Source organism: Helicobacter sp. T3_23-1056 (assembly GCF_053654535.1).
The window spans coordinates 57,672-115,342 of the sequence record NZ_JBSIUU010000006.1 but is presented as its reverse complement, the minus strand read 5'-3'; the positions used below and the strand labels follow the sequence as shown (position 1 = coordinate 115,342).

General features: G+C 40.4%; 56 protein-coding genes and 2 pseudogenes (1 of these 58 only partly in view). 44 read left to right on the top strand and 14 right to left on the bottom strand.

The window, feature by feature from the left end:
* The 3 genes and pseudogenes from ACWIUO_RS04685 to ACWIUO_RS04675 all read left to right on the top strand — a co-directional run.
* Positions 1 to 1,259, top strand: the 3' portion of a protein-coding gene (locus tag ACWIUO_RS04685; protein WP_454176762.1) for an RNA degradosome polyphosphate kinase. Its footprint begins 832 nt before the window's first position; the window shows 1,259 of its 2,091 coding nt (coding positions 833-2,091); its start codon lies beyond the left edge, outside the window; its stop codon occupies positions 1,257 to 1,259.
* A gap of 285 nt (positions 1,260 to 1,544) precedes the next feature.
* Positions 1,545 to 2,597 (top strand): annotated as a pseudogene (gene pyrD, locus ACWIUO_RS04680) (dihydroorotate dehydrogenase (quinone)); the annotation flags it as partial.
* Between the two features lie 673 nt (positions 2,598 to 3,270).
* Complete coding sequence (locus ACWIUO_RS04675) at positions 3,271 to 4,620, top strand: M16 family metallopeptidase (RefSeq protein ID WP_454176775.1); 1,350 nt, start codon at positions 3,271 to 3,273, stop codon at positions 4,618 to 4,620.
* Here ACWIUO_RS04675 and ACWIUO_RS04670 read toward each other — a convergent pair.
* Positions 4,603 to 4,833 carry a hypothetical protein gene (locus tag ACWIUO_RS04670; RefSeq protein WP_454176761.1) on the bottom strand — a complete coding sequence of 77 codons (231 nt, stop codon included), beginning with the start codon at positions 4,831 to 4,833 and terminating at the stop codon, positions 4,603 to 4,605. The two genes, ACWIUO_RS04675 and ACWIUO_RS04670, sit on opposite strands and share 18 nt — an antisense overlap.
* 117 nt (positions 4,834 to 4,950) lie before the next feature.
* A complete protein-coding gene (locus ACWIUO_RS04665; protein WP_454176760.1) occupies positions 4,951 to 5,220 on the bottom strand; it encodes a hypothetical protein in 270 nt (89 codons plus the stop codon).
* A gap of 130 nt (positions 5,221 to 5,350) precedes the next feature.
* Here ACWIUO_RS04665 and ACWIUO_RS04660 point away from each other — a divergent pair, with 130 nt between their 5' ends.
* The 14 genes and pseudogenes from ACWIUO_RS04660 (at position 5,351) to hypD (ending at position 17,445) form a co-directional block, all read left to right on the top strand.
* Positions 5,351 to 6,196, top strand: coding sequence for a hypothetical protein (locus tag ACWIUO_RS04660; protein WP_454176759.1), 846 nt, complete (start codon positions 5,351 to 5,353; stop codon positions 6,194 to 6,196).
* A gap of 189 nt (positions 6,197 to 6,385) precedes the next feature.
* Complete coding sequence (gene argC / locus ACWIUO_RS04655; protein ID WP_454176758.1) at positions 6,386 to 7,606, top strand: N-acetyl-gamma-glutamyl-phosphate reductase; 1,221 nt, start codon at positions 6,386 to 6,388, stop codon at positions 7,604 to 7,606.
* 63 nt (positions 7,607 to 7,669) lie between these two features.
* Positions 7,670 to 7,831: pseudogene (locus tag ACWIUO_RS04650) on the top strand (GNAT family N-acetyltransferase); the annotation flags it as partial.
* A complete protein-coding gene (locus ACWIUO_RS04645) occupies positions 7,811 to 8,320 on the top strand; it encodes a GNAT family N-acetyltransferase (RefSeq protein WP_454176774.1) in 510 nt (169 codons plus the stop codon). The pseudogene ACWIUO_RS04650 and the gene ACWIUO_RS04645, both read left to right, overlap by 21 nt.
* Positions 8,321 to 8,434: 114 nt before the next feature.
* Entirely contained in the window at positions 8,435 to 9,946 is a 1,512-nt protein-coding gene (gene argJ, locus ACWIUO_RS04640) for a bifunctional glutamate N-acetyltransferase/amino-acid acetyltransferase ArgJ (protein WP_454176757.1), read from the top strand.
* A 75-nt stretch (positions 9,947 to 10,021) separates the two neighbouring features.
* The gene (locus ACWIUO_RS04635) at positions 10,022 to 10,816 is read left to right on the top strand and encodes an inositol monophosphatase family protein (protein WP_454176756.1); all 795 of its coding nucleotides are present in this window, start codon (positions 10,022 to 10,024) and stop codon (positions 10,814 to 10,816) included.
* A 132-nt stretch (positions 10,817 to 10,948) separates the two neighbouring features.
* Positions 10,949 to 11,824, top strand: coding sequence for an acetyl-CoA carboxylase, carboxyltransferase subunit beta (gene accD / locus ACWIUO_RS04630; protein ID WP_454176755.1), 876 nt, complete (start codon positions 10,949 to 10,951; stop codon positions 11,822 to 11,824).
* Positions 11,796 to 12,344, top strand: a complete 549-nt coding sequence (locus ACWIUO_RS04625; protein ID WP_454176754.1) for a 23S rRNA (pseudouridine(1915)-N(3))-methyltransferase RlmH — start codon at positions 11,796 to 11,798, stop codon at positions 12,342 to 12,344. Before accD ends, ACWIUO_RS04625 begins: the two co-directional genes overlap by 29 nt.
* Before the next feature lie 9 nt (positions 12,345 to 12,353).
* Positions 12,354 to 12,746, top strand: coding sequence for an RNA polymerase-binding protein DksA (gene dksA, locus ACWIUO_RS04620; RefSeq protein ID WP_454176753.1), 393 nt, complete (start codon positions 12,354 to 12,356; stop codon positions 12,744 to 12,746).
* A gap of 139 nt (positions 12,747 to 12,885) precedes the next feature.
* Entirely contained in the window at positions 12,886 to 14,163 is a 1,278-nt protein-coding gene (locus ACWIUO_RS04615; protein WP_454176752.1) for a hypothetical protein, read from the top strand.
* Between the two features lie 212 nt (positions 14,164 to 14,375).
* Positions 14,376 to 15,128 carry a hydrogenase nickel incorporation protein HypB gene (gene hypB / locus ACWIUO_RS04610; protein WP_454176751.1) on the top strand — a complete coding sequence of 251 codons (753 nt, stop codon included), beginning with the start codon at positions 14,376 to 14,378 and terminating at the stop codon, positions 15,126 to 15,128.
* 170 nt (positions 15,129 to 15,298) lie between these two features.
* Positions 15,299 to 15,601: a HypC/HybG/HupF family hydrogenase formation chaperone gene (locus ACWIUO_RS04605; protein ID WP_454176750.1), complete on the top strand. Its 303-nt coding sequence runs from the start codon at positions 15,299 to 15,301 to the stop codon at positions 15,599 to 15,601.
* On the top strand, positions 15,598 to 16,239 hold the full coding sequence (locus ACWIUO_RS04600) for a DUF2147 domain-containing protein (protein ID WP_454176749.1): 642 nt from the start codon (positions 15,598 to 15,600) through the stop codon (positions 16,237 to 16,239). The genes ACWIUO_RS04605 and ACWIUO_RS04600 overlap by 4 nt, the downstream gene beginning before the upstream one ends.
* Positions 16,240 to 16,269: 30 nt before the next feature.
* Positions 16,270 to 17,445 carry a hydrogenase formation protein HypD gene (gene hypD / locus ACWIUO_RS04595; protein WP_454176748.1) on the top strand — a complete coding sequence of 392 codons (1,176 nt, stop codon included), beginning with the start codon at positions 16,270 to 16,272 and terminating at the stop codon, positions 17,443 to 17,445.
* Between the two features lie 87 nt (positions 17,446 to 17,532).
* Here the strand turns inward: hypD and ACWIUO_RS04590 are convergent, their stop codons facing one another.
* The gene (locus tag ACWIUO_RS04590) at positions 17,533 to 18,180 is read right to left on the bottom strand and encodes an outer membrane beta-barrel protein (RefSeq protein ID WP_454176747.1); all 648 of its coding nucleotides are present in this window, start codon (positions 18,178 to 18,180) and stop codon (positions 17,533 to 17,535) included.
* 288 nt (positions 18,181 to 18,468) lie between these two features.
* Here ACWIUO_RS04590 and ileS point away from each other — a divergent pair, with 288 nt between their 5' ends.
* The 6 genes from ileS (at position 18,469) to ACWIUO_RS04560 (ending at position 25,484) form a co-directional block, all read left to right on the top strand.
* Positions 18,469 to 21,303 carry an isoleucine--tRNA ligase gene (ileS, locus tag ACWIUO_RS04585; RefSeq protein WP_454176746.1) on the top strand — a complete coding sequence of 945 codons (2,835 nt, stop codon included), beginning with the start codon at positions 18,469 to 18,471 and terminating at the stop codon, positions 21,301 to 21,303.
* A 63-nt stretch (positions 21,304 to 21,366) separates the two neighbouring features.
* A complete protein-coding gene (hisH, locus tag ACWIUO_RS04580) occupies positions 21,367 to 22,152 on the top strand; it encodes an imidazole glycerol phosphate synthase subunit HisH (protein WP_454176745.1) in 786 nt (261 codons plus the stop codon).
* Between the two features lie 122 nt (positions 22,153 to 22,274).
* A complete protein-coding gene (locus tag ACWIUO_RS04575) occupies positions 22,275 to 23,918 on the top strand; it encodes a saccharopine dehydrogenase family protein (protein ID WP_454176744.1) in 1,644 nt (547 codons plus the stop codon).
* A gap of 9 nt (positions 23,919 to 23,927) precedes the next feature.
* Positions 23,928 to 24,353, top strand: coding sequence for a restriction endonuclease (locus ACWIUO_RS04570; protein ID WP_454176743.1), 426 nt, complete (start codon positions 23,928 to 23,930; stop codon positions 24,351 to 24,353).
* Positions 24,354 to 24,576: 223 nt separating this feature from the next.
* Positions 24,577 to 24,936 carry a hypothetical protein gene (locus ACWIUO_RS04565; RefSeq protein ID WP_454176742.1) on the top strand — a complete coding sequence of 120 codons (360 nt, stop codon included), beginning with the start codon at positions 24,577 to 24,579 and terminating at the stop codon, positions 24,934 to 24,936.
* Complete coding sequence (locus ACWIUO_RS04560) at positions 24,933 to 25,484, top strand: ImmA/IrrE family metallo-endopeptidase (protein WP_454176741.1); 552 nt, start codon at positions 24,933 to 24,935, stop codon at positions 25,482 to 25,484. The genes ACWIUO_RS04565 and ACWIUO_RS04560 overlap by 4 nt, the downstream gene beginning before the upstream one ends.
* Positions 25,485 to 25,486: 2 nt before the next feature.
* On the opposite strand, the gene ACWIUO_RS04555 is transcribed toward ACWIUO_RS04560, so the two are convergent.
* Together ACWIUO_RS04555 and ACWIUO_RS04550 are read right to left on the bottom strand one after the other, a co-directional pair.
* Positions 25,487 to 26,227 carry a hypothetical protein gene (locus ACWIUO_RS04555; protein WP_454176740.1) on the bottom strand — a complete coding sequence of 247 codons (741 nt, stop codon included), beginning with the start codon at positions 26,225 to 26,227 and terminating at the stop codon, positions 25,487 to 25,489.
* Positions 26,214 to 28,130 carry an N-6 DNA methylase gene (locus ACWIUO_RS04550; RefSeq protein ID WP_454176739.1) on the bottom strand — a complete coding sequence of 639 codons (1,917 nt, stop codon included), beginning with the start codon at positions 28,128 to 28,130 and terminating at the stop codon, positions 26,214 to 26,216. Before ACWIUO_RS04550 ends, ACWIUO_RS04555 begins: the two co-directional genes overlap by 14 nt.
* A 98-nt stretch (positions 28,131 to 28,228) precedes the next feature.
* On the opposite strand from ACWIUO_RS04550, the gene ACWIUO_RS04545 reads away from it, so the two are divergent.
* The 3 genes from ACWIUO_RS04545 to ACWIUO_RS04535 all read left to right on the top strand — a co-directional run bounded on the left by ACWIUO_RS04545 (position 28,229) and on the right by ACWIUO_RS04535 (position 30,483).
* Positions 28,229 to 29,539, top strand: a complete 1,311-nt coding sequence (locus tag ACWIUO_RS04545; protein WP_454176738.1) for a hypothetical protein — start codon at positions 28,229 to 28,231, stop codon at positions 29,537 to 29,539.
* A gap of 95 nt (positions 29,540 to 29,634) precedes the next feature.
* Positions 29,635 to 30,237, top strand: a complete 603-nt coding sequence (locus ACWIUO_RS04540; RefSeq protein ID WP_454176737.1) for an HAD family hydrolase — start codon at positions 29,635 to 29,637, stop codon at positions 30,235 to 30,237.
* 84 nt (positions 30,238 to 30,321) lie between these two features.
* Positions 30,322 to 30,483 (top strand): hypothetical protein, encoded by a 162-nt coding sequence (locus ACWIUO_RS04535; protein WP_454176736.1) that lies wholly within the window; start codon positions 30,322 to 30,324, stop codon positions 30,481 to 30,483.
* A gap of 22 nt (positions 30,484 to 30,505) precedes the next feature.
* Here the strand turns inward: ACWIUO_RS04535 and ACWIUO_RS04530 are convergent, their stop codons facing one another.
* Positions 30,506 to 31,147: a hypothetical protein gene (locus tag ACWIUO_RS04530; RefSeq protein ID WP_454176735.1), complete on the bottom strand. Its 642-nt coding sequence runs from the start codon at positions 31,145 to 31,147 to the stop codon at positions 30,506 to 30,508.
* Positions 31,122 to 32,387: a hypothetical protein gene (locus ACWIUO_RS04525; RefSeq protein ID WP_454176734.1), complete on the bottom strand. Its 1,266-nt coding sequence runs from the start codon at positions 32,385 to 32,387 to the stop codon at positions 31,122 to 31,124. The genes ACWIUO_RS04530 and ACWIUO_RS04525 overlap by 26 nt, the downstream gene beginning before the upstream one ends.
* Before the next feature lie 64 nt (positions 32,388 to 32,451).
* Between ACWIUO_RS04525 and ACWIUO_RS04520 the strand changes: the two genes are divergently transcribed.
* The 9 genes from ACWIUO_RS04520 to ACWIUO_RS04480 all read left to right on the top strand — a co-directional run bounded on the left by ACWIUO_RS04520 (position 32,452) and on the right by ACWIUO_RS04480 (position 42,678).
* Complete coding sequence (locus tag ACWIUO_RS04520; RefSeq protein WP_454176733.1) at positions 32,452 to 33,387, top strand: SAM-dependent methyltransferase; 936 nt, start codon at positions 32,452 to 32,454, stop codon at positions 33,385 to 33,387.
* The gene (locus ACWIUO_RS04515; RefSeq protein ID WP_454176732.1) at positions 33,384 to 33,941 is read left to right on the top strand and encodes a restriction endonuclease; all 558 of its coding nucleotides are present in this window, start codon (positions 33,384 to 33,386) and stop codon (positions 33,939 to 33,941) included. The genes ACWIUO_RS04520 and ACWIUO_RS04515 overlap by 4 nt, the downstream gene beginning before the upstream one ends.
* Positions 33,934 to 34,143: a hypothetical protein gene (locus ACWIUO_RS04510; protein ID WP_454176731.1), complete on the top strand. Its 210-nt coding sequence runs from the start codon at positions 33,934 to 33,936 to the stop codon at positions 34,141 to 34,143. Before ACWIUO_RS04515 ends, ACWIUO_RS04510 begins: the two co-directional genes overlap by 8 nt.
* A gap of 31 nt (positions 34,144 to 34,174) precedes the next feature.
* Complete coding sequence (locus tag ACWIUO_RS04505; protein WP_454176730.1) at positions 34,175 to 35,107, top strand: ABC transporter permease subunit; 933 nt, start codon at positions 34,175 to 34,177, stop codon at positions 35,105 to 35,107.
* Between the two features lie 110 nt (positions 35,108 to 35,217).
* Positions 35,218 to 36,426 carry a DNA methyltransferase gene (locus tag ACWIUO_RS04500; RefSeq protein ID WP_454176729.1) on the top strand — a complete coding sequence of 403 codons (1,209 nt, stop codon included), beginning with the start codon at positions 35,218 to 35,220 and terminating at the stop codon, positions 36,424 to 36,426.
* A gap of 2 nt (positions 36,427 to 36,428) precedes the next feature.
* A complete protein-coding gene (locus tag ACWIUO_RS04495) occupies positions 36,429 to 38,309 on the top strand; it encodes an ATP-binding protein (protein WP_454176728.1) in 1,881 nt (626 codons plus the stop codon).
* 9 nt (positions 38,310 to 38,318) lie between these two features.
* Positions 38,319 to 39,719: a DNA double-strand break repair nuclease NurA gene (locus ACWIUO_RS04490; RefSeq protein WP_454176727.1), complete on the top strand. Its 1,401-nt coding sequence runs from the start codon at positions 38,319 to 38,321 to the stop codon at positions 39,717 to 39,719.
* Positions 39,716 to 40,564 (top strand): nickel ABC transporter permease subunit NikC, encoded by an 849-nt coding sequence (gene nikC / locus ACWIUO_RS04485; protein WP_454176726.1) that lies wholly within the window; start codon positions 39,716 to 39,718, stop codon positions 40,562 to 40,564. Before ACWIUO_RS04490 ends, nikC begins: the two co-directional genes overlap by 4 nt.
* Before the next feature lie 113 nt (positions 40,565 to 40,677).
* Positions 40,678 to 42,678: an ABC transporter ATP-binding protein gene (locus tag ACWIUO_RS04480; protein WP_454176725.1), complete on the top strand. Its 2,001-nt coding sequence runs from the start codon at positions 40,678 to 40,680 to the stop codon at positions 42,676 to 42,678.
* Between the two features lie 137 nt (positions 42,679 to 42,815).
* Here ACWIUO_RS04480 and ACWIUO_RS04475 read toward each other — a convergent pair whose 3' ends face one another.
* A complete protein-coding gene (locus ACWIUO_RS04475) occupies positions 42,816 to 42,938 on the bottom strand; it encodes a hypothetical protein (protein WP_454176724.1) in 123 nt (40 codons plus the stop codon).
* The gene (locus tag ACWIUO_RS04470; protein ID WP_454176723.1) at positions 42,939 to 43,271 is read right to left on the bottom strand and encodes a hypothetical protein; all 333 of its coding nucleotides are present in this window, start codon (positions 43,269 to 43,271) and stop codon (positions 42,939 to 42,941) included. It abuts the gene before it with no gap.
* 29 nt (positions 43,272 to 43,300) lie between these two features.
* On the opposite strand from ACWIUO_RS04470, the gene ACWIUO_RS04465 reads away from it, so the two are divergent.
* Together ACWIUO_RS04465 and ACWIUO_RS04460 are read left to right on the top strand one after the other, a co-directional pair.
* Positions 43,301 to 45,016 carry a DUF262 domain-containing protein gene (locus ACWIUO_RS04465; protein WP_454176722.1) on the top strand — a complete coding sequence of 572 codons (1,716 nt, stop codon included), beginning with the start codon at positions 43,301 to 43,303 and terminating at the stop codon, positions 45,014 to 45,016.
* 207 nt (positions 45,017 to 45,223) lie between these two features.
* A complete protein-coding gene (locus ACWIUO_RS04460) occupies positions 45,224 to 46,732 on the top strand; it encodes a DUF2779 domain-containing protein (RefSeq protein ID WP_454176721.1) in 1,509 nt (502 codons plus the stop codon).
* Between the two features lie 269 nt (positions 46,733 to 47,001).
* Here ACWIUO_RS04460 and ACWIUO_RS04455 read toward each other — a convergent pair whose 3' ends face one another.
* Positions 47,002 to 47,802: a hypothetical protein gene (locus ACWIUO_RS04455; protein WP_454176720.1), complete on the bottom strand. Its 801-nt coding sequence runs from the start codon at positions 47,800 to 47,802 to the stop codon at positions 47,002 to 47,004.
* Between the two features lie 260 nt (positions 47,803 to 48,062).
* Here ACWIUO_RS04455 and ACWIUO_RS04450 point away from each other — a divergent pair, with 260 nt between their 5' ends.
* Positions 48,063 to 48,272, top strand: a complete 210-nt coding sequence (locus ACWIUO_RS04450) for a hypothetical protein (protein ID WP_454176719.1) — start codon at positions 48,063 to 48,065, stop codon at positions 48,270 to 48,272.
* Positions 48,260 to 48,496, top strand: coding sequence for a hypothetical protein (locus tag ACWIUO_RS04445; RefSeq protein WP_454176718.1), 237 nt, complete (start codon positions 48,260 to 48,262; stop codon positions 48,494 to 48,496). The genes ACWIUO_RS04450 and ACWIUO_RS04445 overlap by 13 nt, the downstream gene beginning before the upstream one ends.
* Before the next feature lie 26 nt (positions 48,497 to 48,522).
* Here ACWIUO_RS04445 and ACWIUO_RS04440 read toward each other — a convergent pair whose 3' ends face one another.
* Positions 48,523 to 49,629 (bottom strand): hypothetical protein, encoded by a 1,107-nt coding sequence (locus tag ACWIUO_RS04440; RefSeq protein WP_454176717.1) that lies wholly within the window; start codon positions 49,627 to 49,629, stop codon positions 48,523 to 48,525.
* Between the two features lie 204 nt (positions 49,630 to 49,833).
* On the opposite strand from ACWIUO_RS04440, the gene ACWIUO_RS04435 reads away from it, so the two are divergent.
* Genes ACWIUO_RS04435 through ACWIUO_RS04425 form a run of 3 tightly spaced genes read left to right on the top strand, consistent with a single transcriptional unit; the run spans position 49,834 to position 52,557 of the window.
* Positions 49,834 to 50,433 (top strand): DinB family protein, encoded by a 600-nt coding sequence (locus ACWIUO_RS04435; RefSeq protein ID WP_454176716.1) that lies wholly within the window; start codon positions 49,834 to 49,836, stop codon positions 50,431 to 50,433.
* A gap of 30 nt (positions 50,434 to 50,463) precedes the next feature.
* Positions 50,464 to 51,246, top strand: coding sequence for a thiamine phosphate synthase (locus ACWIUO_RS04430; protein ID WP_454176715.1), 783 nt, complete (start codon positions 50,464 to 50,466; stop codon positions 51,244 to 51,246).
* Positions 51,247 to 51,294: 48 nt separating this feature from the next.
* A complete protein-coding gene (locus ACWIUO_RS04425; RefSeq protein ID WP_454176714.1) occupies positions 51,295 to 52,557 on the top strand; it encodes an AI-2E family transporter in 1,263 nt (420 codons plus the stop codon).
* 62 nt (positions 52,558 to 52,619) lie between these two features.
* On the opposite strand, the gene ACWIUO_RS04420 is transcribed toward ACWIUO_RS04425, so the two are convergent.
* Positions 52,620 to 52,850: a hypothetical protein gene (locus ACWIUO_RS04420; RefSeq protein ID WP_454176713.1), complete on the bottom strand. Its 231-nt coding sequence runs from the start codon at positions 52,848 to 52,850 to the stop codon at positions 52,620 to 52,622.
* A 177-nt stretch (positions 52,851 to 53,027) separates the two neighbouring features.
* Between ACWIUO_RS04420 and ACWIUO_RS04415 the strand changes: the two genes are divergently transcribed.
* Entirely contained in the window at positions 53,028 to 53,273 is a 246-nt protein-coding gene (locus tag ACWIUO_RS04415; protein ID WP_454176712.1) for a hypothetical protein, read from the top strand.
* A gap of 96 nt (positions 53,274 to 53,369) precedes the next feature.
* Here ACWIUO_RS04415 and ACWIUO_RS04410 read toward each other — a convergent pair whose 3' ends face one another.
* Together ACWIUO_RS04410 and ACWIUO_RS04405 are read right to left on the bottom strand one after the other, a co-directional pair.
* Positions 53,370 to 54,944 carry a glycosyltransferase gene (locus tag ACWIUO_RS04410; RefSeq protein WP_454176711.1) on the bottom strand — a complete coding sequence of 525 codons (1,575 nt, stop codon included), beginning with the start codon at positions 54,942 to 54,944 and terminating at the stop codon, positions 53,370 to 53,372.
* A 16-nt stretch (positions 54,945 to 54,960) separates the two neighbouring features.
* On the bottom strand, positions 54,961 to 56,541 hold the full coding sequence (locus ACWIUO_RS04405; protein ID WP_454176710.1) for a glycosyltransferase family 2 protein: 1,581 nt from the start codon (positions 56,539 to 56,541) through the stop codon (positions 54,961 to 54,963).
* 303 nt (positions 56,542 to 56,844) lie between these two features.
* On the opposite strand from ACWIUO_RS04405, the gene flgH reads away from it, so the two are divergent.
* Positions 56,845 to 57,645, top strand: coding sequence for a flagellar basal body L-ring protein FlgH (flgH, locus tag ACWIUO_RS04400; RefSeq protein WP_454176709.1), 801 nt, complete (start codon positions 56,845 to 56,847; stop codon positions 57,643 to 57,645).
* Positions 57,646 to 57,671: the final 26 nt, after the last annotated feature.

Here is a 57,671-nt window from a genome sequence, read left to right as displayed (position 1 = left end):
AAGATATTTATTCGTATAATATTTTGCTAAATCTAGGCACGCTTTGGGAGCTAGTGGGGGCAAAAGATTTTGCTCATCTTGGCTCTGCGCCTTTTGTGCCAAAATCTTTGCCACCTATCGATAGCGAGTCAAATATCCTAGATACGATAGAATCTCAAGATATTGTGATGTTTCACCCCTATGAGAGTTTTGACCCTGTGGTGGATTTTATCAAAACCGCTGCAAAAGACCCAAATGTGCTATCTATTCGTATGACGCTTTATCGCGTGGGCAAAAACTCTCCCATAGTCAAAGCATTGATTCAAGCAGCAGAGGATAAGCAAGTAACGGTGCTTGTCGAGCTAAAAGCTAGATTTGATGAGGAAAATAACTTGCATTGGGCGCGTGCGCTAGAATCTGCTGGAGCGCATGTCATCTATGGAGTGCCCGGGCTAAAAGTGCACGCCAAAATCGCCCTTGTCATCAAAAAAGTAGGCGATAAGCTAACCGAATATGTCCATCTAAGCACGGGGAATTACAATACCGCTTCGGCAAAAATCTACACGGATATTAGCCTGCTAACCATAAACAAAGACATTGGAAATGATGCGATTAAGTTTTTTCATTCGCTATCCACAGGTAGTTCTTACAAAAGCAAACTTCAAACGCTATTTACCGCGCCCACGCAGATAAAGCCAAAGATTTTGGAGCTTATCAAAGCAGAATCTAGTTTTGGCAAAGAAGGACGGATAATCCTAAAAGCAAACGCGCTAGTGGATACAGATGTCATAGACGCGCTATATGTCGCCTCAAAAGCGGGCGTGCAGATAGATTTAATCATTCGCGGGGTATGCTGTCTGCGACCAAATGTAAAGGGACTAAGCGAAAATATCCGTGTGTTTTCTATCATTGGCAAATATTTAGAGCACGCTAGAATCTACTATTTTGCGCATTCAAAAGAAAAAGTATTTTTTGCAAGCGCGGATTTGATGCCTAGAAATTTGGAGCGCAGAGTCGAGCTACTAACCCCTGCGACAAACAAAACTATCGCTGATAAGCTAATAGAAATCGTAAATATTCAGCTAAGCGATAATGTCCAAATCCACCAGCTACAAAGCGATGGCGAGTATAAAAAAATCCCAACTCCAAAAGAAAATCCTATCTCTTCGCAAGTGGTGTATGAAAGGTTTGTCAATGAAGCGAGCAAATCTGTCAAAAAAGAATCTGCCCAAAATACCAAAGCAAAAAAATTATTGCAACGAATGGTGGGAGAATCTTAAAATTTTTATTAGACTTTGAAGCGATTTTGTAGATTTTGCATAAAGATTTTGCTAAGATTTTGGGCTAAAAAATGACAAAAATGCAAAATCGATTCTGTAAATTTAGGCATTGTGCAAATAAGGATTTTGTTGTAAGTAAAAGATTTTTGTGTAAATAAAGATTTTGGCGCAAGTAAAGATTTTGCTTAAAATCGTTGCAACAACGCGTTTTTGCAATGCCTTATCGTAGGACTTAGATTAGTTTATACGCCTTAGATTTTCAAATCCCAAACATAAGGAAACAAAATGAGCCTATACCAAAAAATCCGTCCCGTGCTTTTTAAGCTAGACCCAGAGAGAGCGCATAGCCTAGTCAAAGCAGTGCTTCACAAACTGCCTGATATTCCCTTTGCTGATGATTTGTTGCTAAAAATAAGCGGTGGATACAAATCCCAAATGCTAAAAACCAAAGTTTGCGGAATGGATTTTTATAATCCTGTGGGGCTTGCTGCGGGGTTTGACAAAGATGGCGAGATGGTGAAAGCACTTGGTGCGCTAGGGTTTGGATTTTTAGAGCTTGGCACGATTACCAAAATCCCTCAAGCAGGCAACCCAAAGCCTAGACTTTTTCGCCATATTGATGAGGAAAGCCTCCAAAATGAAATGGGGTTTAACAACTGCGGTAGCCAAGAATTTGCCAAAAATATACAAAAATACCACCCATTTAGCATACCTATCGGCGTAAATATAGGCAAAAACAAAGATGTCGAAATCAAAGATTCTCTCTATAACTATCAAGACGCCCTAAAAGATGTGCTAAAAGTGGGGGATTATTATGTTTTCAATCTTTCTTCGCCAAATACCCCTAAACTGCGTGATTTGCAAAATGAAAAATTTGTCAAAGAACTATTTGCGATGGCACAAACGCACACCAAAAAACCTGTGTTTTTAAAAATTTCCCCAGATTTAGACATAGACAAAATGCTAAAAGTCTGTGATAGCGCGCTAGCAAGCGGTGCTAGCGGAATCATATCGACAAACACCACGACAGATTCTACCCTGCTAGCTAGCCCAAAAAATGGTGGCATAAGTGGCAAGGTGCTAAAAGAAAAAAGTTTGGAAGTGTTGCGTGAGCTTGCAAATGCGTTTTTTGGCAGGGGGGTGATAATGTCGGTAGGTGGCATATCAAGTGCTAGAGATGTATATGAGCGAATGCGCTTAGGAGCTAGTCTTGTGCAGGTTTATACGGCGTTTATTTATGAGGGTCCTACGCTTTGTAGCACTATCAACAAAGAGCTAGAGATATTTTTGAAAGCCGATGGATTTAGCAACATAGGCGAGGCGATAGGCGCAGAGCTAGGCAAAAAGGGCAAAAAACGACTACAAAAACAAAGCCACGATGAAGTCAAGCACAAAAAAGACAAAAAAGCAAGCAAAGATGATAAAGGGGACAAAAAAGCCCACAAACATAAAATCGACATAGATTCTCTTTTTGCCGATGAGACAAACGACAAAAAGAGTGCGAAAAAAAGCCCTGCCACTGCGGAAAAATCTAGGGCAAAATCTACCACAAAGCACACGACTTCTACTACCAAAAAAAGCACCACCACGCGCACAAGACGCCCTAGCACAAAATCATAAAATGCGTAAATTTAGGCGGGCAAAGGTATTTTGATTGTTGCTTTTGCCCGCTTTTATTGCATTAGATTTTAGACATTGTGATTTATGGCTATGTGCTAAGTTTATGCGCGATTTTTGTAAAATGTTTATAAATGTTTATAAGAGTTAGTCTATGTTTTTGATTCAAAATCTAAATGTTACAAAATCTTGTCAAAATCTTGCATTCATCAAAATCATCAATTTTATGCACGATATTTTCCAAACTTATCATATTAAGATTCTAGTGTGTTTTCTCATTTTGGTTAGAATGGCGATTTTATTTATAATCTTAAGGCAAATATCTTAAGGAAAATCAAGGAGAATCCTAGTGAATAAATGCGTAAAAAAAATAATGCTGATGATAGGAGTATGTATGAGTATCGCAGGTGCAAATCCACAAAATAGCGTAGCAAAAGCAAAAAGCGCGTTGCCCCAATTTAAGCAAATAAGACTTGAAAACGGGCTAGAAGTAGTCGTAATCCCGCTTGATAACAAAAGCGGTGTGATACAGACAAATGTATTTTATAAAGTCGGCTCTAGAGATGAGGTGATGGGCAAAAGCGGCATAGCCCATATGCTAGAGCATTTGAGCTTCAAATCTACTAAGAATCTAAAAGCTGGGCAATTTGATGAAATAGTAAAAGGTTTTGGTGGCACAAATAATGCGGCTACGAGCTTTGACTACACGCAATACTACATCAAATCAAGTGCGGCAAATGTGGATAAATCTTTGGAGCTTTTTTCAGAGCTTATGGAAAATCTAAGCCTAAATGATAAGGAATTTCAGCCCGAGCGACAAGTGGTGGCTGAAGAGCGTAGGTGGAGGACGGATAATTCGCCTGTGGGGTATCTGTATTTTCGGTTTTTTAATACCGCGTTTTTGCACCATTCATACCATTGGACGCCCATCGGATTTATGGGGGATATTTTGGGCTGGGATATAGGCGATATAAGGGAGTTTTATCAGCAGTATTATCAGCCAAATAACGCCATAGTCGTAGTCGCAGGCGATATAGAGCCAAAAATCGTATTTGAGAGTGCAAAAAAGCATTTTAATAAAATCAAAAATGCCCCAAAAAATAGCCAAAAAGAACATAGCCAAAATCTAACACAAAACGCCCAAAATCAAGTCCCCCGCCCCGCAATCATAGAGCCTGCCCAAGATGGCTACCGCGAAGTCATCGTAAAAAAAGAGAGTGAGATAGAATGGCTACTTATGGGGTATAAAATCCCAAATTTTGAGGACAAAGACCAAGTGGCATTATCCGCGCTAGCTGAAATCCTAAGCGGTGGCAAATCAGCCCTCTTAGATGCCGAGCTAGTGGATAAAAAAAATATCGCTAGTGAAGTCTCTGCTTCGGCTATGGCGTTAAAAGATAGTGGGATTTTTATGCTTATGGCGGCGGGTAATGCAGGCGTGGAGGCAAAGAAACTACAAAAAGAGATTTTAGCGATTTTGGAGCGGGTAAAAAAGGGCAAAATCACGCAAAAAGAGCTAGACAAAGTCAAAGTCAATATGCGTGCAAATTTTGTATTTGGGCTAAACAAAGCTAGCTCGGTAGCAGGAATCTTTGGGCGGTATTTGGTGATGGGCAATCTTACGCCATTGCTTGAGTATGAGGAGAGGTTTGCAAATCTTACTTTGGAGGATATACAGGCGGTGGCAAATAAATATTTCATAGAAGATGGGCTAACTGTGGCGATACTAAAAAACCGCATTTAGTTTGTTTTGGCGTGTTTTGATGCGCAAAATCTGTGGGGGATATTTTGGATTTTGGGATAGTTGAGATAGAGGGGATTTATTAGATTTTGTGATTTTGATTTTATAGATTGCCACGCAAATGCTAGCGCATTTGCTCGCAATGACGATGGGAGAGTGGATTGCCACGATTTTGCAACTTCTTACAAAGTCGCAAAATCTCGCAATGACTAGCAAACATTGTCATACGAAGGCTTTGCAAAAAAACGAAGTATCTCTATCTTTGTCATATTGAGTTTTCGTAGAAAGCGAAGTATCTCTGTTTTTTTTATATTTTGAGATACTTCGCTTCGCTTAAGTATGACAAATGCTTGCGTTATTGAGAGAATTTTCAATGCCGTCATTGCGAGCATTGCAACGCAATGCGTGGCAATCCACAATTAAAAAAATGCCAAATAACGCTTTTTTGTAATTTTTGGTTATAGATTGCCACGCAAGTCTTGTGTTTTGCTCGCAATGACGATCGGAGGGTGGATTGCCACGCGGATTTACACAAAATCCGCCTGCAAAATGAGCGTGGCAATGACAGAATTTTTCAGCTTTTTTAATGACAAATAATGACAAAGCATTGAGATAAATAAAATCATTTTAAGACTGTTTATAAGTGCATTTTTTAGGCATTTGCTAAAAAGTAAATAAGGCTACAATATGGCATATATAAAAACTGCACCAAAAAAATCAAAGGAATCCACAAATGAGAATCCATAGGTTTTATAAGATTTTGGGCTACTTAGTTTTGTCGCATTTTTGCTTTGGCACTTTGGCGATAAGCTATTCTTGCAATGACTTATGGTGCAATGACTACAAAGTGGGCATAGGTGGCTATGTAGCCCATCATAGCACAGCGCAATCAAATCCAAACATAACGCAGGGTGGGGCATATTTGGCGGTGCGTTTTCGCAGGTGGAAAGAGTGGTTTAGCTTTGGGGTGGATATGGATTTTGGTTTGGGTGGAGCGGGCATAAAATCTAATCTTGCACAAAGCGTGATGCCAAACCTTGCCAACAATTCTGCAAATGTTAATATTAGTGCTACGGTGCACACAGGCATAAACGCATATCAGCTAGAGAAGCCCATTTTTATAGATATTTTTACTTCATTTCGTGCAAATCTTTACGAAGTAGAATCTAATCTCCCATACACGACCTTGCTCTCACTTGGCACAAGCCTACTAAGTATGCGACATTTAAATGACATTATCGGGCTAGAGTATGGCATCTCGTATGGCTATATTGTTTATGGTTCTCATATTTTTAGAGAATTTAGCTCTAATCGCCCAAATCCACATTTCCCCACAAGAGTGCATAAAACAAATGACACTACCTCGCGCATAAATCAAAACAGCCACGAAGCAAAGGCATTTATCGGACTTTTTGGAAATAATCTAAATATAAAAAAACAATCTTGGTATGGCAGGCTAAGTGTGATTTATCATTATGTAGATTCTTCGCGCAAAGTCGCTTTTGGCGGTGCTAGCGATGTGTATTATCCCCGCACGCAAAATATCAGCACAATGCTAGAAATCGGGCTTGGGTTTTAAAAATTTTTGATTTAGAAAATATGTTTTTTTGTAATGTAGATTTTTGCGTGATGCGCTATGATTTAGCCCATATTGTAGGCATTGTTTAATACTTCGCACGAAAAAACCCAAAAAGCATATTTTTGATATATAATTTTGATTTACAAATCTAAGTGGCACAGCCTAGATAATCGCACAGCAAGGCACAATATGGCACATACACAAAATACACATTCATCAAAAAAAGCAAAAACACCAACAAACAAAATCAAAACGAACAAAATCCCAAAAAACAAAATCCAAAAAAATAAAATTAAAATAGGGATTTTAGGCGCAAGTGGCTATGCGGCAAATGAGCTAGTGCGCTTGCTTGTCTCTCACCCAAATGCAAGCATTATGTGGCTTGGCTCGCAAAGTTTTGATGGGCAGTCTTATTTCAAAGCGTATCAAAACTTTTTTGAGATTTTGCCTATCAAATGCGTAAATGGCGAAAATCTAGCTAGCTTAGCAAAGCAAATAGATGTGCTTTTTTGTGCGACGCCGCATAATTTTTGCGCAAAGATTTTAGATGAGGGGATTTTAGATTCTACAAAGGTGATTGATTTGAGTGCGGATTTTCGACTAAAAAATCCACGCGTTTTTGAGCAATGGTATCACTCCGCACATAGCAATCAAAAACTGCTAAAAGAAGCTGTTTATGGGCTTTGTGAGCTAAATAGAGATAGTATAAAATCTGCTAGGCTTATCGCAAATCCGGGGTGTTATCCTACTTGCTCTATTTTAGCCCTTGCGCCATTACTAAGCGAAAAAAAGTTAAGCGAGAAAAAAAGCCCAAAATCTAGCCCAAAAATAGACATTTCTAGCATAATCATTGACGCAAAATCTGGCGTCTCTGGTGCGGGTAGAAGTGCAAAAATGGACAATCTTTTTTGCGAAGTGGCGGAAAATTTTAAAGCTTATGGCATCACTTCTCATCGCCACACGCCCGAGATAGAGCAAGCCATCTCAACCCTAGCAGGGCAAAATATCACCCTTAGCTTTACCCCTCATCTTGTGCCGATGAATCGAGGGATATTTGCAAGTATTTATGCTACTCCAAGTGCGGATTTTGCGCGTGAATTGCAACAAGCAGAATCTAGCAAAAAAGATTCTGCTAAAAACTTGCTAACACAAGTTTATAAGGATTTTTATGCGGGGGAAAAATTTGTGCGGATTTTGGAGGAAAGTATGACCGCACAAACGCGCTGGGTAGAGGGGAGTAATTTTGTGGATATTGCGCCATTTTTTGACTTGCGCACCAATCGCATAATCATAACCACCGCCCTAGATAACCTAATCAAAGGTGCAGCTGGGCAGGCGGTGCAAAATATGAATATAGCCTTTGGTATCGATGAGGCAAGCGGACTAGAATCTGCGCCGATGTTTCCATAGCTTTTATCAAAAGAATCTAAAATGCCAATTTCACAAACCCCCACAAACGCACATATCCCAAACATACAGATTCGCCCGATGAGAATCGATGACTATGAGAGTGTGGCGCATTTGTGGGAGCATATCGAGGGGTTTTATATCCGCAGTGTAGATGATTCTTATGAGGGGGTGGAGCGATTTTTGCAAAGAAATCCAAATCTAAGTGTGGTAGCTGAAGTGAGCGAATCTAGCGCAAAATCTAGTGGCGAAAATTTTGGTGCAAATGTAGATTTTGTCGCGCAATGTGAGGATTTTAGCGATTTTAAAAAGCAAAGATTAGATTTGCATAAAAAAGATGAGCTAGGGCAGATACATTCTAAAATCGTGCATTCTAAAAACGCACATACAAAGAATGCAAATAAAAAAATCGAGCATAGAAAAATCGCGCATAAAAGAATTGTGGGTAGCATTTTATGCGGGCACGATGGACGCTATGGTAGCATTTACCACGCCTGCGTGCATAAAGACTACCGACTGCGTGGCATAGGCAAAGCGATGGTGGCGTATGCGCTAGAGGGATTTAGAAGGGAAAAGATTAGCTCCATAGCCCTAATCGCTTTTAGTGAAAATCTAGTCGGCAATGCGTTTTGGAAAACGCAGGGCTGGGATTTGCGCTCAAATGCAAATCGCTATGAGCTAAGCCTAAATACGCAAAACACGCTAAAAAAAATCTAGGCAAAATCTAAAAATTGCCAAATTAAACATTATGTTGTAAAATCCCAAAAGTTTTTTAAAGACTTTTTATGTAGCGATTTTTTAACATTTTGAAAAATTTTTTAAGGATATGCGATGAATAGCACTTCAAAGCCAAACAACAAAAAATCCATACCGCTAACCCCAAGCCAAATAATCCAAAATCTACGCACAAAAAAGACTACAAACCCCCCAAAAACCCCCAATACAAAACCAAAAACCTCTGCAAAATTTCATCTAAAACCAATCAATAAAAACGCAAAAACTTCTGCCATAAAAACCCCCTCAAATAAATCCCACGATGTGCAAAGCAACCCACAAAATAAAAGCACTTCGCAAAACAAAAACACTCCGCAAAATCGTTTTAAAATCCTAAAAAATGGGCTTGAAGCCCTAAGTGGCTTTGAATACGCTGGAATCAAAGCTGGGATAAAATACAAAGATAGACTTGATATGGCGTTGATTTATAGCGGGCTTCCTTGCGTAGCAGCGGGCGTTTTTACGCGCAACAAAGTCCGCGCAGCGTGCGTAGAGCACAATATCGCTAGGCTAAAAGATACGCCATACTTTCACTCCATCATCATAAACGCGGGCAATGCAAATGCCTGCACAGGCGAGAGGGGCAAAAAAGACTGCCTAGAATCCGCCCTAAGCGCGTCTATTGCGCTAGATATAGATTTTCACGCTACGCTTTTGGCTTCCACAGGCGTGATAGGCGTGCCTTTGCCTATGCCAAAGATAAAAAAAGGAATCCTAAATCTAGCCAAAGCAAAATCTAGCTCCAAAATAAACGCCCAAAACACCGCAAAAGCGATAATGACAACCGACACACGCCAAAAGCAAAGCGCATTAGAATTTAGAAGCAAAAATGGCGCAAAAATCCGCATAGCAGGCATAGCCAAAGGTAGCGGAATGATTCACCCAAATATGGCGACATTGCTTGGATTTATCATCACAGATATAAATATTTCCCAAAAGCTACTCCAACAGGCACTAAAAAAAGTAACCAAAAATACCTTCAATATGATAAGTGTGGATAGGGACACTTCTACCAATGATATGGTGCTAGCCCTAAGCAACAAAAGCGCGAAAAACGAACTCATCGTAGATGAAAGAAGTGTGGATTATAAAGCATTCTTAAAAGGGCTAGAAATGGTGTGCGATGATTTGGCACGACAAATCGCAAAAGATGGCGAAGGGGCTAGCAAGCTAATCACTGCTATCGTGCAAAATGCCCAAAGCAAACGCGTAGCTAGAAAGCTAGCAAAATCTATCATTAGCTCAAACCTTGTGAAATGCGCAATGTATGGCAATGATGCAAATTGGGGTAGAATCCTTTGTGCTATGGGCTATGCGGGGGTGGATTTTGCAAAAGATAGGCTAGATTTGTCCATATCTAGCAAGGCTGGCAATATCGCTATAATGCAAAATGGCGAGGCTTTAAGCATTGATGAAAAAAGGGCAAAAAGGATTCTAAAAAATAGCGAAATTACGATAGTTGCTGATTTGAAAAGCAGGGGGGCTAGCAAAAAGGCAAAATCTGCTAAGGCTTATGGCTGTGATTTGACACCTAGCTATGTGAATATAAATGCGGATTATCGCTCATAGTGTGATATTTTGGTGCTAAGTGCTTGGCTAATCGTGCTTTTTAAGGGTTTTGTCAAGGGTTTATAAGGAAGTAAAATGACATATTCTAGCTTGCTAGCACAAAGTGAATTTTTGCGTGGTTGTGTCAATGCGGGTGTGCGACTCGCCCCAATCCTTGCAAAAAGAGGGCAAGAAATGTTTGTGCGACATAGTAGAGGGGCTGGAGGGGATATAAGCATTGGTGCGGATTTGCTATGTGAGGGGGAGTTTGGCAAAGAGTTGCTAGCGATTGGGAGTATAGATTCTGAAGAGAGTGGGTTTATCAAATGCGCTGGGAAATCTAGCGATATTATCGTGCTAGACCCGCTTGATGGCAGTGATAACTACAAATCAAATATCCCATATTATGGTGCTAGTTTGGCATTGTGCGATGAAAATGGCGCGGTAAAAGAAGCGTGTATTATCAATTTTTGCAGTGGCGATGTGTTTTATGATAGTTTGAAGCGTGGGAAATCTGCTAGCCCAAAAAAAATAAATTTTTTTAGAGATGAGATTTTGTGCCAAAATCTAGCAAGTGAGGATTTTAGCCAACCTCCAAAATGTGGAATCTTTGAGCGGGCTTATTGCAATCCTAGTATCGTAGCAAGACTACATACGCACCATATCAAATTTCGCTCTTTGGGTGCTGGTGCGCTATCGTGGGTGTATGCTTTAGAGGCTAGATTTTTGTTGCTAGGGGGGAAAAGCAGGCGATATGATGCTATGGCTGGGCAGTTTTTGGCTCGGGATTTGCATACAAAAGAGATAGTGGATAAAAACGGCTCATTCTTTTTGCTCGTTAGCAAGTATAAAGAAGTTTTTGATATAGTTTCAAATGCGATTTTGGAATAGGCGTTTGTGATTTGCCAAAATTTTGTGATGAAGATTTTGACACAGGATTTTGGGGTAGGATTTTGACTAGATTTAAGATTTTGCAAAAAATAAATAACAACCATAAAAACGCAAGAATTTAAGGAGATAGCAATGGGTTTTGTAGATTTTCTAAAAAACCTCAAACGCGATGAAGAGCGAAGTAGCAAAGACACTTCAAGCCATTGGGTGAAGTGCGATAAATGTGGCTCGCTAATGTATTATAAAGAAGTCTATGAGCACGGGCAAGTCTGCCCCAAATGCAATCATCATTTTAGAATCTCTGCAAATGAGAGAATCGCCCTGCTTTGTGATAGCGATAGTTTTATCGAATATGATAAGGGGCTAGCTCCCATTGACCCGCTTAATTTTGTGGATAAAGAGAGCTATAAAGCGCGGGTAAAAAAATACACCCAAAAAACAGGGCGTCCTAGCTCTGTCATCGCAGGAGAGGGGCTTATAGAAAAAGTGCCTTTTCAAATCGTGGTATTTGATTTTGCGTTTATGGGGGGCTCTCTAGGCTCGGTAGAGGGGGAAAAAATCGTCCGCGCTATCAATAGGGCGTGTGAGAAAAAGCATTCTTTGCTTATCGTTTCTACAAGCGGTGGGGCAAGAATGCAAGAATCCACTTATTCGCTTATGCAAATGGCAAAAACCTCTGCCGCGCTAAATCGCTTAAATGAGCATTCATTGCCGTTTTTTTCCGTGCTTACAGACCCGACATTTGGCGGGGTTAGTGCTAGTTTTGCGTTTTTGGGGGATATTATCATAGCAGAGCCCGGGGCTATGATAGGATTTGCAGGGGCTAGGGTTATAAAGCAAACGATTGGTGCGGATTTGCCAGAGGGATTTCAAACGGCGGAATTTTTGCTAGAGCACGGGCTTATCGATATGGTGGTGGCAAGGGGTGAGCTAAAAAAAACCCTCAAAGATTTAAGTCTCTATCTAAATCCTTATGGCTATGAAAATATCGCTTTACACCATATCTAAGTCTATGCCTATGACTCCGCTAGAGTGGCATTACCAAAAACTATGCAAGAGTTTTAATGCTGATATATGCGTAGAATCTATCTTTAATACCGACATAGACAATGCCCAAAAAAACGCCTACAAACACAACAAAAAATCGTGGGATAACAAACAGCTACAAAAAGCCCAAAATCTACATAGCAATAAAAGTTTTTCACAAGTCAAATCCGCCTACACAAAAGCCCTAGCCCCGCTTGTGGATACCAAGCTAAATTCTATCGCGCTTCACCCGCTAGGCATAAAGCTAGATAGTATCAAGTTTGCTAAACTTATCGAGCAGGGCACACAAAATCAAACCCAAAAAGGAGGTTTAAGTTTTTTTATCGCAGGGGCTTATGGATTTGATGATGAGTTTCTCTCAAAGACTACGGCTATAAGCCTAAGTGATTTGACTTTCTCGCACAAAATCGTCCGACTTGTCTTGCTAGAGCAGATTTACCGCGCTCTTAGCATTATCCACCACCACCCATACCACAAATAAGGAGCAACAATGCCAGCACCTAAGGACATTAGGGAATTTAGAGAAGTATTGCAAAGTAGGCATAAAAGTTTGTTAGAGATTTTGCATTCTCGCAATGGAAATATCAAAGATTTGCATTCAAGCGCGCTAAAAGATAGTAGCGATTTGGCAGTGGCGCATATTCAAGGACAGCTTGATTGTTTAATCATTGAAAAATATGCTTTAGAATTGCAAGAGGTTGAAAATTCGTTGCAAAAGATTGTGGATGGGACTTATGGGATTTGTGAAATGTGTGATGATGAGATAGGCACAGATAGGCTTAGGGCAAAGCCACACGCGCGGTATTGTATCGATTGTCGTGAGGTGTATGAAAAATCCCAAAAAGCAAGCGAGCTAAAATCTAGCGAACAAACAAGCGAGTAGGGAGTGAATAGGGCAGGATAAAATCTATCGTGCAAATGAGCGACAAAAAATGGCGACAAAAATGAATGCCAAAAGTCAAAAAACTTAAAAAGTCAAAATTTGTAAGCCTAAAAGATAAAGTCAAAATCAAGGAGTGAAGTTGAAATATAAATACTACGCGTTGTTTTCGTTGTTTTTTATCATAGCGGTGTATATCACGGCATATATGAGTATGGGTGGGGAGGAGCATAGCGCATTTGGGATTAGCCTGCCTTTTGCTATGTGGATAGTGCTGATTTTGGCTGTGTTTTTTGTTTGTAGTTCGCTATTTTTTGCGTATAGCTGGGTGCGCTCACTTATCATTCGTAGAAATAACTATGAGGATTTGGATTCTCTCATTTCCCAAGTTTTATACCAAGCTACGCAAAATGAGCCAAAAACGCTATCTTTGCAAGATTTGCAAGAGGTAGTTTTGGCAAATGATACAACGGCTACGCAAAACGAACGCATTTCTAGCACGCATAGCACAAATGCCAAAAACCAAAATCTAAAAACGACATTACCAAAGCTAAGCCAAAATCCTCATCAAAATAAGCTACAAAATCAACTGCTAGATACTGCCTCTTTGGTGGCAAATGCGATAAATGTTACCCCAAATTTTGTTTCTAAGTTTATCGATAGATTTTCTAGCAAATACGCTAAGCCATCGCCAAATACGATAAAAAACCCTCATCTTCGCACGCTCTCACTCATTATTTCGCGCTTTGATTTAGTGCCAAATTTGGATTCTAGTGAATGTGGCAACTCACGCATAGATAAGCTTTTTGCGCGATTTATTAGCATAAAAAATGGCAAGTATGAGGAAATACACAAATATCGTTTGTCGGTGGATTCTCCATTTGTGATTAAAAATTGGCAAAACTACGCGCTAAAATCCGCCAAAAACGCGCTTGAAGTCATAAAAGACCCGCATAAACCCACGCTAGCTAGGCGATTTGCGCTCAAAGTCATCTGCGAGGGTGGCGTGCCAAAAGAGATAAAAAAAGCCCTTGAAGTGCAAGATTATTTAGACAAACCATCTCTTCACAATGCCTTGCAAACTTGCTTAATGCTAGAATCTTGCCCGCTAGATTCTAGCCAAATCATCGCGCTAGGCGATGGGGTGGGGTTTGATAGCGATGATTATTTGGAGCTAGCAAAAGCCACGCATAGCGGGCTAAGCCCTGATAAATGGCTACGGGTTTTTAGCGATTTGAGCGATAAGAGTGAGCGGCTACATAAGGCGTTTGTGTTTGTCCTGCTAGAGCTAGAAATGATAGATAGGGCTACGCGTGAGATACAATCTAGCCGAAATAGCGAGGATATGAGAGGGGTGGTGGCGTATATGGAGCTAAAAAAGGCAAGCAAAGAAAACTATCCTCTAAAGATGTTTTTGTAGCAAAATCTATTTTTTTTTGGCATTTTTTGGCATTGTATGAAATGCAGGTGTCGCATAGATTTTGCCTTTTTTGCAGTCGCGCTAAAAATCGTTTAATTTCGCTACAAAAAGGCTAAGATTTGCAAAAAAAAGCAATGTTTTAAAAAATGCCATAGATTTTATTTTTGGCATTCTAACCGCCCAAGACACTATTTAAAAAAGGAAAATCCACAATGAGATTCACACAAAATCCAAATCTAACCCCCAAGTCCGTAGAGATAGTCAAAAAAGTGCTAAGCAACAATGACAAAAAAGCCCTCCAAATGAAAGAGCGATACGCACAAGATGGGCTATATGTGATAAACCTTATGAGTTCGGCAGGCAGTGGCAAGACGACATTGTTAGAATCCCTTGCAGATTTAGACAACAATGCAGACAATGTAAAATCTAGCTTTGATTTTGAGCAAGATTTTCGCTTCGCCGTCATAGAGGGGGATTTGCAGACAAATCGCGATGCCAAAAGGCTTCAAGCCAAAGGCGTGCAAGCCTATCAAATCCTAACAGGAGAGGCGTGCCACCTAGATGCCACTATGATAGAGGGCGCGTATAATAGCCTAAAATCTAGCAATGCCTTAGAAAATATCGAATATCTTTTTATCGAAAATGTGGGGAATCTTGTCTGCCCAGCTAGCTATAATCTAGGAGCGGATATAAATATCGTGCTTTTATCCACGCCAGAGGGCGATGACAAGGTGCTAAAATACCCCACGATGTTTTTATGTGCAGATGCGATTATCATCTCTAAAATCGATTTATTGGAGCATTTTAGCTTTGATTTGGAGCGGGTGCGGAGCGATTTATCACGGCTAAAAAAAGGCGTGCCGATATTTCTTGTAAGCAAGCGCAATGCAGAATCTATCCAAAAAGTGCGCGAATTTATTGTTGATTGTAAAATGAGAGGGTATCATTCTAAACATAGATTTTAGAGAATTTGGATTTTTAGGGATTTTCGATTTTTTGATATTTTTTGATTTTGTAGAATCCTAATTGGAATCCTAAAATAAAGCCTAAAATCAAAGCACAACACTAAGCCAACATTAACCAACACCAAAACCACACTAAGCCCAAAATCAAAGCCCAATCAAAAGGAGTGCAAATGTGCCTAGCTATCCCCTCAAAAGTCATCGCCATAGACAAAGCTAGCAATACCGCCACGATAGAAACGCTAGGCGTTAGCAGAGAGGCAAGCCTAGATTTGATGCAAGAGGAAGTCAAAATCGGCGAATATGTGTTGCTACATATCGGCTATGTGATGAGCAAAATCGATACGGATTCTGCCCTAGAATCTATAAAGCTATACGAACAAATCATAGAAAATATGGACGATGAGGAAGAGTATATAGATGAAGCATACAACACAGCGCAAAGCACAAGCCACACACTAAAGGAGCGCAAATGAAACAAATCCAAAATCATACACAAAATCATACGAGCAAAAAAAATGCAGAAACAAAAATGATAGGCAAAAAAATGGGCAAAAATGCGTTATGGATTTTATCTAGCGTGTTTTTGTGTGCGTATTTGCCTAGCATAGCCCTAGCAAAAGAATGCTCACTAGGGGTAAAATCTAAGCATTACAAAACCCACATAGGCAAAAGCGGGCGACAAAGTATCGTGGAGTTTTTTACCAAAGGTAGCCAAGCCAAAACCAAAATCTATGCCTATGGCTATGCAAATGTCGATGGTAGCGGACCCAAAAAAGACATAAAAAACCCAAATCCTAAACTAAGAGAGCGCGTGGATAAAGGAGCGGTATTTGTCTATGGGCTTTCAAAGGTGGATAATGACAAATGCGTCTATGAGGGTGGCGAAGTGTATAACTATGATGATGGCAAGACTTACCACCTAAAAATCACCATAGAATCTAGCGGAAATCTAACCCTCCGCGCTAGCCTAGATAAAAATGGTTGGCTAGGTGAGACGCTTGTTTGGACGCCATTAGGTGAAAGCGATATTGCAAAATATGAGGGCGAAAAGCCTGATTTTAGTGTGGTTGAGACTTCGTATAACGCATTGCCTGCAAACTTTAAGCCATAATGCCACTACAATTTATAAAAGCAAATACAAATGCCACACAACGATTCTAGCCCCATAGCAAACAAAAAAGCTAACAAAGACTTAAGCACCGCGCTTTTGCTAGATGGATTTCGCCAAAGAGAGACAATCCTAGCTCTAGCTAAGCAAATCTGCGAAAAGGCAAAAGAGCTAAAAACACCGCTAAAAATGATGGAAGTGTGCGGGGGGCATACTCACACGCTTATGCGATATGGGCTAAAGGGGCTTTTGCCTAAAAATATCGAGTGCATACACGGACCGGGCTGTCCTGTGTGCGTGATGCCAAAATCCCGCATAAACCAAGCCTACACCATCGCTATGCAGCCAAATGTGATTTTGCTAACCTTAGGCGATATGCTAAAAGTCCCGGGGAGCAATGGCTCACTCCAAGACGCACGCGCAAAAGGGGCTGATGTGCGCTTCCTCTACTCCCCAGCCCAAGCCCTCCAAATCGCGCTAGAAAATCCAAGCAAAAAAGTCGTATTTTTTGCCATAGGGTTTGAGACGACTACGCCTATGAGCGCGGCATTATTAGCACGCACCATAGAGGCAAAATGCCAAAATCTATTTTTTCATATCAACCATATTTTAGTCCCACCACCGCTAGAGGCGATATTAGATTCCAAAGATTGCGCGATAAACGCGCTTATCGCGCCCTCCCATGTGAGCGTCATCACGGGGGCGAAAATCTATGCGCCATTGCTAGAAAAATATCAAATCCCAATCGTTGTGAGTGGGTTTGAGCCTGTGGATATGATGCAAAGTATCGCTATGCTAGCCACCCAAGCCATAGAGTTGCAAAAAGGTGGCAAAGCAAGACTAGAAGTCCAATACACTCGCGCAGTCAATATGCAGGGCAATCTAAAAGCCCAAGAATTAGTAGAAACATATTTTGAAATCGCCCCTAGCTTTGAATGGCGTGGGCTAGGGGAAGTGGCACATTCTAGCTTAAAATTGCGTGATAAATATAGCGCGTATGACGCATTAAGGGAGTTTGAAAGCGTGCTAGATTTTACCCCCATAGCGGATAATAAAGCCTGTCGCTGTGGGGATATATTGCGCGGAGTGGCAAAACCGCTAGATTGCAAAGTGTTTGGCAAATCTTGCGTGCCAAGCCACCCGCTAGGTAGCTGTATGGTAAGCTCTGAAGGGGCTTGCGCAGCGTATTATAAATACGGCGCGTGCTAAGCGATTAACAATGATAGAATCTATCAAAAGACTTGAAAAGACTTCAAAAACTTCAAACAAATTTCAAAAGTTTCAAACAAAAAAACTCTAAAAACTCATCGTGTAGCGGATAGCTGTGGTATATGGATAATAAATACTAGCACTTCCATTGCTAGGTTTTAGCGTTGTGCCAAAAAGTGTAGTTGATTCTAGTCGCAGAGTCTCTACAATCTCTATGGTATGGATTGTGGCAAAATTTACACGCAAACCAATATTTAACGCCACATTAAATGAAGTAGCTTCTGTGAAATGCACATTGATTGTGTCTGTGCCGATAGTGATAGGTTTGCTACTGTAGCTAATCCCTCCAATCCCAACTCCCACAAATCCACCAAAATCTACATTTTCCTTAGCGATAAAATTCCCAAGAAAATCGATATTTGCATTGTAGATAAATGGCTCTACCCACGATTGTTTATCATCGCTAAGGCTAAAATATGCACTGCCCAATCTAGCATAATATCGCAATCCAACATAGTCATTGAAAAACTGCTTATATCCAAAGACAACCCCCCAATCATACCCAACGCTAACTCTGCTTTCCTCTTTAGGCTTTGATTGCAAATCTTTTGTTTTTAGGGTTGCTACGCCTATATTAGCCAGCTCTATGCCTACAAATCCGCCACTTTTTTCTGCAAACGCGCTCGCGCTAAAACATAACCCAATGCCTAATGCTACTAAATGTTTGTTTGCCATTTTGTATCCTTTTTTGTGAAATTAGAGGCATTATTTTACCCCCCCCCTTTTTAAAATTTGCTTAACTTTAAAGCAATTTTTAAATTTTTTAAAAAAATCTTACAAAGCATATAGATTGATTATGCTGGCAAAAATGGAGCAAAATACGATTTGCTATTTTTGATTTTGCTATTTTTATGCGGGCTAAAAAAGGCATTTTTTGGCTACAATATCGTTTTGATTTTCGCAACGCAAGTAGGGGTTTTAACAAAAACGACTTTACGCAAAAAGCGCGCAAAAAGGACAAAAATGGATTATAAAGACACTTTATTGCTTCCAAAGAGTGATTTTCCTATGCGGGGAAATCTCCCACAAAATGAGCCAAAAATCTATGAAAAATGGCAAAAAAACTCCACCGCTTACAAAAAAATGTCTCACAATGCAAATCCTGCCCAAAAGCCCTTTACTCTGCACGATGGACCACCTTATGCAAATGGCAATCTCCACATAGGACACGCCCTAAATAAAATCTTAAAAGACATTGTCATAAAGACGCATTTTTTTGATGGGCAAAGTGTGCGCTACACGCCGGGCTGGGACTGCCACGGACTGCCTATCGAGCAGCAAGTAGAAAAATCGCTAGGCAAAGATGAGCAAGGAAGGGCAAAAAAAGATAACTTGCCAAAATCCAAAATCCGCGAACTCTGTCGCGCCCACGCCGCTAAATACTTAGCGATTCAATCAAGTGAATTTCAGCAAATGGGCGTTATCGGGGATTTTGAAAATCCATATAAGACGATGGATTTTGCATTTGAGGCAAATATCTATCGCACGCTTTGTGAGGTGGCAAAAAAGGGGCTACTCTCCACCCGCTCTAAGCCGATATTTTGGAGCTGGGCTGCTAGAAGCGCGCTAGCAGAAGCGGAGGTGGAGTATAAGGATAAAGAGGATTTTAGCATTTTTGTAGGATTTGCCCTCACGCAAGAGTCTAAACGCAAGCTAGGCTTAGAATCGCTAGAATCTAGCATAGAATCTAAAAACGGGCAAAAAGGCGAGATAAAAGCGGTGATATGGACTACTACGCCTTGGACGCTTGTGGCAAATCAAGCAATCGCGCTAAATCCAAATGAAATCTATGTCATCACAAAAGAGGGCTTTATCTTGGCAAAGCCTTTGCTAGAATCGCTTATGCAAAATGGCTTGACAAGCGGGGAGATTTTGCGTGAAATCCCTGCAAAAGAGCTTGAATACTGCGAAGCGATAAACCCGCTAAATAAGCGAAAATCTGTGCTTTTGCTAGGGGGGCATGTGCTTATGGAGGGAGGAAGTGGGCTAGTGCATACTGCGCCGGGGCACGGAGAAGATGACTACTTTTTGTGGCTAAGATACGCGGGAGAATCCGCGCTAATACCATACAATCCCACGCAGATTTTAATGCCTGTAGATGATAGGGGTTGCTATGATGAGTCTTTGCGTGAGTTTGGGCTTTTGCCTAGCGAGGTGGTGGGGGATTTTGTGGGGTTGCATATTTTTAAGGCAAATGAGAAGCTACTATCTTTGCTAGGGGAAAATCTAATCTCTAGTTCTAAATTTATCCACTCATATCCGCATTGTTGGCGCACGCACGAGCCTGTGATATATCGGGCGACAAAGCAATGGTTTATTTTGATGGATAAGCCATTTTTAAATGGCAAGTCTTTGCGAGAAGTCGCGCTAGATGCGATAAGCAAGACAAAATTTTACCCACAGAGCGGGCGCAATCGCATAAAAGCGATGATAGAAAATCGCCCTGATTGGTGTATCTCTAGGCAAAGGGATTGGGGCGTGCCTATCGCGTTTTTTATCGACAAAGAGAGCGGAGAGCCACTGCTTGATAGCGCAGTGCTAGAATCTATCGCGCAAATCTTTGAAAAAGAGGGCTGTGATGCGTGGTGGGAGCGCGAGATAGAAGAGCTACTCCCACCTAGCCACAAAGCAAACGCACACAAATACGAAAAATGCGAGCATATACTAGATGTGTGGTTTGATAGCGGTAGCACTTGGAATGCCGTGCTAAAAAGCGGAATCTATAATGCGGGGGAATACCCTAGCGATATGTATTTGGAGGGGAGCGACCAGCATAGAGGGTGGTTTCAAAGCTCTCTTTTGCTAAGTTGCGCGCTAAATGGATATGCGCCGTATAAAGCCGTGCTTACACACGGATTTACGATGGACGCACAAGGGCGCAAGATGAGCAAATCGCTAGGCAATGTGGTGCTTCCTCAAGAGGTGCTAAAACAATATGGAAGCGAGATTTTGCGGCTTTGGGCGGCATTAAGCGATTATCAAAATGACCAAAAGATTTCCCCTGACATACTAAAACAAGTAAGCGAGCAGTATAAAAAAATCCGCAATACGATTCGGTTTCTTATGGCAAATGTAAATGATTTGGATTCTCTTAGCGATGAGGGGGATTTGGGGCAAGTAGATAGATTTATTTTAAGCAGGGCTTTTAGCACATTTAGCGAGGTTAGGGCGCATTTTAGGGAGTATGATTTTATCGCTGCTATGCAGATTTTGTCATTTTTTATTAGCAATGAGCTAAGCGGAATCTACTTAGATTTGTGCAAAGATAGTTTGTATTGTGATGAGAAAAATAGCAAAGAGCGCAGGGCTAGTCAGAGCGTGATGGCAGTGATTTTGAGTCATTTATGTCATATATTAGCACCTATTCTTACTTACACGATAGATGAGGCATTATCTTACGCGCCTAAGATTTTGGGGGTAGATGATGTGTTTAGTCTAAAACCTTTGATGGCTTATGATAAGGCTTTTGACAAAAAGAAAGGGGAGGTGGATTTTGCGCCATTGCTTGAATTGCGTAATAAGTTTAATGAAATCCTTGATGGGCTAAAAAAAGATGGCGTAGTAAAATCTGGGCTTGAGCTGTGTGTGGAGGGGGAATTTGGAGATTTCAAAGAAGTGGCAAAATGGCTAATAATAAGTGAGAGTCAAACAAAGGGAGAAAAAATCGCTTCGCTAGAAATAGATGGCAAGACTTATACCATACACAAAAGCGCGGAGTGCAAATGCGAGCGGTGCTGGCGATATATGGCAAAATCTAGTGGCGGGCTATGTGCGCGGTGTGCGAAAGTCGTGGGCTAGATTTCCTAAATACGCTAAGGCAAAATCTAGCCAAAACTTTTATGTAGCAAAATCTTAACAGAAATGAAAACACAAAAAATCGCCCTTATCGACTATGGTGCGGGGAATCTTGGCAGTGTCAAAAATGCGTTTGCATATCTTGGTGCAAGTATCAAGCTAGAATCTAATCCGCACAAATTGCGCGAATATGACAAAGTGATTTTACCCGGTGTGGGGGCGTTTGGCGATGTGGCAGAGCTAGTGAAAAAAAGTGGCTTTGATAGCGCGATAGTGGATTTTGCACGCAGTGGGAAATATCTGCTTGGGATTTGTCTAGGTATGCAGTTATTGTTTGACAAAAGCTATGAGTTTGGCGAGCATAGCGGGCTAGGGCTTTTGAGTGGCGAGATAGTGAGGTTTGGAGAGTCTTTGCGCGTCCCTCACATAGGGTGGAATCAAAATTTTTTTTCTTGCTCTTATGAAGAGGATTTAGAAAGCCTCTCTTATGCTGATGTCTGCGCTAATGTCGCAAAAAGTGGTGGCTCTACTCACGCGCTTTTGGCAGATATACCAAATGGCGCGTATCTTTATTTCGTGCATTCATACTACGCTAGCAATGTCAAAAAAAGCGAGGTTTTGGCGTGGTGCAAATATGGAGAGGCTAGCAAGAGATTTTATGATTTTTGTGATGAGAATAGCGTGGGCAAAAGTAGCGCAGGCAAAGATAGCGCGCTAGATGAGGGCAAAAAGGCGTTTGCTGTGGAGTTTCCTTCTATTGTCGCAAAAGATAATGTGCTAGGCGTGCAGCCTCACCCTGAAAAAAGCCATTCAAATGGCTTGCAAATATTGCAAAATTTCTTAAAACTTTAAGCGGATTTTGGTGCGGATTTTGACACGATAGCACATTGCTAGGGCTTTAAGAAGTTTTGCTAAAATCGTTTATAAAAATTTAAAGCAAACTTTTAGGAAAATCTACTTATAAGGAGTCCAAAATGGCGTGTGTATTGCAAATCGGAGCAGGTGGCGTAGGTGGCGTAGTCGCGCACAAAATGGCGATGAATCGGGTAAAAAATAATCCGTCATTGCGAGGGAGCGAAGCGACCGAAGCAATCCAAAAAAATCAAATGGATTGCCACGAATCTGCGACTTTTGACAAAATCGCAGATTCTCGCAATGACAAAAACAACGAATCAAAAGGCACATTTTCACGCATCGTGCTTGCTTCGCGCACTTTGAGTAAATGTAAGGCAATCGCAGAATCTATCCGCGCAAAAGGCTTTGGCGAGATTGAGATTGACGAAGTAGATGCTAATAGCGTGGAATCGGTGGTGGCTTTGATAGAAAAATATCGCCCAAAACTTGTGGTAAATGTGGCGTTGCCTTATCAAGATTTGGCGATTATGGAGGCGTGCTTGCGCACGAAAACGCATTATTTAGACACGGCAAATTATGAGCACCCAGATAGCGCGCACTTTGAGTATAAGGAGCAGTGGGCTTATGATACGCGCTACAAGGAAGCGGGGATTTTCGCGCTTTTGGGGAGTGGCTTTGACCCGGGCGTTACAAATGTTTTTTGTGCGTATGCGCAAAAGCATTATTTTGATGAGATTCATAGTATCGATATTTTGGACTGCAATGCAGGCGACCACGGATACGCGTTTGCGACAAATTTTAACCCTGAAATCAATTTGCGTGAGGTGAGTAGCAAGGGGAGATTTTGGGTGAAAAATGGCGTGGATTTGGCAAATCCCCCCTCCCTTGCGGAGGGGGCTAGGGGGTGGGTAGATTCTACAAGTTTGGAGGCGAATCTCACGCTAAACCCCGATTTGCAAGAGGATAAAATTTATCGCAAATTTGAGAGAGAGGAAAAGCATTTTGCATTAGAATCAAACACGCAAGATTTGCAAAATCAAAGCTACTTTGGCGGACAATGGAGGGACATTGCGCCATTATCGCTTATGAAAGAGTGGGACTATCTAGGCGTGGGCGTGAAAAACAGCTACTTGCTCTACCACGAGGAGCTAGAATCGCTAATCCGCAACATAAAGGGCTTGCGCAAAATCCGCTTTTTTATGACATTTGGCGAATCCTACCTAACGCATATGAAATGCCTAGAAAATGTCGGGCTTTTGAGAATCGATGAAGTCGCACACAAAGGGGGCAAAATCATTCCAATCGAAGTGCTAAAAACGCTACTGCCAGACCCAGCGAGCCTAGCCCCGCGCACCAAAGGGCAAACGCATATCGGCTGCTACATAAAGGGCATAAAAGATGGCGCGGAGCGGACAATCTATATTTACAACATTTGCGAGCACGAAAAATGCTATGAGGAAGTGGGCGCACAGGGGGTTAGCTACACCACAGGTGTGCCTGCGATGATAGGGGCGAAGCTAATCTGTGAGGGCAAATGGGGAGTGGGGTGTGAGAAAAATATAAGTGGCGCAAATAATGATGATATGCCAAAAGGCGGGGAATTTCAGGGCGTGGATTCGACACAGGGCGCGGGAGTTTGGAATATGGAGCAAAATAACCCCGACTTTTTTATGCGCGAACTAAATACGCAAGGTTTGCCTTATGTCGTGGTGGAGTTTGATTCAAATGGCAAGCCAAAAATCCTAGAAGACGGACGCAAATAAGGAAAAACAATGCTAGAAATATCAGTCTTTTTGATAGTGATAGGATATTTGTCGTGGCGATTTTTCTTTAAACCGCTCAAAAGGCGTCATAAACGATATAAAAGTAGCGATTACAAAAAAGCGTTTAAGTGGCATAATAAGCGAGATTTTAAAAACAAGCAAAAAGGCGATAAATACGAGCGACAAATCGGCAAAGAATACCAAAATAACGGCTACAAAGTGTATTTTAAAGGGCTAAAAGAGGGCAAAAGTGATAATGGCATCGATTTAGTCGCATACAAGGGCGATGAAGCGGTGTTAATCCAATGCAAAAATTGGGAACGCACGCAAGTCAAACAAGAGCAGTTGCGGATTTTTCTAGGGGATTGCACGAGCTATATCGAAAAAAAAATCAACGCGTGTTTGCCAACAAAACTATTCGCCGAGTGTTTGTAACGAGTTGCGAAAATATCGATTATGGTGTGAAAAAATTTGTAGAGGAAAATGAGATGGAATATAAGGTCGTTGCATATAATGGGTAATTGCAAATACGATAAAAACTAATGTAAATATGTGTGTTTTTTGGATATTGTGTAAAAACCTTATAAATTATTAACCGCGATTTTATCTTTGTTATATTAAAATTATTGTGCGATGACTTACGACAAAGGACATAAAAGTGGAACAAACAATCGTTGCCGATTCAAATATTATAGCCATAGCCAGCTCGTATATTAGTTATGCTAATACACTTTTAGTTTTTGCAGCGGTGTTAATAGCCATATTAACCATTGGACTAACAATGTATTACAACAGAGAACAAGTAAAAGTTATCAAAGAAACTACAAACAATATTTTAGAAAAAATATCACAAGATGACAATTTGCGAGATAATTTTATACAAAAAATTCTATCAAATAAAGATTTTCAGCAACAATTTGAAGCAATGGTGGATATACATATACAAGATAAAATGGACGATATAGCCGAAAAGACAAATAAAGAGGAAGAAAAAAATGAGGTAGGAGAGCTAAAATGAAACTTGAATACATAAAAGGAAAAACAGCAAGCGAGATTTTGGAAATATTAGAAATGGTTGAGCCACCGTTTAATCCTTATGACATCGCAGATAAATTAAGAATCGTTGTCAAAGAAACATTAGATTTTGATAAACTAGATACAGAGGGACAAATTTATGTTAATAATAAGAATGAGCCAGAAATTTGGATTAACCCAATTAAATCCGAAAATAGACGCAGATTCACACTAGCACACGAAATAGGACATTTGGTTAATGACATTTTACCAAGTGTGGATAATCCAATTATTGATAGATATGAGACGCTTTATCGAAGTAACAAAATCGGTGGCATAGAGACTAAAGCCAATAGGTTTGCAGCACAGCTTTTAATGCCAGCTAAGCACATAAATCAGTTTTTACTTGAGTATATTGATAAAAAATCTAGACCAAGCGCAAAAGAAGCAATTAGTTTAGTTTCTGCAAAATTTGAAGTTTCAAAAAGTGCGGTGTTTCATAGGTTTAAAAATTTAGGTATAGTCGCACAAGATTATGAATATCCATTCTAGCTTTATTTCCCGCCCCTCTCTTTGATTTTTTTCAAAATCTCGCGCACTCCTACTTCATAGATTTTAAATTCTGCGATATTGCTCTCTTTTAGCCACAACTGCCCCTCGCCTACATTGCCTCTATGCTGTCCTATCGAATAATATTTATTGCTTGCCACCTCATCGCTTGAAAGCACAAAATAGCGGATTTTATCCCTCCACACCGCAATCCACACAAACACATCACAACAAGCAGGTTTAATCTGCTGAAAATTCATATCAAAGCCTTCAACCGAATCACTTGATAAGGCTTTGATGATAAGCGAATCGCCACTTTTTCGCTTTACTGCACGAGAGGCTTTGACTTCGATTCGTATGCCACCTTTTTTACAATTTTTATCTGCAAGCCAAAAATCATACTGCCCATTATAATGTGGGTCAAGTTTGTTTGTAGGACGCTCTAATTCTGGCACAATTTCATTTAAATGTCTTTGCGCCCACGATTCACCAAAGGTTCGTGGAGCAGTGATTTCAAAAAGATATAAATATTTATTGCGCTCTAAATAAGCATTTCTAATGTCTAAATATTCATTAAGGTTGATAGTCTCACTTGCGATTAAATGGCTAATGACAAACTCAAATTTATTAAACGGATACACGCTATATAAGTCATCTAGCGCAGTAGTGCTAAAATCTATTGCGCCATTTGTCGTGCGTTTCATCGCTATGATTTTATGCTGTAATTCTTGCTCAAGTTTTTCCATTTAGCACGCCTTTAATGTAGATTTGCTCCCTGTCTGTGATGCCAAAAATCTCATAGATTTTAGCTTGCAATTCCACCTCGCAAACATTGTCGCCATCTATGATTTTGCCTACCAAAGAAGCGATTTTGCTATCTTGGGAGCGCGTAATTTGTGGAAAAGGGAGTTGCTCTAAATTCCCTCGCAAAATCTTTATCTCGCCAAACATTATTGTATGCAAATACGCAAAAAGTTCAGAATTTAAAAAGCCAAGTGCGGTTTTTATAGACATATTTGGAATGCGCGGGATAAGGATATTTGCGCTATTTAGAAACAACGCCCCGCTATTATTGTATGCAAAAACAAGTTTGTTTGAGATAAATTTATACACAAGTTTTTCGCTCACTCGATACACTTCATCTTTTGCCACCTGCTGAAATTTCGCCCTATCATAAATGATAAAATTCCGTGCTTTTTGCAAACGATATGGCACAATCTCTTTGCCCGTGTAAATCGCCTCACTGCCCAAAATCTGCTCTTTATGCAGGGCGTTTTTATTATCCCCCGTAACGATTCCTAACGCCCATATACTCGCACTTAAACTATATTTGCCCTGTGATTTTGCTTTTTTGATGATTGCTATATCTTGGTGTGATAACGCGCTAAAATTTAGATTTTGGCTTATGTAAAATGCGGATAATGGGACTTCTAGCATTTGGTTATTTTTTATGATTTTACATTTTGTTGTGGGGTTTATGTTGGCGTGAGATTTTGCTCTAGATTCTAGAATTTTATGCAGTTTTTTATGCTCCACACTCACAAACTCCGTGCTAACGCCACTAAAAATATTTGCATAATGCCTAATTTCTTGCAACGCACCATTACCCAAAATAAAAGAGCGCAAATCTTTGTGTGTTTTGACATTTAGCATTGATTTTGGGAGCAAAAATCTCATAACGCCATTTGGTTTTAGATTTTCGTAAGATTTGACAAAAAAGAGCGAAAATCGCTCGCCTGAAGTTATATGCGCTGCATAATCGCTTACAAACGATTTTTTGTTCGCTTTACAAACGCCCCACGGAGGATTAGTGCATATATAATCAAATTGTGTTTTTTGGATTGTATTTATAGTGTGAATCTCGCTACCAAACAAACTATCAACCCCGCTAGATTCTAAATAATCCGCGCAATAAATCTGCGGGCTAAAATCTAACTCGCTAAATTTTACAAACAAATTGATTTTAGCGATAAGCACAGCGATAGGGTCATTATCAATGCCAAAAATTTGCGTGGGTTTTGCATTTTTTAGGCTTAGCAAAAATGCCCCGCTTCCACAAGCAGGGTCTAGTAATATCTGTCCATTGCTAAAATCTAGGCTTTGTGTCATTGCCTTTGTAATCGCGTGTGGCGTGTAGTAAGCCCCCATAATATTTTTTTCGCCCTCATATAAAAGACATTGATAGATAAGCCCCAAAATATCGACTTCATCTTGTGGTAAGGCAAAATCTAGCAAGTCATCATAATGCGTAAAGTTATATTCTTGTAGCGTGGATTTTATATGTAGTTTATGTAGTAGATTTTTTGCTTTTAGCAAGTTTAGCGCGAGTGAGAATATAGCGTTTTGAATGGGATATTTTTTTGTGCTAATGTATTCTACTATGCGTTGAATTTGGCGTTTAATTTGTGGGATATTTTTTGTATTGCAAAAATACTCGGTTGGAATAATGCTTTTAGCAGAGAGTTTTTTATTGGCACGAGTGGTGAGTTTTTGTGCTGTGATTTGTGTGTGGTTTTTTATATTCTTATTTAGATTGTAAGTGCGCATAACACCAAGTCTTTGCCAATTTTGTTTTGTCGCAGGGGATATGAGGGAGTTTAAATGAATAGTCTTGGTATGTTGGAATGATATTTTTAGAGTCGAAGCCATAGCACTTTAACACTCCTTGTGAATTCCAAAAATTGTAGCATAACTTGTTCTAAATTTAAAAAAATACTTAATCCAAATATGTTAGAATTTTTTAGAAAATGTCAAATAAAGAGGAGCGTGAAAATATGTATTTTAAGGGAATTTTACTTTTATGTGCTATGTTTGGTTTTGTAGAGGCTTATGCACAAAAAGTGCAAAATATCGATAAGGACACAATCAATGATGCCGACATAGATAAGGTTTTGCACGCGCTGATTTTTGGCGTGGATTGTAGTGGGGGCGAAATCGCCGAGCAAAAAGCATTGCCAAAAGGCGTGATAAATGCGAGTAATAACGCCACGATTGATAGCGCGAAATACCAAGACGCAAAATCCAAAGCCATCGCCTTTAATGGCAAAATCTTGCACGGCGGGATATTTGATAGCACACAAAGTGATAACACGCAAAATCTGTATATGAGCGCGGATAGGAAAATCTCTTACACGCTAAAAGGTGTGGATTTTTACGCGCCCGATACGCAGGGCAAAAGCAACGCAATAAAAGGCACGCTTGAAGTAAAAAGCATTTGTGAAAAGCAGGGTTTTACACTTAGCAACTTCACAAACGGCGATTTTGGTATAAATCTAAGCAAGCACCCGCGCAAAGAAATCGCCATAGCCCTAAATGTCAATAAATCTATGTCGCGCTACATTGACGCGCTTATCGACATCGCGCCATTCCTCTCAAAGCATATTTTAGGCGAGAGTGGCAAGGAAAATAGCGAAAAAAATAGCGAAAAAAATAGCGATGAAAATAGCCAAAATAATCCAAGTAATGATAGGGGATTTGCCAAGATTTCGCTTATCACTTTTTCGTATAGTCGCGTAGCGGATTTGGGGACATTTTATGATGGTTCTAGCCTTACAAGTGCGCTATATAGGGCAAAAGGCATAGACTCTAAAGATAATATAGTAAATATCGCGCTGATAGAGGCTATGAAAAATTTTACCAAAGATAATGGACTAAAAAAAGAGATTTACCTAATCACAAATGGCAGCTTAGATGACCCGCACAAAGAGGAGCAAATGCTATCAATGACAAAAAATCTAAACGCAAATATTGTGAAAAATACCAAGACAAACGCTGATAATCGCGTGAAAATCCATATTTTCGCCATCACGCCATTTGCTTCGCGCAAATCCCAAAAAGCAAACATAGAGTTTCTCCAAAATCTAGCCAAAACTACGGGCGGTAGCTACAATGAGGCAAATAATCCTTATGACTTCAAAAAGCAGATTTTGACTTTGAGTAATGATGGCAAGACATTTGATATGCGCGAGATAGATGACAAAATCCGCCCGAGCAAGACGCACAAAATCTATGACCCAGATAATCCAAATGATAATGCACCCAAACACAAATACAAGTAAAATTTGCACGATACGCGCATAATAAGCGAGAAAAAACAAGCAAAATGCGATAAACACGGCAAAAACCAGACAACACCACAACAAAAGGGGACAAAATGTCAGGGCAAAACATTGCGTTTTTTGATTTTGATGGGACGATAAGTTGTGGCGATAGTCTGTGGCTATTTGTGGCGCATATTGTTGGGCGAAAAAAGCTATTTTTGGGCGTGGCTAGCCGAGTGCATATTTTGCTAGGCTACGCTCTAGGGTTTATCTCAAACACACAGGCAAAGCAGGCTTTGAGCGCGAAATTTTTCTCTCAAATCCCTGCTAGCGATTTTAGGCAACATTGCTTAGATTTCCTCCCCACGCTAGAATCTATCTGCAAAGATTCTGCCCTAGCGCGCATAGAGTGGCACAAAAAGCGCGGAGATATAGTCGTGGTGGTTAGTGCGAGCTTTGAAGAGTATATATCTGTGATATGTGAGAATCTAGGGGTGGGGTGTATCGCCACACAGCTAGAAGTGCAAAATGGCGTTTTAAGCGGGAGATTTGCTAGCAAAAACTGCTATGGGGTGCAAAAAGTGGAGCGCATAAAGCAAAAATATGATTTAAGCAAATATAGCGAAATCTATGTCTATGGCGATAGCGGAGGGGACAAAGAAATGCTAGGACTTGCAAGCGATGAAGCGCATAGATTTTATAAATATTTTAAGTAGATTTTGCGTTATTTTTCGTGTTTTTGTGTGTTTTTGTGTGGCAAAGGCGTTTAGAATCTAATCGATTTTAAATGCGTGGTATTTATGCGCTATGATTTAGCGGATATTGCAAAATCGCATTGTTGTCATAATTGCGAGCGATTAGAATCTATTTTTATGCAAAATCTAGCGCGTGGCAATCTATGCTACTTGGCAAAATTTTGTAATATTTTGCAAGTTTTAGCGTTGCTTCGCAAAAGTTTGTGAAAAGTTTGTGATGGTAACGATTTCACTCCCACAGGGATTTTAGTAGCGCGATGTAGGCGGGTTGTTTGGAGTTTAGCACTTTAAATGAATCTAATATATGCGAAAAGTCGCTAAAATCTAGCCCGTAGAGTTTGGCTACTTTTATGTCTAGCCGTGCTTTTAGGCTGTCATAGAGTTTTGGCGTGGTTGGGATTTCGCTTTTGTCTATGTCAAATTCGTTTGCTAACTGCGCGAAATGCCCCGCTTTGTCGTTGTAAAGTTGCAAGATAAGCGCGCTCTTAGCGATAAATGCGTAAGTTTCATTGCTTTTGATTTGCTCATCGCTTGGCTGTGGCAGTGGGATTCGCTCCAAATAAGTTTTATTCACATTGATTTGAATCATTGTCCGTGCGAGAAAATCTACGATTAGAGAGTTAAAAATCCCTAATGCAAAACAGATTCGCGTGTGGCTTATATCGCTTGTGCGAATCTGCCCTGAATCTAAAATATATCGCTTTGGGATTAGCCCATACATTGTATGCCCAAATCCGCAATCCTTTGGCAATAGGCTAAAAATCAGTGTCCGCTCATTTGTATCACTTGCAATCGCGCGAAATGCAAGGCGAAAGTAGGCTCTGTCGAATCGAATAAGGGTGGATTCAAAGGTGGCAAGAGTTTGTGGCATACCCACCCCCAAACCCCCTCCGCAAGGGAGGGGGGCTTTTTTCTCTGTCATTCTGAGGGAGCGAAGCGACCGAAGAATCCAAATCGCTAGATATTGAATCGCAATGCTGTAAGGCTGAATCTGTTTTATTGATTCGCCTTTCTATCCTTGATTCGTTGTTTTTATTAGATTCGCGGGGTTTGGATACTTCGCTACGCTCAGTATGACGAAGTGGGGTGTCAGTATGACAAGCGGACTTATAAAGCGATTCTAAAAGTTTGCTATATTGTTTTGAATCAATGCCTAAATCTTGCTTTAAGCGGTAGATTTCTTTGCTTTTTAGGCGATTATCAAAGGCGTCTTTGTCTAAAAAGTAGTTTGGTGCGCTAAACTCGGCATTAAATTGATGAATCATTTTGCCTTCAAAAAGGGGTAAGAATTGTGCGTCATTGCGAGAATTTGACTTGTCAAATTCGTGGCAATCTATTTTTTTGGATTGCTTCGTTGTGGCTTCGCCACTGCCTCGCAATGACACCCACCCCCTAGCCCCCTCCGCAAGGGAGGGGGAATCTGTGGAGTCGCCACGCGATAACGAGGGGGAATTTTCTTTGTCATATTGAGCGTTAGCGAAATATCTCTCTTGTTGTTTTGTGTTTGAGATACTTCGGGCTTCGCCCTCAGTATGACGAAGTGGGGTGTCAGTATGACAAAGTGTGGGGTCAGTATGACGAAGTGTGTTTTTGGATACTTCGCTACGCTCAGTATGACGAAGTGGGGTGTCAGTATGACAATATAAGCAATCCGCTTCGATAAATAAATCCTTATCGTTTGTCATATCAAGCTCACGGCGAAAATCCAAATAGCAGCAATCAAGCGGAGCAAACGCGCTATACGCCTTGCCTAAAATCTCTAAATCCCTTTTGCTTCGCACTTCTTGCAACGCCAAATGCGTAGGGCTTAGTGCGCGAATCTGCGCTAAATTTAGCCTTATCACATTTTCGCGTTTATAGATTTCATCAATATTTGTTTTGTAAAACATTGTTTTTATGGTGTGATTTTTGGGCGCAGTGGCGTTGCTAACCTGCATAAGCGCGAATTTGTAGCGCGAATCCACATCATTAAAAATCCCCTCCCTATTTTCAAAACCATAAAAGAGATTGAGCGTTTTTGACTCTAAAATCTCTTTGCGTAGAATAAAAGTTGAATCGTGCTTAAGTATAAAGTTTGGAAATTTATCGTATAATCCGCAAAATTTTATCAATACAAATTAGCAAAATTTCATATTGCGACATATTTTGAGTGCATTTTATAAAAGGCTTGCATAAATGACAAAAATTTTCAAATACACTAATGGCAATTTGATGAAAAATAATGTCAAAAATAAATTTGATGAATATTTCACAAAGCCTGAAATTGCTAAAAAGCTGTTTGAGAAATTTTGCGAAATCGTGGGGGTAAAAGAGGATTTGTCTAAATTTACTTTCATTGAGCCAAGTGTCGGCAATGGTGCGTTTTTCACGCTACTCCCACGCAATAAAATCGGCATTGATATAAAGCCTACCGAATTTGACACGATTCAAAGTGATTTTTTGGCTTATGATTTGCCAAATAATCCAAATACGCCTTTTATCGTCATCGGCAATCCGCCTTTTGGACATCGTGGCGTTTTGGCACTAGAATTTATCAAACACGCTCAAAATGCGGATTTTGTGGCGTTTATTTTGCCTATGTTTTTTCAAAGTTTGGGTAAAGGCTCGATTCGCTACCGTGTGCCACAAAATCTACATTTGCTTTATGAAGAAACTCTACCCAAAAATAGCTTTTATACGCCACAAGGCAAGGACGCTGATGTGCATTGTTGCTTTCAAATTTATAGCAAAAATCACAAGAGCGAAAAGCGTGAATTTAGCTGGTATAAAGATAGTGGCAAAGAGCCATTTAGTGAGATTTTGCGGGTGGTAACGGTAAGCCTAGCAAAAAACCGCGAATGTGGCAAAGAGTGGATTTTCCACAAAAAAGCGGATTTTTATCTTAGCTCGACTTTTTTTAAAGAAAATGCGGTGGTGGATAGCTTTGAAAAAGTCAAGTATAAAAGCGGGATAGCCATTATTTACAATGATTTATCTCGTAAAAATGAGTTAGATAGGCTTTTTAAAAATGCTGATTGGTTGCACTACTCTACAAAGGCTACAAATGGTTGCTACCACATTGGCAAATCGCATATTTTTCAGCTTTTGGCGGATAAAGGATTTGCACAATGAACTTCAATGGGGCGAATTTAAATGAGATTTTAAAAAATTTGATTGAGGAAAAATATAATGAAATTGCGCATTTTAAAGAAAGCGGGATTTTTGAGAAAATCAATGATTTTGAAGCAAACGCAGTGGGGCAAGTGGGAGAAAAATTTGTCAAAATGGTGTTTGAAAATCTTGACATAGAAATGCAAGATTTTGGCGAAGTGATACACGATGAGTTTGATATTTGCCTAATGGACGGCACAAAAATCGAAATCAAAACCGCACGAAAAGGGCTAAAAAACAACACATTTCAATTTAACGGCATAAATCCAAACTACAACTGCGAATATATCATCTGCATAGGGCTAAGCGCGAAAGCGGCGTTTTTTAAAATTGTGAGTGGTGAGAAAATCTACAACCACAAAACGCGCAAATTTTATCTCAATGTGGGTGGCAAACAAAAGCAAATCGTAGCGATGAATCCGCATAATCTTGCAAATTTCAAACTTACATTAAGCCTTAAGGATTTAGAACCGATAGAAGATTTTGAGAGGAAATTAAGAGAGATTTTTGGGTAGTCTTGCATACTTACTATGCAAGATTATAGGGAGTAACAATGAGCACTTTAGCGATAGAAAAGTTAAAGATGAATGTGTAGTCGCGTTTAGGGAGCTTAGCAAGGCGTTGTGTGTGAAATGCACGATTGAACCGAGTAAAAAAGCAAAAAGCGCGAAAATTCACATCGCAAAATCGGGCATTGAGGGGCGGTTTAAAATTTAAAGCAAAAACAAAACACAAAGGACAATCATCAATGAAAAAACTCATCGCCACGCGCCTGCTTTCTATCCCGCTTATCGTGCTTATCACTTCATTTGTGGTGTTTGTGCTACTTCGCACTTGCGGGAGCGACCCTGTGGCAAGCTACTTGCTAGCCTCATCGCTTCCCCCTACGCCTGAGATGAGCGCGCAGTTGCGTGCAGAGTTTGGGCTAGATAAGCCCATTTTGGTGCAGTATTTGGCGTGGCTAAAATCCGCTTTGGTGTTAGATTTTGGGACTAGCTATATGAGCGGGCGGAGCGTGGCTAGCGATTTTGCGGAGTTTTTGCCCGTTACGCTTGCGCTTGTGGGATTGGGGCTAGGCATCGTGGTGCTAGGCTCGGTGGCTTTGGGGATTTTGAGCGCGAGGTTTGCCGATACGCCACTAGATTTTGTGGTGCGGTTTTTTTGCTTCATCGGGGTTTCTATGCCAAATTTTTGGCTTGCGTTTTTGCTAATGCTGTTTTTTAGTCTGCATTTGGGCTGGCTAGCTCCGCTTGGGCTAGAGGAGGGGGCAAGGGGCTTTATCCTGCCCGCACTTAGTATCTCGCTAATGTCGCTTGCGATAAACACGCGCCTCGTGCGTGCAAATATGCTAGAAGTGGCTAAGGAGCGACATATCCTCTATGCGCGATTGCGTGGATTAGGCGAGCGCGAAATCACACTAAGGCATATTTTTTATAACGCTTCATTGCCCATCATCACGGCTATGGGAATGCACTTAGGCGAGCTTTTAGGCGCGGCGTTGGTAGTGGAAAATATCTATGCTCTGCCCGGAATAGGGCTATACGCGATAAGCGCAATCGCTAGCAATGACTACCCCGTAATCGAGTGCTTTTTCGTGGTGATGAGCGCGGTATTTGTCGTGTGCAACGCGGTGATAGATATAGTGTATATGGCGGTGGATAGGAGGCTAAGCAGGGCGTGAGAGTAGGTTAAAAGCAATATGGATATAAATTATGAAAGGTAGCCATATCGTTAGACTTTATGATATAATCCATACTCAACCTTCAAACCTAAGGACAAGGGGATATTTGCGTGGTAATCATAGATTCACAAGACTACAAGCAACATTCGTATAGGGAATTTTCTAAGATTCACCAAATGACTGCGTATTTGGCAATGTTTCCGCCAAATTTGCCACATTATTTCATAGAGAAGTTTTCACAAATTGGGGATAAAGTGTTTGACCCATTTTCTGGGCGCGGGACTACGGCTTTTGAAGCGTGTAGAATGGGTAGAGTGGGGATTGGTAATGATTTAAATCCGCTTGCAGTATGCCTTACAAAAAGCAAAGTGAATATCCCCACAAAAAAGCAAAATATTTTTAAAAGACTACAAAAACTTGAAACGCAATATAAGCAATCAAATATAATCACCAAAGACATTTCAAGCGATATTAAAATGCTCTATGATGAGCGCACCACGCTACCGCAGCTTGTTTTTTTAAAGCAAAACCTTAGCAAAAAACGCAAGGTGGATAATTTTATTTTGGGAATCCTTACAGGAATTATGCACGGGAAACATCGCAAAAACGGCACTTCTATTTATTGTAGTGTTGATATGCCAAATACTTTTAGTATGTCGCCAAATTATGTGCGAAACTTTATCAAATCTCACAAACTTAAAAAACCAAAGCAAAATGTTTTTGCACTTTTGGAGCAACGAATCAAAGATATTTTGCAAGAGCAAGAAACAGCGTTGAAAGATTTATCGCACTACACAAATGGGGATTGTTTAAAATCTGACGCGCTTGATAGTAGTGCTAAAATCGCCAAAAAATATGGCGCAGATTCTATCTCGCTTATCATCACTTCGCCACCATATTTGAAAAATATCCATTATGGCAAATATAATTGGATACGCCTTTGGCTACTTGATGAGGATACAAAGCAAGTTGATAGCAATGTCAGCATTTATCACAAAACACAAAAGATTAAAGGTATAAAAGACAATTTACCCTTTGAAAAATATGCCACATATATGCAAAATCTCTTTAATAGTTGGGATACAATCCTAAAGCCAAAATCTAGTGCGTTTGTAGTGATTGGCGATGTTGAGGAGCAAAATCTTGCGCGTGATACTTGGGAATATATTATACAAAATGGTGGTTGCAAGTTGAAATTAAGGCAAATTATAGATGATGATATAGAATGCAATGGTGCAAGGAAAGTTACGCGAATATGGGGACAAAAAAAGGGTAAAGCCACTAAAATCGATAGAATCTTGTGGTTACAAAAGGAGTAAAAATGCAAAATTTATTTGATGAAGCATATAAAAAAGAAATTGCCAAGACAAAAGAGCGATTTTTTGAAGCAATCAAAGCCGATGAAAATTTTGTGGGGTATTTGTATGATTTAAACTACGACACGACAAATGTCTTAGTCAATGACTATTTTAAAAATGATGTTAGTGGTGTCCCACACGGCTGTTTTTTAATGGCAATTTACACTAATGAAGTCGCGGATGGCAAGACAGAGGGGATTTTACTTCGCGTGATAGGCGTAGCAGATATTCCACAAAAAAAGGAAATCATAGAGAGCATTACCGATGCACATATCTCTAAAAAAGAATCCAAAAGAGACATTGAGCCAGATGCTTATACAAAGGTTTTTTATCAGTGGAATGGGCTTAGTTGTCGTGTGCTTGGGACATTTTTCTTTGATAGCGATAAAAAACTTTGCTTTGGCACAGATATGGAAAATTTCATAGGGGCACACAATTACAAAGTCTATAAACCACAAAAAAACGAGCTAAATATTATCATCAATGAAAATATTGAGATAAAAGAAAATGAGCCACGAGAACCATTTGGCAAACTGCGCTACTCATCTAGCAAGTCTTGTGATAAGGAGGGAAAATACGCCCCACAAGTCTATCTTAGGACAAATGATATAATTGCAAGGCGTAGCGCGTTTTTTGGAATGACTAGAATGGGAAAATCCAACACCATTAAAATTATCATTTCTGCCATAGAATCACTCAATCAAAACAAAGCACAAGATGAAAAAATAGGACAGATTATCTTTGATATAAATGGTGAATACACTTTTAGCAACGAGCAGGACAAAGGCTCAATTTATGAGAAATTTAAAGATAATGTCATTAGATTTAGCACTTCGCTGAAAAAAGCACAGCAACATAGCGATGTCAAAGCCGTGCAATATAATTTCTACAAAGATGAGACTTTGGAGGAATCTTTTAATTTGCTATGTGATGAGATAATCGCAAATAAAAAGGCGGATTATATTTCCCATTTTACAAATATAAGTATGTTTGAAATAATTGAAGATAAAAATTCGACAGAATATCGCAACCAACAGCGAAAAAAGGCTTTATATAAATGTATTTTACACAAAGCAAAATTTGCAAATCGCAATGAAATTTTAAAATTTAAAGGATTTAGTGGTTTTGGAGAAAGTGTTCCCGAATCTGGGCTAAGCATAAAAGAAGCCACAGCATATTTTGAAAAAATCCAACAAGATTTAAGCAATGTCGATAAAAAATATAGAGATGATAAAGATTGGGAAGCCCTACTTAAGGTATTTCACGGCACAAGGGTTTCGGGCTACAAATCACTAATGTCTTTTAATCATTTGCATTCTTTGGAGGGCATAAACGACTACAAACAAGAAATTGATAAAGCATTAAGAGATGGTAAAATCGTGCTTGTGGATTTATCCACTGCTTCAAGTGAAACGCAAGAAAAATACATTGAGAGACTTTGTCGCTATATCTTTGGCAACTCTATGGAAAAATTTACTAATGAGGAAACACCTGATTTTATCCAAATGTATTTTGAGGAAGCGCACAATATTTTCCCCAAAGATGATAAGGATTTAAAAAATATCTACAACCGCCTTGCCAAAGAGGGCGCAAAGCTAAAAATAGGCATTAGCTACTCCACACAAGAAGTGAGTTCCATTGCGCCAAGTATCCTTAAAAATACGCAAAATTGGTTTATCTCACACCTAAATAACAAAGATGAGGTAAAAACGCTAGAAAAATATTATGATTTTGCTGATTTTTCACAAAGTATTATTCGCAATAGTGATGTGGGCTTTGCGCGAGTGAAACTTTTTTCTAACAATTTCATTATCCCTGTGCAAATTGATGAGTTTAAAATTTAAAGGTGTATTATGGGATATAGCAAAGAAAAAGCCTCAAAAAGCGGACATCAGCACATTATTCAAAACGAACTCGTGCAAGATTTTTTGCAAAAATGCGAAAAAGTGGGCTACGATGATACGATAGAAGCGGACTATGAGGGCAAAATTACTCCATTAGATAACATTAAAGATAAAATTAGTGCCGATATAAAGTGGATTGTAACTGCTGATGGTGGCTACCAAGAAGTCAATATCAATAAAAACTTTCCCTCACATACGCTTTGTTTTTACAATGTTGGCATTCTGTCGTTTAAAACAGAAGATTTATTCAAACTAGAAAATCAACAAACTATAAACCCTGATGATTTGGGTAAGTTAAAAGAACCTAGAATGTTTTCTTTTGTCGTGCCTATGCAAAATATCAAACTCAAAGGTTATGATTTTAAAACAAGTGTGCGAAAGGCTATTTTTGAGATTTTTAGGGACAATCAGCTTGGCGACAAAGACGGAGACTCCAAAAATTCACTCCTTAATACAATGAAATGGCTTATTTTCAAAGAATATGGGAATAAAAAGGGAGAAATGCGAATCGTATGTCCAAATCATTGTGGCGAAATGCTATGTTTTAAAAGACAAACAGATAATTATATAGATGAGAAAAATGATTTTATTGAATGTCCCAAGTGCAAACATACCGCATATATCACAGATTGCTTTCAACTTCACGATGTGGTAGATGAGATAAATGGTGCTGGTGGAATCGCCTCATATATAATGAGTGCTTTTGAAATGGTGCTATTGCTTGGTATGTTTCGCTTTTTTATGGAAAACAATAGCCAAAAAATTTTAAGCGAGATTTTGTTTATCAAAGATGGACCTTTAGCCCTTTTTAGCAAATTAGATGATTTTGCCTTTAAGGTGATTCGTCCATTTATGCAGTTTATGTATGAAAAATCGTTACGCGAAAATGTAAGTTATATAAACTTTGTCGGGTTAGATAAAAGCGGAATGTTTGTCGAGCACCTAAAAAACACCGAAACTAAAATTACTAAAAATAGTATCGTGCTACCAAACCTTGCCTATATCAAACGATTTATTACAGGCGACAATCAATCAGTATTTGGTGAAAATACTTACTTTGGGATAAAAATGCTTGTAAGGGGTGATGAAAACCTCTCATTTGTGCTTGATGTTGCCGTGCCTTTTGGACTAGATGCCTTATACAAAGACTACATAAAAAATCCAAAAATTACAGATTTTCTCTCGCTAAAAAGTATCCTTGAAATCCTTTTTAGGCTAAAATGTGATTTATATCAAAACGCTACACCTATGGCATTTGTTCCTATCGCACTTATCAACAAACTTGTCTCAATATCAAAAAACCCAAGCAAGAAAATCTTAACGATATTTTCAAATGATAGGGTAAAATGAATATGACAACCTCCAAACAAGCAAAATCCCCCAAAAGACTATCCCCTCTTGGCAAGTGCGCCATTTTCGCGCTCATAGCGATTATCGTGTGCGCGATTGTCCTGCCATTTTTTGCGCCTTATGCCCCTGAGGCTATGGATTTGGAGTTGGCGTTAGCCCCCGCTTCAAGCGCGCACATTTTAGGCACGGATTATTTGGGGCGCGATATTTACACGAGGCTTATCTATGGGGCGCGTCTCTCGCTCTGCTCTGTCGGGCTTATCCTTTGTCTTGTGCTTTTGCTTGGCATAGGCGTTGGCTCTCTAGCGGGCTTTGCAGGCGGGCGCATAGATAATGCCATAATGCGAATCTGCGATGTATTCCTAAGTATGCCAACGGCGATTTTATCGCTACTTTTTATCGCGGCTTTGGGCGCGGGGCTAGCAAATGTCATCATCGCTATCGCCCTTACGCATTGGGCGTGGTATGCGCGAATCGTCCGCGCCCTCGTGCTAAGCCTAAAAAACAAAGAATATGTCGCGCTCTCTCGCGTGTATGGTGCGAGCGCGTGGCAAAGCTACAAGCGCAATATGCTAACCCCCATATTTAGCCAATGCCTAGTGCTAGCGACAATGGATATAGGGCATTTTATGCTTCACATTGCGGGGCTATCATTTCTAGGGCTAGGCGTGCAAGCCCCGCAGGCAGAATGGGGCGTGATGTTAAGCGAGGCAAAGGAATATATGTGGAGCAACCCTGAATTGCTACTCTACCCCGGGCTTGCGCTCTTTGTGTGCGTGGCGGTATGCAATGTCGTTGGGGATAGTTTGCGGGATTATTTTGATGTGAATGTGTATGGGCATTAGGGGTGCTTGTGTGTTTTGGGCTATTTTGCGCGATTGCTTTGCGCGCTTTGCTTGATGAACGCATAATGATATTGCTACGCTAGACAATAAATTTTAAAATTTAAAGGCAAAAAATGAGAAAATCTATGAAATCTCACGCTACAAAAGATTTGACACAGCGCACGACTAAAGCAAGCACGCTTGCGCTAAAAAATCTCACCATTGCCAACGGGAAGCGCATTTTGCTTGAAAATGTGGGGTTTGAAATCATAGCGGGGGAGACCACCGCGCTTATGGGGGCAAGTGGCAGTGGCAAAAGTTTGTCCGCGCTCGCCCTCCAAGACGCACTCCCTAGCAATCTCACGCGATTAAGTGGCGAAATCACGCTAAATGGCAAAATCCTAAGTGAGCGAGAAATCCGCGCAAATCGGGGGAAACTCATCGCCACTATCTTGCAAAATCCGCGCACCTGCTTTAACCCGCTACTATCGATGAAAAGCCATATCCGCGAGTCTTTGGGCGCACTTGGCAAGCCTTATACGCCCCATTTGCACGGTGAAGTGGAGGCGATACTGCACGAAGTGGGGCTACAATCTAGCGTGCTACATAACTACGCCTTTGAGCTAAGCGGGGGAATGCTCCAACGCGTGATGATAGCCATAGCACTGCTTAGCGGGGCGCGGTTTCTCATCGCTGATGAGGCGACTACGGATTTGGATATGGTGGTGGAGGATAAGATTTTGGCACTTTTGAGGGATTTGCAGGATTCGCGCGGGCTTGGGATTTTGCTGATAAGCCACGATAGGCGGGTGGTGGAGATGATGGCGGATAAAGTCTATGAAATACGCAGTGATGGCAACGCAACCTTTGGCAGTGGCAATGCGTCTTTTGGCGGGGGCAATTTGCCTGCGGGTAGTCATTGCGTAGATTTTGCGCTTTGGCACAAGGCACGCACGGAAAGTGCGCTAACCTTGTCTCAAACCGCAAAAAACTCCACAAGCACCACCTCACCGACTTTTATTGTGGATTTTGATGAGCAAGCAGATTTTAGCGCAAATGGCGAGGATTGTAGTGAGTTCGTTAATATGAGCGAAGCAAAGCAACTCTACGATAAAAATCCTAAAAACATAGATTGCCACGATTTTGCTTCGCAAAATCTCGCAATGACAGCAAATGCAAAATCCCCACAAAACGCCCTTATCGCGCATAATGTAAGCAAGACTTACACGCGCTACACGCTCTTTGGCAAAAAGCAAAAACGCGTGCTACACAATGTCTCTTTGCGCGTGGGAGCGGGCGAGCGCGTGGCTCTGCTAGGGGCTAGTGGCTCTGGCAAATCCACGCTAGCGCGAATGCTAAGTGGCTTAGAGAATCTAGATTTTAAATCTAGTGCAAAATTTCGCAATAACGACACGCTTTGTCATACTGGGCGAAGCGAAGTATCTCAACAAACAACACAAAGAGATATTTCGGCTTTTTCAAAGCCAAAATATGACAAAAATAATGTGAAAACGGAATTTAACGCAGCTCAAAAAGCTAGGCTAAATGCGGGGATCTACCTCAATGGCGTAGATTCTAAATCCTTCGCAAAATCTAGCGCGCAAAAAAAGTTTTATAAGCAAGTCCAAATTTTGTTTCAAGACCCACTAAGCTCGCTAAATCCGCGACTAAGCCTAAGAGAGAGCCTAGCCGAACCATTGCAAAACCTGCTAGGTGTGTATGACGCACGCGAGCAAGAAGAGAGGATTTTGCCCCTGCTAGCGCGATTGCGTCTAGAATCTCCCCTGCTAGATTATTACCCCGCTATGCTCTCTGGCGGGCAGGCGAGCAGATTTTGCCTTGCTAGGGCGTTGCTTGTGCGCCCAAAATATATGCTGCTTGATGAGGTAACTTCTGGGCTAGATTTTGCGCTTGAGTGCGAGATTTTGGGGATTTTGCAAGAGTTGCAAAGAGAAATGGATTTGGGGATTTTGCTTATCACGCACAGCGTGGAGCTAGCGCGGAGGTGGTGTGAGCGAATCTACATAATGCAAGATGGCGAGATAGTGGAGGAGGCGCGGGCAAATGAGGCGTTTAGGAGCGATTTTGGAGCGGAGCTAGATAGGATTTTAGATTTTGGTGCTAAGCGCGTTTAAGGCTTAGCTAACGCTATGTCATAAAAGCAACAATAAAAGCGAACTATGCGGGGCGATTTTGTGGCGTGCATTGCACATTTTAAAGCGTGCAAAAAACACAAAAATCATAAGCACCAAACGCATTTGCGCGATATTGATTATTGTTTGGAATCGTTGTCCTTTTGCATATCTTTAAGTGGCGCATACCCGAATGTATATGTGATGATGACGCAAAACACAGCGAACGCCACAGCGCAAAGACTTAATACAAAAATTTCCATTTAGTCCTCCTTTATTTGATTGAGGTGTTTTGCATACAGCCTACAAAGCACGACTATCAATGTGCAAGTAGATACGATGCCAAACGCCAAAAAACTCACTTTAATGGGCGTGAGATTTTCGGCATTGACAAAGGCATACGAAATCATACCCAGCAGGGCAAGCCCAAAGGTGGATATGGCTTTCTCTAAATTGTTGAGGATTCTATCAAGTTTTTTCATAAGCGCGATTATAGCGCAAAAATGATTTATGCGGGTGGATTTTGTGTTTGAACATTTGTGCCGTTGCTGTGCATTTAAAAAAATTTGATTTATGTGGTTTTGGTATGATGTCATATTTTGATTTTGAATTTAAGGAGTTTGAGATGATACCAAAACAAGACCCCATAGAGCAATTTTTTAATAACTCATACGCGATTCCTGTTTATCAAAGGGCATATTCTTGGGAAGATGCACAATGGAAAGTATTTTTAGAGGACTTGCAAGAAGCTACAAAAGGTAGCAATCATTACTTTTTTGGTAATGTTTTGCTAGAAAATACAGGCGACATAATCGATGGACAACAACGCATTACTACGATAGTAATTTTTGCTAGGGCATTGTGTAATATATTAAAGGACAAAAAAGAAAAATTAAGCAATGACGATAAAGTCGACAATAAAGAGTTTATTAGGCGTATTGAGGAGGATTACCTTATAAAAAGAGACAAACCAAAACTTGAAGCCGTAGAATATGATAGAGATTATTTTAGAGATTTTATAATTAAGGGTGATGATAAAAAGCACGAACCACAAACGCCATCACAAGAACGAATAAAAAAAGCAAAAGAACATTTTGAAAAAGCATTAAAGAAACTCTCAACAAATGAAGTGTTAAGTATTTTTCACGCAATGCAAGAAGCACAAATTTTAAGCATAACTTTTGATAACAAAAAAGATTCTGTGCTTATGTTTGAGTTGCAAAACAATCGTGGTAAAGATTTAACAAATATGGAAAAATTAAAATCATATTTGGCTTATCAAATCTATACTTATTGTGGTGATAATGCTGAAACCAAACTCGGCGAGATGACAAAGATTTTTGAAGAAATATATCGTTTGCTAAATGATATAAAAGCGAGCGAGGATTCCATACTTGGTTATTTTAATATGTCAAAATCTAAATTTGGTTTTCGCTATAGAGAAAATGATAACGAACTGAACTACAAAAGAGAATTAAAAGAAATAAACGAAACAGAAGCAAAAATAAAATGGATTGATAGTTATGTAAAAGAATTGAAAAATGCTTTTGTAGAATTTAAAGAGTTTGAAAACTTGAATAGCACTTTTGGGAAATACTTGCAAGATTTGCAGGTTTGGGAAGTTTATCCATTTGTAATAAAAGCCTATCGTCTATTTAGAAATACACAAGACAAAGCAGATAAACTAGAGCAAATTTTTAAGGCATTGGAAGTTATCGCATTTAGAGATAAACTTGTCCAGACTAGAGCAGATTTGGCTACAAGACTTAATGGTGTTGTAGAAAGTTTTGATAGTGTAGAATCTCTTTGTAATGGACTAGAAAAAATTTATCTAGATGAACCGTGGTATTGGGGCAACGACACTATTATAGACAAGCTTAATAATATTTATATAGAAAACAAAGAAATTATCCCTTATTTGCTTATGAGATATGAAAACTATCTAAGAAACAATCAAGCACAAACTAAGGGGTATAAATTTGAGCTCAAATTATTTGAGCTCAATGATATAAAGAAACCTCACATAGAGCATATATCCCCACAAAAAGAAGCTGTTGATAAGAGTGGAAAAAAGACAGGGTATGCCAAATATACAGAAAGGTTTTATGAAGATTACATAAATCGCATTGGTAATTTACTACTAATTGCAGGTTCTCATAATATTTCTATCGGCAACGAACCATTTGAAACAAAGCTAAAAAGCTACGAAACTTCACCATTGGCACAGCATAGAGAAGTGAAAAATTTTGTGATAAATAAAGGCATTTGGGATAAAGATGCTATCGACAAACGCCACGAGGCATTAGAAAAATTTGTCCTTGAAACTTGGAGTTTTAAATAATTCTAAATTCACACGCATTTTGTGCTTATCGTCTTGCCAAATAAAAACCTAGACACCAAAATGTCCGTTTTTAATCGTGCGACAAAATGGGCAAAAAACAAAATAAGACATTTTTTTGTCCGCTTTTGTTATTATAATTTTCACAATGCCAAAAACGCCACAAACAAGGCTTAAAACAAAGGCAAATCACAACAAAAAGGACAACAAATGAGCTTACATTTATCCAAATCCCAATACCTGCGCGGACTGCAGTGCAAAAAATCGCTATGGCTCTATAAATACGCCCGCGAGATACAAGACACCCCTAGCGAGTCGCAACTTGCGCGGTTTGAGAGTGGCGATAAGGTGGGCGAACTAGCGTTAAAACTATTTGATTGCACGGAGAAAATCAAATTTGATGAGGGCGATTTCGCTACAAAAATAGCGCGGACAAAAGCCCTTATAGATAGCGGTGTGAGCGCAATCGCGGAGGCGACATTTGAATATCAAGGCATAATCGTAATGGTGGATATACTCCAAATCACGCCACAGGGGCTAATCATCAACGAAGTCAAAAGCGCGACAAGCCTAAAAGGCGTGTATATCGATGATTTGGCGATACAATACTTTGTGATAACGCAAGGCGGTAGCCAAAACGCCCATAAAGTCGCAGGCGCAAATCTAATCCACATAAATAACGGCTATGAGCGCAATGGCGAGCTGGAGCTAGACAAACTCTTTGCGCGCATAGATTGTCTAGAATCTGTGATAGCAAAGCAGGGCGAAGTCGCGCACAATCTAGTGGAGTTTGAAAAAGCCCTAAGCAATACAGAAATCTACCCACAAATCCCCATAGGAACGCAATGTAGCACGCCTTATGATTGCGATTTTCGTGGCTATTGCTGGCATAGCGTGCCAAAGCAAGATTCTATCTTTCACATCGCGGGGCGCAAGGGCTTTGATGCGTTTGCGCTCTATCACAGCGGGATACGAAGCTTTAGCGAGATAGATTTGAGTATGCTAAATGAACGCCAAAAGCTCCAAGTCCAAAGCGCGCTAAAAAAAGAAGTGCATATCGACAAAGACGCGATAAAAGCCTTTCTCGCCACCCTGCGCTATCCTGTGTATCACCTAGATTTTGAGACTTTTACTGAAGCCGTCCCTAGCTTTGATAAATCGCGCCCGTATATGCAGATACCCTTTCAGTATTCGCTGCATATTGATTATGGGGATTTGGGAGAGCCAAAAGAGGCGGAGCATAGGGAGTTTTTAGCCGATGAGCATAGCGACCCGCGAATCGCATTTGTAGAATCTCTTGTGCGAGACATTCCGCAGGGGGCGTGCATTTTGGCGTATAATGCGAGCTTTGAAAAGGGCGTGATGAAAAATCTCGCAGAATCCTTCCCTAAATATGCAGAGGCGTTGGAGGGATTTTGCCAAAATACGCTAGATTTGATGAGCCCTTTTGCGCACAAAGAGTATTACCACTACGCGATGAATGGCAGCCACTCTATAAAGGCAGTCTTGCCTGCGCTTGTGCCAGAGATGGAGCGCGCGTATAGCAGTTTGGAGCTTATCCATAATGGCAACGAGGCGATGAGTGCATTCCCGCGACTAAAGCTAATGAGTGAAAATGAAAGAGAATCCTATCGCAAAGCCCTGCTAGAGTATTGCAAACTTGATACCTTAGCAATGCTAAAAGTGCTAGAAAAGCTAAGAGAGGCGGTGAGGGATTGAAGTGGTGGCAAACGCAGTGTGGAAAAATCAAAGCAAAAATTTTATGATTTTGCGTTATGATTTTATGTTGTGCTTTTATTTAGGTGCATTTTTTCGCGCATAATTTTTCGCACATTTTATTTCGCGCTATTTTTTGCTAAATAAAATGAATTTGCGAAATAAAACGGCATAAAAATGCAAAATCTTGCAAATAAAAAATAGCGCGAAAATCTACAAAAATCCAAAATCTATAAAAATCTAAAAATAACAAAATCTCTTTTTAGATTGCATTATTTAGCCGTTTTATTTTTGTCAAAATGCGCCTTGATTTTAACGCTAAACTCATCATACGCATCAGAGACAAGCCCCATATATTCATTTTCAAATTCCGCCAAAATGTAGCCTATTTTTTCTTGGTAGAGGGATTGTTTTTGGGCATTAGTAGCGGTGCTAGATTTTGGATTTTTTATCGTATTTTCGCTAGATTTGGCGCTAGATTTTTGGCTAGCAGAATCTTTATTGGGCGATTTTGGCGATAGATTTTTGCCAAAATCGTGTTTATCTAGCTCGGCTTTTGCCTGCGCTACTTGGGACAAAAACCCCTCTGTGATGAGAGAGATTTCCGCTTCAAATGCCACAAATTCATCTACCACACTATACGCATTTGCCACTTCTTTAGCCGTATTTATAAAATGTCGCAAAATCTTATTTCTAGATTTTGATATTTCGTGCATATTTTCGTTTTTTTCTTTAAATTTATGATAAAAATGCTCATATTCCATCACGCTATATGTCGCTTTTGCAAAGCCTCTGTTCTCTGCTTCTAGCGTGATATGTAGCCTAGAGCGTATCGTGTCTATGTTGGATTTTAGGGTGGTGTGTATGGCGTTTATGTCCTTTTTTAGTGGGCTAGATTTTGTATCATCTAGGGCATTTATGCTAGTCATCGCAAATGCAAAAAACGCAAAGATAGTAAAAATAGCGTTAAAAAATGAGCGATTTTTTGCAGTGGTTTTGTGGGGGATTTTGGATTTGATTTTGTGTGTGATTTTGTGCTGATTGTGCGTAGCGTTTGAGTATGATTTTTTCATTTTTACCCCTTTTTGTTTGATTTGCTTGCGTTTTTTTGGCTAAACCTTTAGCCTGCCAAACACAACGATACCAAAAAAAAAAAAAACGGCAAGATAGATAAATGCGACACAAGTAGCCACAAACTAAGCACGCAAAAGAAATATCCAACGCAAACCTGCCAAAATCTATGAAAATAACGATAAATGAAAATGTAACAAAAGTGTAGAAAAAATGTAGAATTTGTGTGGGGGTTGTAGATTTTTGTAACAAATGTTGGTGTTTGTGTGGATTTTGCATCGATTTTTTGTCATTGCGGGAAAATGTAGCTGGCAAATGCAAAAAATCATCGTCATTGCGAGAATCTACGCTTTGCGTAGATTCGTGGCAATCTATAAAATCTATTTTGCGGATATGGCTTGCCAAGAGTGGATTTGGAGAGTGGATAAAGGTAGATAAAATGGAAAAAAGATTTTGTGCGTGGAAAAAATAGATTGCCACGCGTTAAAATCTAAGATTTTAACGCTCGCAATGACGGAGCAAATAACGCAAAATGTAGCAAATAAGGCAAATGTAGTAAGTAGTGCAAATGGAGAAAAAAACGCAGACAAAAAACGCAGGCGAAAAATAGCGCGCATAAGACATAACGCGTTTTTGAAATATAAAAAGTTGCCAAATGATTTTGACAAAATATTTTTTGAAAAACTCTTTTTATAAAAATCTGCGTTTGATTTTATCAGGGATTAGATTTTGGATAGCAAGTTTGCAGAGACATTGCAGCTTGCGATATGCCAAACCGCCCCGCGCAAATACACATAGCCTTCGCTATCCTCGCTTACTTGCGTAGGCTCGCCACTAGGTGGGATAAGCATCGCTTTGCTATCCACCCCAAAAAAGCGATACCCCACCACAAGTGCTGCTGCCATACCGCTACCACAAGATAGCGTTACAGCCTCTACTCCGCGCTCAAAGCTAGCAAATTTTACTCGTTTATCATCTACTTTGTGCGCTATGGTGGCGTTTGCGTCAAATTTTTTCCTAAGAATGGCTAGGATTGGCTTATTTTGGGCATTATCTTTGGCATTTGGCAATAAATCTTCGCTCAAAAAACATACCAAATGAGGCACGCCTGTGTTTAGATAAAACCACTCGCTATTTTTTAGCATCTCAAGTTTATCAAGCGCGAAATGGGCTAATCCCTTAGAATCCTCCACAAAATCCTGCCCAAAATCTTTATCCAAATCGCCATTTTTACCAAAATCCCCCATAGCCCAGCGCAACGCCAAATCAAAGCTAGAATCTTTAGATTCTTTTATCGCTTTTAGGGCGGGTGCGTAGCTAGATTTTCCCTCTTCCATATAGTTTGTGATTTCTTTTAGCGATACAATCTCTTTTAGTTTGCCTAGCTTTTTTAGGCTGTGAAATTTCCCTAGATTGCTTTGAACTATGTCGCCATCTACTTCTATGCTGATTATCCCTGCTTCGCTTAAAAAGCTGTGTCTTTGCCCCGCTAGCCCGAAACAAAAAGCATAATGCCCCACGCACCTGCTAGCATTGCCACACATACTTGCCTTGCTTCCATCGGAGTTATAAAAATCCCATTTGTATGCGACATTTGCCGTGCTTTTTGGGCTAGATTCTTTTGTGTGCTCTTTGGTAGAATCTTTTGTTTGATTTTGCGGTAGCACGACTACTAGCCCATCTGCACCGATACCATAAAATCTATCGCAAAGCCTTTTTGCTAGCTCGCTAAAATCGCTCTGCATAAAGGTATGAAAGATAAGAAAATCATTGCCATTTGCGCAGTATTTTTGGAGGATTAGATTTTGAAATGGCGCGTTTTTGCTCATACTTGCTCCTTGTGGGTTTGATTTGAAATAAATGCGTTTTGTTGTGTTTGAGTGTGTTTGGTTGCGTTTGATAGAAATTTTTGCATAAAAGTTGTGATTGTTGCGCTTTAGGTGCTAGAATTGTAGCGTATTTGAGTGCTTGCTAGCCCAAAGATTTATGCAAACGCACAAATACAAACGACATAAAACACAAAAGGACACACAATGCCAAACACGCAAAATTTTCAGCCAACTTCACAACCAATCTCACAACAAACCTCACAAACAAATCTGCAACCAACTTCACAACAAGCCATTTTAGAGCTAATGGCGACATACAACCAACGCGCAAATAAAGCGATGATAGAAGTGCTAGAGGATTTAGATGAGGGCGAGCTGCACAAAGATAGGGGGCTGTATTTTAAGTCGATTTTGGGGACTATGGCGCATTACACCGCAGCGGACGCCACATTTTTTAAGGATTATTTCGCGCCTTTTTGTGCGTCAGATGCCACTCCAAGTAGCAACAAAATCGAGGCAATGCTAGAATCTGCTTTCACACTTAAACCTGAAATACACAATGACGCGACAAATCTCTTTGCCGCACGCGAAGAAATCGATAGCTATATCTTGCAAGTAATCGCGGGCATAGAGGATTTTAGCGCGATAAAAGAGATAAACCACCCACGAGGTAAAATCAAAAAACCTGTGTATCATTTTGTCTTTGAAATCTTAAATCACGCTACGCATCATAGAGGAATGGTATCTTGCGTGCTAGATTCTATGGGGGTAGAAAACGACTTTAACGGCGCACTTTCAATCTAGCCATTTTATCGTGCAAAATAGAGTCTAACAATGTCTAACCAAAATCTAAACATCTTTGAATCAAAAAAGCCTATCCTCTACCTTGTCGCTAGCAAAGATACTTTTGGGGCAAATCGAAGTGAGGAAGAGTTTTTGGGTATCGTGCGTGAGGCATTAGCAGGGGCAAATGGCGCGGATATGCTCCAACTGCGTGAAAAAAACCTTGATGCAAAGGATTTTTACGCCCTTGCGTGCAGGGTGAAATCTATTTGCGATGAGTGTGGCAAGACGCTAATCATCAATGATAGAATCGATATAGCCCTAGCCTGCAAGGCAAGCGGCGTGCATATCGGGGTGAAAAAGGATTTGCCCGTGCGTGTGGCAAGGGAGATTTTGGGTGAAGATAAGATTTTGGGACTAAGCCTAAATCAAGTAAGCGAGATAGAATCTTTGGGTGAGGATATATTTTGTGCGGATTATCTAGGGGTGGGTGCGGTGTGGGACACTACGACAAAAGCAGATGCCATAACCATAGGCGTAGATGGACTAGCTAATATCGTAAAAAAAATCGCTATTATCAAAAAATCTGCCTCAAAATCTGCCACAAAATCCACGCCAAAAACTAGCATAAAATCCGCCTCAAAATCCACTTCAAAAAAAACCAAAAAACTCCCCATCATCGCCATAGGTGGAATCTATGAGCATAATGTATGCGAGCTAGCAGGGCTAGAGCTAGCAGGCGTAGCGGTGGTGCGCGCGATAATGGACGCTAAAAATCCAAAGCTAGCAAGCCAAAATCTAAAAGAAAAGATTTTGGCAACTTTTGGCAAGTAGTCTTTGTCAAAAGTGTTTTTTATCAAAATGATTTTATAAAGGAAAAAAATGTTTGCAAATTTACTAAATAAGATTTTGGGAAATAAGATTTTGGCAACTAAAATATTTAGCACAAAATCCAACGAGCCACAAAAAAAGCCACAAAATCAGCAAGACGCTAAAATCCACACACAAGATAGCATAAAATCTAGCACTAAATCTAACGCGGATTTTGATAAACCTGCGCTAGATATGAGGGGGGATTTTAGCGTAGCGACTAGCCACACGCACTCACTTCGCGCACAAGTGTTTTTTGGGATTGCTTTTTGCGTGTCGCTAGGGCTTATGGCATATCTTTATTATGCGTTTTTAAACGCGCTTTGTGTAGCCGCTCTGCTTTGTGTGGCTAGCTATTTTATCAAGCAGTGGTTTATGAGGTTTGTCAAAAGCAATGCCCTAGCTTCGCTTTTTAGCGTATTTGTGCTACTTTTGTTGCTTATTGTGCCGTTATTTTTTGTGATTCATCGCGGGGCATTATCATTGCTAAATATCGATTGGCTAGCAGCCCAAACCCTCTACCAAAGCGCAAATGACAACATCGCCTATATCCTCTCTCACCTGCCATTTGATATAAATCTAGGACTTCCAAATAGTGAGAATCTTTTAGCCAAATTTTCCCTATCCTCCATCGCGTCCAACGCCACAAATATCGCCTCATACATCATCAAAGAGAGCATAAATTTTCTCATTGATATTTGTTTTATTATGGTGTTTTTGTTTGTGTTTTTTTATTATGGGGGGCGGATTTATAAGTATTTGGAGCGGATTTTGCCTTTTGGCAGGGGGCAAGTCGCGCTTGTGGCAGGGGAGATAAATGGCGTGCTTAGGGTGGTGTTTTTTTCTACGATTTTAAATGTCTGCTTGCAGGGTGTAGCGTTTGGCGTGTGTGCGTGGGCTTTTGGGCTTGATGGGGTGCTTTTGGGCGTGCTATATGGGATTTGCTCTCTTATCCCTATCATTGGTGGGATTTTGGTGTGGCTACCTACTGCGCTTGTGCTATATGCGCAGGGGCAGGCTTATCACGCGGTATTTTTGGCGTTATATAGTTTGGTGTTTATCGCATTTATCATCGATAGCGTGGTGAAGCCATTTTTGATTCGGGTGGTAAATAAACGATTGCTTGACAAGCCACTAGAAGTCAATGAATTTATCATATTTTTTGCCATTTTTGCGGGGCTTGGGGCGTTTGGATTTTGGGGGATTATCTTTGGTCCTGCGATTAGTGTGTTTTTTATCGCATTGCTTAGGATTTATGAGAAAGATTTTGTGTAGAGTTTGTATTTTGTCATTGCGAGCCAAACAAGGCGAGCCAAACAAGCAAAATGCAGGTTTTTTTAGAAAATCGTTAGTTTTTTGTGTATGGATTTTTTGTATTTGTCATTGCAAGCAAAATGAGCGTGGGTGAATTTTGCGTGGCAATCTAAAATCCCCCTCCCTTTGCGGAGGGGGTGCAGGGGGTGGGTTTTTTTGTCATTGCGAGCGGATTTGTCAAAATCCGCGTGGCAATCTAAGATAAAAAAATACCAAATAACGCTTTTTTGTAATTTTTGGTTATAGATTGCCACGATTTTGCGATTTTTTACAAAAACGCAAAATCTCGCAATGACGAACTAAAATTGTCATATTGAGGTTTCGCAAGAAACAAAAATATCTCTATTAAATTGTGGTTTTTAGAGATATTTCGCGCTCACGCGCTCAATATGACAAAAATAGATTGCCACGCGCAATAAATTGCGCTCGTAATGACGATTTTTGGAATCTACCCACCCCCTAACCCCCTCGTGCTAAGGGAGGGGGAAAGAAAAAGTTGCAAGTCTGCAAGGGAAGTGGTTTTTAATTTCCCAAGTATCCCGTCATTGCGAGCGGATTTGTCAAAATCCGCGTGGCAATCTACGATAAAAAATTACCAAATAATGCTTTTTGTAATGTTTGATTATAGATTGCCACGATTTTGCGACTTTTTACAAAGTCGCAAAATCTCGCAATGACAGAAAAAGCAGAATCGTAATGGATTGCCATAAATCGCTAGCGCGATTCTCGCAATGACAAAATGAGTGCAAAATCGCAAAATCTACTACAAAATATTACGATTTTTTTTCAAGCAATTCTTGCCACTTTTGGACTACCACAGATTGTGAAAATCTCTCCCCTACAAGCCTTTTGGCTTCGCATCCAAATGTAACGCGCAAATTTTCATCGTTCATTAGCGTGATTAAGTGCTTTGCGTAACCCTCCAAATCATTATCGCTCACCAAATAGCCACTTTTATTATGCGCGATAATATCGCTAGGTCCTGTGGCGATGTCAAAAGCAATGCAAGGCAACGCATAGCTACTCGCCTCCACAAGCACCATAGGGAAGCCCTCAAAGTGCGAAGCCATCGCATAGATACTCGCTCCCAAATATTCGCGCTCTATTTCTTTGGTAAATGGCTTTAAGATTATAAAATCTTGCAAGTTTAGGGATTTGATTTTGGATTGTATCTCACTTTTTAGGGGACCGTCGCCTACGAGGACAAGTCGCCAATCGGTTAGATTCTGCGAATCTGCACTTTCCCCCTCCCTTGCGGAGGGGGATACAGGGGGTGGGTTAGATTCTGCAAAATCAATGCCATTCGTAGAGTCTAGCACGAAAAACGCAGAATCTACTTTGCTTTGTGGATTTTTACCCACCCCCAAACCCCCTCCGCAAGGGAGGGGGCTTAAATTTTTCTCAGCTTCGCAAGGGAGGGGAGATTTCAAAACAAGTCCCTCCCCTTGCGGGAGGGACTTAGGGTGGGGTATTTGAATTATTTCTTGCAACATTCCCCAAATATCAATCAATCGCAAAAAGCCTTTTTGGTCGCCATTATCCATTCGCCCCACGCTTAACACCACTTTTTGCGCGTGATTTGTGCATTGCGTGGGAATCTTTGGGATAAAGTTTGGGATTACACGCACATTGTGATGATAGTGTTGCCATATAGGCAACTCAAGCGATGATAGCACGATAAGGGTGTCAAAATAGCGCAGTTTGCGCCTAGCCTTTTTAGGGGCACTCAAATGCCACAGACGCACAAACAATGGCTTAAAATCCCGCTTTTTGCGCCTAAAAAGCGGTATAAACCACCCATCATTTGCTAGCACAATATCAGCGTTTGTTTGTTGCGCGATTTTGTGCGTTTGATAGCAAAAAATGATGCGCAAAATGCTTTTGTGAAAAAGCGCGGTCAAAGGATTTTTGCTCTTTGCTTTTTTGTCGCAAAGATGGACGCAAGAAATGTGCGAATCAAGCGGATAAATGGGCGTTTTGTGTGTGCGAAAAAAGCTAATGATTTGCACTTCATAGCCCAAATTTTGCGTAAAGGCATTTGCTAGATTTACGCCCACACGCTCTCCGCCACCGCCTTCTGTAATGTCTTTTAGTGTGATTAGGACGCGCTTTTTAGGCGAATATAATTTTTTGTCATTCTTAGCGAGTGAAACGAGCGAAGAATCTCTATTTGTCGATTTTTGAGATACTTCGCTTCGCTCAATATGACAAAAATCGCCGTCATTGCGAGAATCTGCGTCAGCAGATTCGTGGCAATCTATATTTTTGGATTGCTTAGGCGATAAATCGCCTCGCAATGACGAATCAGAGTGGATTGCTTCGGGCAAATCTGCGATTCGCCCTCGCAATGACGAAGTGGAAACCCTATTTCTGCAACCCCATTTTTGCCCAAGTCGTTTGAGTTTTGCATATATATATATATATATTATGATTAGATTCTAGCATTGTGCGGGGATTTTCTGCGTGGTAGAGATGATAGGCGATGGCGTTATGTTTCACGCGCCGTAATTCTCCGCCGTTGAAAAGAAATCGCGCGACAAATTCGCTATCCTCGCGTCCCCAGCCGACAAACTCTTCATTAAAGCCATTTATCACCTCGCAATGGGCTTTATAAAAGCTCATATTACACCCTCGAATGCCCTTTATCAGCTCTTTTTTACGGAAAATTTTGGCGGTGGTTTTAGAAAATGTGTAGATGAGATTTGCGCAAAAATCGCAATGCGCGGATTTTAAAGAGTGTGAATCAAAAGCCAAAGCGTAGTTTTTCGCCTCTAAAATATTTGCCGTTTCGCTTTCGCTCAAAATCACGCGCGAGCCTTGCAAAAACACGCCACGCCGTGCGAATCGCAAATGCTCGGCAATGAAGCGTGAATCCAAAATCATATCGCCATCGATGATGATAATGTAGTCGCCACGCGCAGATTTTATTGCCTCATTGCGAATCTGCGCCAAGCGAAAGCCCTTATCCTCGTGCCAAATATGGCGCAATTCACAGGGGAAATCCTTTGCGTAAGATTTTATAACTTCACGCGTATCCGCACCGCTCCCGTCATCAGCGATTAGGACTTCTTTGGGGAGGGGATTTAGATTTCGCACAGAATCAAGCACAAGGGAAAGTCGCTCTTTTTGATTGTAAGTTGTAATGATGAGCGTGGTGGTTTGTGGTGTGGCGGATTTGTGGCATTGCGTTTCATAGAGTTTGGCGTATTTGAAAAACGAGCCAAGTGCGTTGCATAGGCTTAAAACAAAGCCCTTGTAGCCATAAAATATGCCTTTTTTGAAAAAATAATTTTTCACAAAGCTCCACGCAAAATGCGTAATTGCCTTTGAGATTGTGGCTTTTTTGCTACTATGGGCGTTTTGCTCGGCGTATAGCGTGGTGTAGCGTTGCAGTTTGTCAAGCAGCTGCGCGATTCCACTACACGCATAATGTTTGATATGCCCGCTCAAGTGGATTTTACGCGCTTCTTTTGGGATTATCACGCTCTCGTGGACAATGTTTTCATTAAAGCGCGTGAAATTTTTATTAAAAATCCGCCAAACAAAGTCTGGCGACCACCCGCACGCCTTTATCCACTCGCCTTTATAGAGATTTTTGCGTGATAGGGCGTAGATATTTTGGGGTTGCAAATTTAGGGCGCGGATTGCGCTTAATGCGCTAGATTCTAGCACTTCATCGCTATCGATAGAGAGAATCCACTCATTTTTGGCATAACTCACGCAGAGATTTTTTAGCGCACCAAAGCCGATAAACTCGCTTTGTTTGATTTGCAACTTGCCATAAGTGGCGTTAAAATCCTGCGCGATTTGTAGCGTAGAATCCGTGCTACCATTATCTAGCAAGATAATCTCATCAAATTCTTTTAGTGATTCTAGGCACTCTTTTAGCGTGGCTTGGGCGTTTTTTACGATAATGCAGACTGAGATTTTAGCGGGGTTGTTCATTTGTCCTCCGTGTAGGGAAAATCTAGTAAAAGAATAAAAAAACGCATTATACAAAAATATGCAAAACAATAGATTTGGCAAAAATATATGCAAAATCAAAGCAAAATCAACATAAAAACAAAATACAACAAAAAACAAACGACAGCACAAGCAAAAAAAGGAATAAATTTTGCTAAATTTTGCGATAGTGTCATAGAAAATATACAAAAAATGCTACGAGATGTAAAATGCTTTGTTTAGGAAGCATAGCTTGCAAAGCCAAATACCAAAAAAATCAAAAAAAACCCCCAAAGGAGCGCGAAAATGAAAAAAAACCCAAAAATGCCAAACCCAAAATATACCCAACAAAAAATACACACAAAAGCATACACAAAATGGGGCATTTTTGTCGCGTTTATCCCTGCTTTTTTGGGATTTTTTGGGCTATGCAGTTTGCTTAGTTTGTGTGTGGCTTATACTCCGCAGATTGATTTTAACCCCCCTGATTATGTAGAGGAAATGCCTAGCAAAGAGTTTTTGCCCGCACCTATGCAGGCTGGAAGCCTTTTTGGGCAAGGGGAGAGACCGCTATTTGCCGATAGGCGCGCTATGCGTCCAAATGATTTAATCACTATAAATATCGATGAAAACTCCACCGCCTCACTCTCTAGCTCCAAAAACTACACCTCCACTAGCAACGGACAAACAAACGCCCCCGTGCTAAACTACAACGGCACAGATGAGGAAGTCGCCAAAGATACCCAAGAGCTAAACAACACCACCAACTATTCGCTACAAAAAACTACGGACAACTCGACATTCAACGGCAGTGGCGCACAAAGTCGCAATGACGCGCTAAAATTTTCTATCACGGCTAGAATCCTAAAAGTCCTAGAAAATGGCAACTACTTTGTCTATGGGCATAATGAAGTCCTAATCGATGGCGAAAAACGGCTAGTAACCATAAGTGGCGTAATCCGCCCCTATGACATAGCGCGGGACAATACGATTTCATCAAAATATATTTCAGACTCTAAAATCTCATATCTAAGCGTGGGCTCTATCGGGCAGACAAACCACAAAAAAGACGGCTCGCAAGCAGTAGAAAATGAGTTTCCTTTTTAGATGATTTTGTTTGGCTGATTTTGGGT

What these genes read in the sequence shown, in the direction of transcription:
- ACWIUO_RS04495 (WP_454176728.1), top strand. Translation starts at nt 36,429, where the DNA reads ATGCAAAATTTATTTGATGAAGCATATAAAAAAGAAATTGCCAAGACA.
- ACWIUO_RS04455 (WP_454176720.1), bottom strand. Translation starts at nt 47,802, where the DNA reads ATGAAAAAATCATACTCAAACGCTACGCACAATCAGCACAAAATCACA.
- ACWIUO_RS04460 (WP_454176721.1), top strand. Translation starts at nt 45,224, where the DNA reads ATGAGCTTACATTTATCCAAATCCCAATACCTGCGCGGACTGCAGTGC.
- ACWIUO_RS04625 (WP_454176754.1), top strand. Translation starts at nt 11,796, where the DNA reads ATGAAAATATCGCTTTACACCATATCTAAGTCTATGCCTATGACTCCG.
- ACWIUO_RS04440 (WP_454176717.1), bottom strand. Translation starts at nt 49,629, where the DNA reads ATGAGCAAAAACGCGCCATTTCAAAATCTAATCCTCCAAAAATACTGC.
- ACWIUO_RS04575 (WP_454176744.1), top strand. Translation starts at nt 22,275, where the DNA reads ATGGCGTGTGTATTGCAAATCGGAGCAGGTGGCGTAGGTGGCGTAGTC.
- hypB (WP_454176751.1), top strand. Translation starts at nt 14,376, where the DNA reads ATGAGATTCACACAAAATCCAAATCTAACCCCCAAGTCCGTAGAGATA.
- ACWIUO_RS04535 (WP_454176736.1), top strand. Translation starts at nt 30,322, where the DNA reads ATGCGCTATGATTTAGCGGATATTGCAAAATCGCATTGTTGTCATAAT.
- ACWIUO_RS04600 (WP_454176749.1), top strand. Translation starts at nt 15,598, where the DNA reads ATGAAACAAATCCAAAATCATACACAAAATCATACGAGCAAAAAAAAT.
- flgH (WP_454176709.1), top strand. Translation starts at nt 56,845, where the DNA reads ATGAAAAAAAACCCAAAAATGCCAAACCCAAAATATACCCAACAAAAA.
- argC (WP_454176758.1), top strand. Translation starts at nt 6,386, where the DNA reads ATGGCACATACACAAAATACACATTCATCAAAAAAAGCAAAAACACCA.
- ACWIUO_RS04560 (WP_454176741.1), top strand. Translation starts at nt 24,933, where the DNA reads ATGAAACTTGAATACATAAAAGGAAAAACAGCAAGCGAGATTTTGGAA.
- ACWIUO_RS04405 (WP_454176710.1), bottom strand. Translation starts at nt 56,541, where the DNA reads ATGAACAACCCCGCTAAAATCTCAGTCTGCATTATCGTAAAAAACGCC.
- nikC (WP_454176726.1), top strand. Translation starts at nt 39,716, where the DNA reads ATGAATATGACAACCTCCAAACAAGCAAAATCCCCCAAAAGACTATCC.
- ACWIUO_RS04590 (WP_454176747.1), bottom strand. Translation starts at nt 18,180, where the DNA reads ATGGCAAACAAACATTTAGTAGCATTAGGCATTGGGTTATGTTTTAGC.
- ACWIUO_RS04660 (WP_454176759.1), top strand. Translation starts at nt 5,351, where the DNA reads ATGAGAATCCATAGGTTTTATAAGATTTTGGGCTACTTAGTTTTGTCG.
- argJ (WP_454176757.1), top strand. Translation starts at nt 8,435, where the DNA reads ATGAATAGCACTTCAAAGCCAAACAACAAAAAATCCATACCGCTAACC.
- ACWIUO_RS04435 (WP_454176716.1), top strand. Translation starts at nt 49,834, where the DNA reads ATGCCAAACACGCAAAATTTTCAGCCAACTTCACAACCAATCTCACAA.
- ACWIUO_RS04605 (WP_454176750.1), top strand. Translation starts at nt 15,299, where the DNA reads ATGTGCCTAGCTATCCCCTCAAAAGTCATCGCCATAGACAAAGCTAGC.
- ileS (WP_454176746.1), top strand. Translation starts at nt 18,469, where the DNA reads ATGGATTATAAAGACACTTTATTGCTTCCAAAGAGTGATTTTCCTATG.
- ACWIUO_RS04570 (WP_454176743.1), top strand. Translation starts at nt 23,928, where the DNA reads ATGCTAGAAATATCAGTCTTTTTGATAGTGATAGGATATTTGTCGTGG.
- ACWIUO_RS04545 (WP_454176738.1), top strand. Translation starts at nt 28,229, where the DNA reads ATGTCAAATAAAGAGGAGCGTGAAAATATGTATTTTAAGGGAATTTTA.
- hisH (WP_454176745.1), top strand. Translation starts at nt 21,367, where the DNA reads ATGAAAACACAAAAAATCGCCCTTATCGACTATGGTGCGGGGAATCTT.
- ACWIUO_RS04470 (WP_454176723.1), bottom strand. Translation starts at nt 43,271, where the DNA reads ATGACATCATACCAAAACCACATAAATCAAATTTTTTTAAATGCACAG.
- dksA (WP_454176753.1), top strand. Translation starts at nt 12,354, where the DNA reads ATGCCAGCACCTAAGGACATTAGGGAATTTAGAGAAGTATTGCAAAGT.
- ACWIUO_RS04555 (WP_454176740.1), bottom strand. Translation starts at nt 26,227, where the DNA reads ATGGAAAAACTTGAGCAAGAATTACAGCATAAAATCATAGCGATGAAA.
- accD (WP_454176755.1), top strand. Translation starts at nt 10,949, where the DNA reads ATGGGTTTTGTAGATTTTCTAAAAAACCTCAAACGCGATGAAGAGCGA.
- ACWIUO_RS04465 (WP_454176722.1), top strand. Translation starts at nt 43,301, where the DNA reads ATGATACCAAAACAAGACCCCATAGAGCAATTTTTTAATAACTCATAC.
- ACWIUO_RS04635 (WP_454176756.1), top strand. Translation starts at nt 10,022, where the DNA reads ATGACATATTCTAGCTTGCTAGCACAAAGTGAATTTTTGCGTGGTTGT.
- ACWIUO_RS04675 (WP_454176775.1), top strand. Translation starts at nt 3,271, where the DNA reads ATGAGTATCGCAGGTGCAAATCCACAAAATAGCGTAGCAAAAGCAAAA.
- ACWIUO_RS04550 (WP_454176739.1), bottom strand. Translation starts at nt 28,130, where the DNA reads ATGGCTTCGACTCTAAAAATATCATTCCAACATACCAAGACTATTCAT.
- ACWIUO_RS04415 (WP_454176712.1), top strand. Translation starts at nt 53,028, where the DNA reads ATGACGATTTTTGGAATCTACCCACCCCCTAACCCCCTCGTGCTAAGG.
- ACWIUO_RS04425 (WP_454176714.1), top strand. Translation starts at nt 51,295, where the DNA reads ATGTTTGCAAATTTACTAAATAAGATTTTGGGAAATAAGATTTTGGCA.
- ACWIUO_RS04530 (WP_454176735.1), bottom strand. Translation starts at nt 31,147, where the DNA reads ATGCCACAAACTCTTGCCACCTTTGAATCCACCCTTATTCGATTCGAC.
- ACWIUO_RS04475 (WP_454176724.1), bottom strand. Translation starts at nt 42,938, where the DNA reads ATGGAAATTTTTGTATTAAGTCTTTGCGCTGTGGCGTTCGCTGTGTTT.
- ACWIUO_RS04515 (WP_454176732.1), top strand. Translation starts at nt 33,384, where the DNA reads ATGAACTTCAATGGGGCGAATTTAAATGAGATTTTAAAAAATTTGATT.
- ACWIUO_RS04520 (WP_454176733.1), top strand. Translation starts at nt 32,452, where the DNA reads ATGACAAAAATTTTCAAATACACTAATGGCAATTTGATGAAAAATAAT.
- ACWIUO_RS04480 (WP_454176725.1), top strand. Translation starts at nt 40,678, where the DNA reads ATGAGAAAATCTATGAAATCTCACGCTACAAAAGATTTGACACAGCGC.
- ACWIUO_RS04430 (WP_454176715.1), top strand. Translation starts at nt 50,464, where the DNA reads ATGTCTAACCAAAATCTAAACATCTTTGAATCAAAAAAGCCTATCCTC.
- hypD (WP_454176748.1), top strand. Translation starts at nt 16,270, where the DNA reads ATGCCACACAACGATTCTAGCCCCATAGCAAACAAAAAAGCTAACAAA.
- ACWIUO_RS04540 (WP_454176737.1), top strand. Translation starts at nt 29,635, where the DNA reads ATGTCAGGGCAAAACATTGCGTTTTTTGATTTTGATGGGACGATAAGT.
- ACWIUO_RS04505 (WP_454176730.1), top strand. Translation starts at nt 34,175, where the DNA reads ATGAAAAAACTCATCGCCACGCGCCTGCTTTCTATCCCGCTTATCGTG.
- ACWIUO_RS04490 (WP_454176727.1), top strand. Translation starts at nt 38,319, where the DNA reads ATGGGATATAGCAAAGAAAAAGCCTCAAAAAGCGGACATCAGCACATT.